The following is a 57,077-nucleotide window of genomic DNA, read 5'->3' as shown; positions in this document are numbered from 1 at the left end:
TGCGGCCGCCAACGGTGGCCAGGGAGAGTTCCCGGGGCAGAGACATGGGACTGCGCCAGGGTGACGTCGGGATCTGATTGGCATAGTCCCAGTTGTTCATCCAGCCGATCATGATACGCCTGCCGTCGGGGGCGTCGCTGAAGGAGACGGCGGCGTAATAGTCCCGTCCCCAGTCCAGCCAGTGGTACTCCTGAAGGCGGTCGGGGTCTTGCGCCCCGCTGGTGATGGTGGAGTCGGAGGTGAATGTGACGCCGTCGAAGTCTCCTGTGAAGTACTGCCCGGCTGAACCGCCGTTCGGGCCACCGGGGTTCAGATTCACCGTCAGAACCCATTTCAGCTCCTGTGGATTGCCGTCGACCGGCAGGGCAAAGAGGTCCGGACATTCCCAGATGCCGCCGGTGGCGTTGGCGGGGCCGAAATCGCTGAGGTGTTCCCAGGTTTTCAGGTCCTCGGACTTGTAGAGGACTACTTTGTAGTCTTCGGCTTCGACGGCCGCCATCACCCAGTAGGAGACGGCCCCGCCGTCGTAGCGGAAAACTTTTGGGTCACGGAAGTTGGCCGAGTTACGGGTGAGCACGGGATTGCCCGCGTATTTTTCCCACGTGAAGCCGCCGTCCAAACTGTAGGCCAGTGACTGCGCCTGGACGCCGTGCAACGGCGAGGCATTCTTGTAGGCGCTGGTGTAGACGGCTACCAGCGGGGGCGCCGTTGCGGTGCCGAACCCGCTGCTGTTTTGGCTGTCGAATACTATGCTGCCGGAGAAGATGTCCTCCTGCTCGTCGCAGGCAATCGCGACAGGCTGTTCGGTCCAGGCGGAGAGGTTTTCCGAGGTCGCGTGGCCCCAGGACATGTTTCCCCAGGTGTTTCCGAAGGGATTGTTTTGATAGTAGAGGTGGTACACGCCTTGATGGTGGATCAGCCCGTTGGGATCATTGAGCCAGGTGTTTCGGGCCGTGTAATGCAGGGCGGGCCGGAAGGTTTCAGGGTGTGTGGTGGTCACGGCCGTCATGGGAGGTGTCTCGTTTCAGGTTCGGGATGAGGCAAGGAAAGGGCCTGGATCGTGCGGTGATCGGCAGGTTTGCGGCGGTGCTGGGGCCCGAGTCGTGGTTAGTGGTCAGCTGACCAGGCTTGCCCGCACTTCGGACGCGGAGGGGACGCTGATTTCCGTGTCGCGTTGAGGTCAGGAACCCGCTCGAAACATCCAGACGGGCGGGTCCGTAGGCCACATTGGCCGGTGAGCCCCCGGGGTGTTCGGTAACGCCTTCCCCTGTGTGGACCGCGTCGATGAGTGCTTCACCGACAACGATCACCTCGGGTGCGCCGGAGAGTGCGGCAGCGGGTTTCATCATGGGATTCTTTCCTGGGTTTCGGGCAGCCTGCAGCGAAGCTGTTTGGGTCTTGGTTGCGCGGAGAAAGCGGCCGGTCGGTGGCGGGCTGGGGGCGGTCAGGCGGCAGATTCTGGCACTTTGAGCGCCCAATGGGATTCGCTGAGGGTGACACGTTCGCCGCTTCCCCGGTTGGCGTTCCGTTCCGTGGCATCCCTCTTCGGCGGGCGGACGGTCTGGGTCCTGCGGGCGTCGGGGACGGCGGAGAGCAGCAACTGTGTGTACGGGTGATGGGGGGCGGCCATCAGCTCGATGCTCTCACCGCCCTCGACCAGATCCCCGGCGCACATCACCAGGGTTGTGTCCGCGATGTAGCGTGCGGATGCGAGGTCGTGGGTGATGTAGAGCATGGACACGCCCCGTTCATCGCGGAGTTTGCGCATCAGATTGAGAATTCCGATGCGGACCGAGACGTCGAGCATTGAGGTGGGTTCGTCGGCCAGTATGATTTCCGGTTCCACGGCCAGGGCTCTGGCGATGGCGACACGCTGCCGTTGTCCGCCGGACAGCTGGTGGGGGTAGCGGTCCAGCATCTGCTCGCCCAGGCCGACCGTTGCCATGAGTTCACGCAATTTGAGTTTGAGGGCCTTCGGGCTGTCGTTTTCTCCGTGAAGCTGTAGCGGACGTGTCAGGAAGTGCTCGATGCGGTGTGCCGGGTTGAGGGATCCGAAGGGGTCCTGGAAGACCATCTGGACCTTGCTCCGGTATTTCATTGATGCCTTGCGCCGTTCGGTGGCAAAGATGTCTTGTCCGTCGATGATGAGTTGGCCGCCGGTGGGCTGCTCAAGGCGGGCGAGAATGCGGGCGATGGTGCTTTTTCCGCTGCCGGATTCCCCGACAAGTGCCACAATCTCGCCGTGGTTGATGTCAAAGGAGACGTCGTTTACCGCGCGTACGGTCGAACGGAAGGGAAAGCTTCCCAGATGATAGTCCTTGCTCAGGTTGCGTACCTGGACCAAGGGCTCGGTCGCCCTTTCGGGGCGGGATGAGGTGCTGTGTGCGGGGCTCATCGGCGTGACCTTTCGCGGGGGACGACGTATTCGGGTAGGAGTAGGCACGCTGCGTCGTGGTTTTCGGCTTTTGGAAGGAGCGGTGGCGCGACGGTGCGGCACGCGTCGACAGCGAGCGGGCACCGGGGGTGGAAGCGGCAGCCGGTGGGAGGGTGGGCCATGTTCGGCGGGGCGTCCGGGATGCCTGTCAACTCAACTCTCGGGCCGGTCAGCGGCGGAAACGCTCCCATGAGGGCGTTGGTGTAGGGGTGAAGCGGGTTCTCCAGCATGTCCTTGGAGGGAGCGACCTCGACCAGCTTTCCCGCATACATCACGGCCATGCGGTGGGAGAGCTCGACCATGAGTGAGATGTCGTGGGTGATGAACAGAATGGAAAACCCCAGCCGCTGCTGAAGTTCTTTGATCTGGTGCATGATGTCCTGCTGAACCACCACGTCCAGGGCCGTGGTGGGTTCGTCCATGATGAGAAGGGAGGGTTTGAGCGCCAGCGCGATCGCGATCACTGCCCGCTGGCGCATTCCGCCGGAGAGCTGGTGCGGGTAGGACTTGAGGCGGTCGGGGCTGATGTCGACAAGTTTCAGCAGCTCCGCGGCACGTTCGCGGGCGGCTTTCTTGGGCATCCTTTCATGCGTGGTGAAGACGTCGACGATCTGATCTCCGATGGTCATGACGGGGTTCAGGGAGTTCATCGCGCTTTGGAAGACCATCGCCACGTCGCGCCAGCGGGTGCGTCGCAGTTCTTCTTCGCCCAGGTCCAGGAGATTCTTTCCGTTGAGCTCGATGGAGCCGCCTGTGATTTTTGCCGGGGTCTGCAGGAGCCGCATGACCGCGTTTGCGATGGTGGACTTGCCGCAGCCTGATTCACCGGCGAGGCCGAACACTTCTCCTGCGCCGATGTCGAAGCTGACACCATCGACGGCGGTAACGTTTCCGATTTCTGCCGTGTATTGGACCTGCAGGTTTTTCACGCTCAGCACGGGAGCGGCGGCGGTCCGGCCGATGTTTCCCCGGTCCTGTTCAGTTAGGGTTTCCATCTGTCAGCCTTTCTTTTCCACGCGCAGGCGGGGGTTGGTGATTTCATCAACGGCGTAGTTGATCAGGGCCAGGGCAAATGCGACGACGGCGATGGCTACGCCCGAGGGCAGGAGCACCCACCAGTCGCCGGTCATCAGGGCGCCGTCGTTGTTTGCCCAATAGAGGTTGGTTCCCCAGCTGACCGAGCCGGTATCGCCGAGCCCCAGGAACTCCAGGCCTGCCTGGGCGCCGATGCCGTAAATGACGCAGCCGAGCAGGGTGCTCATGACGATGGAGGCCATGTTGGGCAGGATTTCCCGGAACATGATGCGCCAGGCTTTCTCACCGGTCACCACGGCCGCGGCGACGAAGTCCTTGCTGCGCAGAGACAGTGCCTGGGAGCGGAGCACACGAGCGCTGCCGGCCCAGCCGGTGATGACCAGGACGATGACGACAGTGGCGGGGCCCGGCGGCAGGAAGGCGGCGAGGACCACCAGGAGTGGAAGTCCGGGGATGAGCAGGAAAATGTTGGTCAGCAGCGAGAGTAGTTCGTCGATGGCCTTGCCGAAGTACGCGGAGGCGATGCCGACGAGGCAGCCGATGAAGGTCGCCGCTATGCCCACGATGAATCCGACCGTCAGTGAGCTTCGCGATCCCCACAGGGTCAAAGCGAGCACGTCCTGGCCTTTGGAGGTGGTTCCGAGCAGGTGGGCCGCGGATGGCGCCAGGGATGCTTCGGGGCCGAAGTCGGAGGGGTTTCCCGGGGCCAGGAGGGGTGCCAGCAGTGCCAGGAGGGCAAATACGACCAGGACGGCCAGCCCGAAGAGGGCCTTCTTGTTCGTGAGGATGCCGTGGACGAACCCTCCGTGGGCAAGTCGTCCGGGGACCGGAGGTTCCGGTACTTGAACGGTGGGGTTGCCGGCCGTGGTGGTCGCGGTAGGTGTTGAGTTTGTAAGTGACATGGGGGACCTGTTTCTAGCTGACCCGGACCCGGGGGTCCAGCCGTACGTAAATGATGTCGACCAGGAAGTTAGCTGCCAGCACGGCGGCGGTGATGGTCAGGAAGATGCCTTGGGTCAGCGGGTAGTCCAGCGCCTGGACGGAGGTCAGGAGCTGGTAGCCGATGCCCGGGTACGCGAACACGGTTTCGGTGAGGAGAGCGCCGCCGACGACGAAGCCAAGGGACATGCCGAACGACGTCACTGAGGGCAGCATGGCGTTGCGCGCCGCGTACTGGAACATGATCCGTGCCGGACGGAGTCCCTTGGCCCGAGCCATCGTGATGTAGTCCTCAGCGGTGGTGGCGATCATCGTGTTGCGCATCCCCAGCATCCAGCCGCCGATGGAGACCAGGACAATGGTCAGGGCCGGGAGGATGAGGTGAGCGGCTACGTCGCCGATGTATTCGAAGGAGAACGAGGCGCTGAGCCCCGTGGAGAAGGCATGGCTCAGAGGCAGCCAGCCCAGGGTTATCCCAAACAGATATAGAGCGGCCATGGCCAGCCAAAAGTAGGGAAATGATCCGACGAAAATCAGCAGCGGAGGAAAGACGGAATCCAGGAACTTTCCGCGCCGCCATGCTGCCAGGACGCCGAGGAAATTGCCCAGAATGACGGCAATAACCAGGGAGGTGCCGCCGAGCAGGAGGGTCCATCCGATCTGTGAGCCGATCACCTCCGAAACGGGGGAGGGGAACCGGGACAGCGAGATGCCCATGTCCCCACGGAAGATGTTGCCGATGTAGGCGAGGTACTGTTCCCAGAGGGGCCGGTCGTCCAGACCGAAGAGCCGGCGGAGCGCATCCACCTGGTCCGGGCGCATCTGAGACTGGACTTGGGAGAACATTCTGCTGACGGGGTCCCCGGGCATCAGCCGCGGGAGGAAGAAATTAAGGGTGATGCAGGCCCAGAAGGCGATTACGTAGAACCCCAGGCGGCGGAGGAGGAATACCATGATTCCGCTTCTTTCTTGATGATTGTTGCGCCGCCCGGGGATCGGTCCGGGTCCGGCAGGTGGTAACGGTGCGGTGCGTGTGTGCAGCGGCTTTGGTGGCTGTTCGGAGCCGGTGGCCCCGAACAGCCACGTGATGCCTACTGGGCCGGCTTGAGTGAGGTCAGAACCAGCACTGTGGTGGCCGAGCGGGCCGAAAGAGTTGCATACGGGTTATCGTTGCTGGGCCAGCCCGTGAATCGCTGGTCGGTGTAGGCGCCCCACGCCGGACCGGAAAACAGCGGGATCACCGGGGCCACGTCATTGAAGCGTGCCTCCAGGGAGTCAATGAGGGTCTTCTGCGCTGCCGGGTCTGCCGTTGCCGCCAGCTTGTCGAGCGTTGCGGTCGCTTCCGCGTCGCCGAACCGGTGGTAGTTTTCGTTGGCTTTTTTGCCGACCGGCACAACAACCTTCTGTGACATTACGCCGCGGTAGAACTCGAAGGGCGTCGCGGCGGAGTTGCTCCAGACGATGCCGCTGTCGAAGGATCCGTCAGTGTACCCGGAGACGACCTGGGACCAGTCAGGGGAGTTGACCTCGACCTTCACACCGAGTTTTTCCATGTTCTTGGAGATGATCTGACCGACGGAGAGCCAGTCCGAAGATGCCGAGCCGACAGAGAACTTGAACTGGAACGGCTTGCCGTCCTTGAGGGTGCGGATACCGTCGGTTCCCTTTTTGTAGCCGGCGGCATCGAGCATCTGGTTGGCTTTGTCCGCGTTCAGCTTCGTCCAGTCGCACTTCTCGACGATGCTCTGGTCGCGCCAGCTGTTGTAGGCGTCGCTGAGGCCGGTGCAGTCGGCCGGGTGGGTGTAGCCTGACATGCCCAGGCTGGCGACCTGATCGCGGTCCACGGCCATGCTGAGTGCTTTGCGTACGACTGGATCGTTAAAGGGAGCCTTGGTGGTGTTCAGCTGCCAGTTGATCGTGCCCCCGGTGGTGGGGTACCAGAAGTGGCGGTGCGCCTGGTCCTTGTCGATGAAGGTTTTCTGCACGTTGGGGATGAACTGGTCGCTCCAGTCCACGTCGCCGTTCTGCAGGGCGAGGTTGGCCCCGGAGTTGCCGGCGAATGCCAGCATCCTGATCCCGGTAAGCTGCTGCTTTTCCGGCTGCCAGTAATTGGGGTTCTTATCAAGTTCGAATGACTGTGTCTGGAAATGGGAGACCTGTGTGTAGGGGCCGGTGCCCACCGGGTTGTCGTTGGTGGCCTTTGCCGGGTCCGCGATCTTGGACCAGACATGCTTCGGGGCGATGACCTGCTGGCCGACTTCGTAAAGTCCGGGTGCGTAGGGCTTATTGAAATCGAAGCGGACGGTGTGTGCGTCGACGGCGGAGACCTTGGCCAGGTAGTCGAATCCGCCTTGGATCTTTTTCTGGAGTTCAAAGGTGTACACAACGTCGTCGGCGGTCAGAGGCTGTCCGTCTGACCACTTAACCCCGTCGCGGAGGGTGAATGTCACTCCCTTGCCGTCTTTGTCTGCTTTCCACGATGCCCCGAGCCAGGGTACGGGTTCGCCCTTGACAGGGTTGACGATCAGCAGGGGCTCAAAGACCGACTGCTGCGTCATCGGAAGCGCGTTCGGGGAGAACGGGTTGAAGTTGCTGGTGAACGTTGCGGTGTCCTCCCGGGGGATTGTCAGGAGCCCGTTGGAGGAGCCTCCACCTTTTGCTGCGCCTCCAGATGTGTTTCCGGCGCTGCAGCCGGTCAGAGCCAGCGCGCCGATCGCCAGTGTGGCTGCAACAACCGACAGCGACCTTTTGGGATGGATTTTGGGCATGAGGGAACTCGATTCGTCAGTGAAATGGAGATGGGGTTAGCGGATGGTGGACGTCAGGACGCCGGGACCGGCAGGCGCGCGGATGTACGCTCCACCAGAGGGCATTCGATAACGTGTTGGAGCGGGGCCAGATCGCGGTTCGCTGCCAGTTTTGCCAGCAGCGCGACGCCGGTTGCGCCCATTTGCCGGAACGGCAGTGCGACGGTCGTCAGGCTCGGTCGCAGGTAGTTGGCGATAATTTCCTGGTTGTCGAAGCCAACCACGGAGATATCGTCCCCGATACGAAGCCCTCGTTCTTTGATGGCGTCGTAAGCGCCCATGGCCATACGGTCAGTGGCGCAGAAGATCGCGGTAGGCGGCAAAGCGCTGTCAAGGAGGGAGGACGCCGCGCGGTAGCCCTGATCTGCCTCGCCGTCCTCGTTAATGATCAACTTCTCATCCAGACCTATACCTGCCTGTTCAAGGGCGCGGATGTAACCGGACCGGCGGCCGATGGCTGCTGGAATGACCGGATCAAGGTTGATGAGCCCGATCCGGTCGTGTCCGGCCCCGATGAGCCTCATCGTGGCGGCGTAGCCACCCTGAGCCTCGTCAGGAATGACGGAATGGAGTTTGGCCGCCTCGTCAAAACAGTGAACCAGGACCGTCGGCACCTCGTCCGCAACAGCAGGCAACCGCACACCCCTATGCCAGCTTGTTGCATAGATCAGACCCTCGACACGGTGCTCGAGCATCGTCTCGATGGCCTGCCGGTCGGCGTCAATGCTGCAGTCAGTACTGGCGATGAGAAGGGTCTTACCCTCCCGCGCGGCCTGTTCCTGGGCGCCCCGGACGATGTTGGCGGCAAAAGGCGCGGTCACGATTTCCGTAATAAGCCCGTACAGCCTGGTCTGCTTGGACGCCAACGCTCGTGCTCCCGCGTTCGGGCGGTAGCCCAGTTCGGTCACGGCCCGGTGGACGCGGTCACGGGTTTCTTGTGGAATCCCGTTTCCCGTTCCACCATTCAGGACAAAGGAAACAGTCGTCCGGGAGACCCCGACATGGTCCGCGACATCCTGCATCGTCACTTTGGCCTGCCGTGAGTTCGTCTTCATTGACCGTCCGATGTCTAGTAACTAGGGCTGAACTTTGGATGAGAGTCTAGCTGGATCCACTGATGCGCGTTACTAACGCGCGTTAGTGGGTGTGAGATAGAACATATCCCGCGTTGGGTTGGGGTGTCAAGGAGCATGTGAGCGACCACTGTAATAAGCAGCCGCCTGAGTGCATGGCAGATCACAGCGCAGGAAGGGGACATACCGGCCCTGGGGCGCATGAAGTGGTCGCCATGGTCCAGCTACCGTACTTGTTCATGCGGCGCCGCCGAGGGCAGCAGGTCATGTCTTGCAGATTCTGCAATCGGAGCACTTCAGGTTGGCGTAATCTTCGCTATCGGTACTCACTGTGAGGGCGGCGGGTAGCGCGGCCTGACTCAGGTCAGGCGGCGGGGACCATCCAGAAACCGGCGACAGCAGCGCTGCCCGGTTCAGTGGTCATGCGAAAGGCATGTGCCGATACCGGCCCTACGTCAAGCTCCAGATTCACGCTATTTGCCTTTCCGCAATCGAGGGCCAGCTCGTGCCCCGTTCCTCCTCGGCGATCGGGCTGCGAGATGGTGAGGGATGCCTTGAGTACGCCGAGGCATGCAGCGGTTACCTTGTAGCTTCCCTTGGGTATGCCAATGACCGAGGCGCGGTACCCGTCGCCGCCCAGTCCGCCTGAGCCGCCCAAAACGACACCATCAGGTCTAGGGCCCAGGCGGATTTCCAGTTGCGCCTGGTTTCTTGCCCGGACGGCGGCGAGGTCGGGGTCGGCCTTTGGCAGGGGAGGGGGTGCTGGCCGGGAGGTGCCGGGGTGTGCGGTAGCCGGAGCCGCCTCCTCGTTCATGTATTCACAGGAACATAAAGCCACTCCAGAACTGGCTAAAACCAGTAACATCGCGATACCGCGGATCCAACATTTACCCCCAAGAGTTGACATGCCCGAAGCTTATCTCCATCCTGGCGGAGGTAAACCGTACTTTTGCACTAGTGAAGTTGCACCGGAGCCTTCCTCGGATCTTCAACCGTCCTTAGTCAAGATTGATGCGTTTCCCGTGCGGTTTCAGTCTGCGCCTCGTCAGGAGTGGGGATCGCACGGGTAGGCAATGCGGGTCTCGCTGTTTCGCCGGCCCGCCCCGGCGGGCACTTCCAGACCATCGCACCACGGGCCCCTTCTGAACCGTAGGTTGACATAATGTAGATTATCGGCGTTTCTATAATCAGCCGGAAGGGGCTGATCGGCGCAGTATCAAGTCGCGTCGTTGCACGCGTCGTGTACGCGTTGATGGCGCGACTCTAGCTTCAGCCGGTGACCAACCTGCCGACGTCGGCTGTACCGGAGTTGAGCGCGAACCTGATATGGCGTCATCCAGTCCAAGCCCAACGTGGTGTCCAAGTGCCGCAACCGGCTCATTGCAGCCGTCTGATCGAATCAGCCGGCCACGGCAACGTCGGCTTCGCCATTCCCGGGCTTCGCCAGTACCTCGGGGCCCAGGCCCAACCCTGAACCAACAAGGGTCGGGTGGATCTCCCGTATCTCACGCGCCGACGTAGGCCGCGAGGTGCTCGCCCGTCAGGGTGGAACGGGCGGCGACGAGGTCGGCCGGTGTGCCCTCAAAGACGATCCGGCCGCCGTCGTGGCCGGCTCCCGGACCGAGGTCAATGATCCAGTCGGCGTGCGCCATGACCGCCTGGTGGTGCTCGATGACGATGACCGACTTGCCGGAGTCGACGAGCCGGTCGAGCAGGCCGAGCAGGTTCTCGACGTCGGCGAGGTGGAGGCCGGTGGTCGGTTCGTCGAGCACGTAGATGTCGCCCTTTTCAGCCATTTGGGTTGCCAGCTTGACCCGCTGCCGCTCGCCGCCGGAAAGCGTCGTGAGCGGCTGGCCAAGGGTAAGGTACCCGAGCCCGACGTCCACGAGCCGGTCGAGAATCTTGTGGGCGGCCGGAGTACGTGCCTCCCCGGCCCCGAAGAACGCCGCCGCCTCGGTCATCGACATCGCCAGCACCTCGGCGATGTTGCGGCCGCCTAGCGTGTACTCCAGCACCGGCGCCTGGAACCGCTTGCCCTCGCAGTCCTCGCAGGTGGATTCGACGGTGGCCATGACGCCCAGCTCGGTGAAGATAACTCCCGCCCCGTTGCATGTGGGACAGGCGCCTTCAGAGTTAGAGCTGAACAGTGCGGGTTTCACGCCGTTGGTCTTGGCGAACGCCTTGCGGATTGGTTCGAGCAGCCCCGTGTACGTGGCCGGGTTGCTCCGACGCGAACCCTTGATCGCGCCCTGGTCGATCACCACGACACCGTCGCGGCCGGCGACCGAGCCTTGGATCAGCGAGCTCTTGCCGGAGCCGGCGACGCCCGTGAGCACACAGAGCATGCCCAGCGGGATGTCGACGTCGACGCCCCGGAGGTTGTGTGCCGACGCCCCGCGGACCTCAAGCGCGCCGGACAACGTCCGCACCGACTCCTTGAGCCTTGCCCGATCGTCGAGGTGGCGACCGGTGATGGTGTCGCTCCCGCGCAGGCCCTCGACGGTGCCCTCGAAGCACACGCTGCCACCTGCCGTGCCCGCCCCGGGGCCGAGGTCGACCACGTGGTCGGCGATGGCGATGGTCTCGGGCTTGTGTTCAACGACGAGCACGGTGTTGCCCTTGTCGCGCAGCTGCAGCAGCAGCTGGTTCATCCGCTCGATGTCGTGCGGGTGCAGGCCGATCGTCGGTTCGTCAAAGACATAGGTGATGTCCGTGAGGGACGAGCCCAGATGTCGGATCATCTTGGTGCGCTGGGCCTCTCCCCCGGACAGCGTGCCCGCCGGCCGGTCCAGCGAGAGGTAACCCAGCCCGATTTCCGCGAACGAGTCGAGCAGGTGCTGCAAGCCTTTGAGGAGCGGCGCGACCGAAGGCTCGTTGAGCCCGCGGACCCACGCGGCCAGGTCGCTGATCTGCATCTCACACAGCTCGGCGATGTTCTTGCCCTGGATCTTCGAGGACCTGGCCTCCGGGCTGAGCCGCGTGCCGTCGCACTCGGGGCAGGTCTGAAACGTGATGGCGCGCTCCACGAAGGCCCGGACGTGGGGCTGCATTGCTTCGACGTCCTTGGAGAGCATCGACTTCTGGATCTTGGGGATCAGCCCCTCGTACGTCAGGTTGATGCCCTCGACCTTGATCTTGGTCGGCTCCTTGTAGAGCAGGTCGTGCATTTCCTTTTTGGTGAACTTCGCGATGGGCTTGTCCATGTTGAAGCCGGCCCCGCTGAAGATGCGGCCGTACCAGCCGTCCATGCTGTAGCCGGGGATCGTTAGGGCACCCCCGGCGAGCGATTTGCTGTCGTCGTACAGCGCCGTGAGGTCAAAGTCAGAGACCGAGCCCATGCCCTCGCAGCGTGAACACATGCCGCCCAGGTACACGGCACCCTGCACCACACTCTTCTCGACCCGGCCACCGGCTTTCTCGGTGCTCATCACCCCGCTCGCTTTGCGCGTCGGGACGTTGAAGGAAAACGCCGTGGGCGGCCCGACGTGCGGCTGCCCGAGCCGGCTGAAGAGAATACGCAGCATCGCATTGGCGTCGGTGGCGGTGCCCACCGTCGAGCGCGGGTTCGCACCCATCCGCTCCTGGTCCACGATGATCGCCGTCGTCAGGCCTTCGAGCAGGTCGACGTCAGGCCGGGCCAGGTTCGGCATGAAGCCCTGCACGAACGCGCTGTAGGTCTCATTGATCATCCGCTGCGACTCCGCGGCGATGGTGCTGAACACCAGTGAACTCTTGCCCGAGCCGGAGACACCGGTAAACACCGTCAGCCGTCGCTTGGGAATCTCGATGCTGACGTCCTTGAGGTTGTTCTCGCGTGCGCCCTGCACGCGGATCAGGTCGTGGGTGTCGGCAATCGGCTGCGCTGGCGACTGCGTGTCCGTCTGGGTGGCCGTGATCATCGTGTCTCCATCTGTTAGCGGGCCGCCTTCGCGGTCTCCGTCGGCGTCCACTGGCTCCATCTAACCAGCCTCGAGCGGTACGCCCGGTTCACCATCGTGGGCGCGTCACCCCTCCGGGGCCCGGCACTTATCGGTCCTGAAGCAGCCCCAGGACGTTCCCGACGTAGTAGGACTCATCGGTCTGCGGCGGTACGCCGAGCAGGGCGGAGTACACCGCTTTGGCAGCCGCCAGGTCGGAAACGGGATGCAGCACCGTCTTGATTCCCTGGGTGGAAGAGCCGGTCATGGTCACTCCTGAAGTCGCGCATCGGGATTATCTGGCTCAGTCTAGCCGCGGCACGTGACCGTCGCTTCTCGATTCCTGACCGGTCTGGACATCTGATCCATGACGCACGACGGCCAGCCGGCCCATCCATTGTCTTAAGGCGTGCTCTCACTAAGAATGAACGAATGACGGTCTACGTGAGAGCACTCGAAACAGCTGTTCCGCCCACATTGCTCATCCAGACGGAAGCACGCGACGTGTTTGCTGCCCAGCCCGGCCTCACACGGCTCGGCTCACGGCTGGTTTCCACCTGCTTCGACTCAGCCGCCATCGATACCCGCTACACGGCAGTCCAGGAACTGACCATGGATTCGCAGGCGGAGAACCCGCAGTTTTTCGATCCCGCCACGGGACTGCTCCGGAGCCCCAGCACGAAGGCCCGCAACGACCTGTTCGCGAGGGAGGCCACGAAAATCTTCATCGAGGCCGCCTCTGCTGCCGTCTCCAGCTGCGCCGGGATCGATCCAGTTGACATAACTCATCTCATCACCGTTTCGTGCACGGGGTTCTTCAACCCGGGCCCGGACTACAAGATCGTCCGTGCGCTCGGTCTCAATCCTGCAGTGCAGCGCTACCACCTCGGGTTTATGGGCTGCTATGCCGCGTTCCCGGCGCTCCGGGCCGCGAAGTCCTTCTGCGAGGCGGACCCGGAGGCGGTCGTCCTCGTCGTCTGCGCCGAACTCTGCTCGCTCCACGTCCGCACCTCCAACGATCCGGACGCCATCATGGGCTCAGCTCTCTTTGCGGACGGCGCGGCAGCCGCCGTCGTCACAGCGCGCGAAGTACCCGAATCAACGCCGCTGGTGCAGCTGGACCACTTCGAAACTGTCCTCACGCCGGTAGGTGAAGACTCAATGGCCTGGAACATCGGTGATGAGGGCTTTGAAATGGTCCTCGGCAACTACGTTCCGCACATCATCGACGACCACATTGTGGGCGCCCTGGAACCGCTGCTGGCCCGCGAAAGTTCGCTCACCGGACTCCCCTACCGGGACATCACCCACTGGGCCATCCATCCGGGTGGACGCAGCATCCTGGACAAGGTGCAGTCCCGGCTGGACCTCACCGACGAGCAACTGGTCCCGGCCCGTGAGACCCTCCGGAACTTCGGCAACATGAGCAGCGCCACAGTGCTCTTCGTCCTCAGGCACATCCTCGATCTTCCGGCGCAGGAAGGCGACGAACGCATCTGCTCCATGGCCTTCGGACCCGGGCTGACGGTCGAAACCGGACTTTTCACGAAGATAAACCAACCGCTCCAAGACCCACGGCTGGCGGACGAGGCCGAATCCTCCCTGGCCTGACCGCGCCGTGGGACTACTGGGCGCGCGCGACGCCGAGGCCATCGAGGACATGGACCGGCCGGACTGCGATCCGGAACGCCTTAACCGCACGTACAGCCAGTTTGCACTCGTCAACCGCGCCGTCTCGGGCTGGCACCTCCTGTACCGCAGCAGGCTCCGGCCGCTCCTCACGCCCGCCGCACCGTCCACCATGCTGGACATCGGTTGCGGCGGCGGGGACCTGGCGCTGATGCTGGCCAAGTGGGCGGCCAGGGACGGGATTCAGCTCAACATCACGGGCATAGATCCCGACGCCCGCGCCTACCGGTTTGCAGCGAGCCGGGAACCCGTGCGGGGGGTTCAGTTCCGCCAGGCCACGAGTGCCGAGCTCGTCGCGGAGGGCAGGGCCTACGACATCGTCATTTCCAACCACGTGCTGCACCACCTCACCCCGGCCGAACTGCAGAACCTGCTCAGCGATTCCGCGGTGCTGTCCCGGCGCATCGTGCTCCACAACGATCTCCGGCGCAGCGCCCTGGCCTACGCTTTGTTTGCGGCGGGCGCGCTGCCACTGGCCGGCTCGTACATCCGCCGCGACGGCCTGACCTCCATCAGGCGCAGCTACACCGTGACGGAACTTGCCGCCGTCGTGCCTTTTGGGTGGTCAGCGGAGCCCCACTCCCCTTTCCACTGCCTGCTCACCTACATGCGGGATGCCGGCCGTGACTGATGTCCTGATCGTTGGCGGCGGCCCGGTGGGCCTCTATCTCGGCGCGCTGCTGCTGCAGCATGGAGTGGCCGTCCGCATCCTTGAAAAGCGGACCGGGCGGAACCCGCATACACGGGCCATCGGCATCCATCCCCCGGCCCTGTCCGCCCTGGACCGCATCGGCGCAGCCTCTCCGCTGATCGCCCGGGGGATCCCCATCCGCCGTGGACGCGCCGTATGGCTGGGCCAGGAAATCGCGCACATGCCGTTCGCGCCGGTGTCGGAGCGCTACCCGTTCGTCCTGGCCGTCCCGCAGCCGGTCACTGAGGCCGTCCTCGAGGCCCGGCTCCTGGAACTGGACGGCGGTGCCCTGGTTCGCGGAGCGCAGGTGACGGACATGCACGACGACGGCGGCAGGGTCACTGCCGACGCCACGGTCGCCGGCACCCGGCGGAGGTTCTCCGCCTCGCTGGCGGTGGGGGCGGACGGCGCAAATTCCACAGTGCGGCGGCTGCTGGGCGTGCCCGCTGCGGAGCGGCGATACCCGGACCACTATCTGATGGGCGACTTCCCTGACTCGAGCCCGTACGGGGAGGACGCTGCCCTGTTTCTCGAGGCCGGCGGGATCGTCGAATCCTTTCCGCTGCCGGGCGGAGTCCGCCGCTGGGTTGTCAGGCTTTCCCGGCCGCCGGACCGTCCCGACCCTCATCTGCTGGCCGGCCTCGTGGGCGACAGAACCGGTATTGCCCTGGACGCCGGCAGCAACAGCATGCTCAGCAGCTTCGGCGTCCGTTCCCGCCTGGCGGCGCGCATGGTGGCCGGGAGGACAGCCCTTATCGGAGATGCCGCCCACGAGATCAGCCCCATCGGCGGCCAGGGCATGAACCTTGGCTGGCTGGACGCGGAATCCCTGGCGCCGGTCATCCTGGCCGCCTTGCACAGCCGGCCATCCGGGGCGGACCTTCGCCGGTTCGACGCGTCGAGGCGCCGGGCCGCCGCAGGGGCGAAACGCCAGGCCGAGGTGAACATGGCGCTGGGCAGGCCGCTCCCGGACGGACTGCTGCGGATGCGGAACGCCGCGATCGCGCGGATAGGAGCGGCGCCGGCGCTGAACGCCCACGTGGCCAGACGGTTCACCATGCAATGAGAGACCCATGACCGTGCAATACAAATTCCACTTGGCGGGGAGCGCCCGCATGGCTCCCATGTCCCGGACTTCCCACTCGGTAAGTGCCGCAGGCGGCTGTGTTCTCGCCATTGCTGCGCTGCTCGGTGCCGGCGCGTGCACCCCGCAACCTGTTGAGCCCGACGGGCAACCGAGCCCAGTCGCGGGTTCCTCCGCTGCTGCGCCGCTCACCGCGATGGTGAATCAGTTCCGTGACAACTACGGGAACCAAATCATCGAGATCCAGTTGACCAACAACGGCAAGGACACTGTGACGGTGCAGTCAGCGGGCGTCGCCAGCCCGTTGTTCGCAGCGGGGATTGACTGGCACGGCTCCCCGGACGGAGTCGACCTCCCGCCCGGCCAGGGCAAGAGTCTGCCTGCGAAGTTGACGCCTGCCAGCTGCAGCCCCGGCCCCGCTCCGGATGGCAGCAAAAGCCCTGGGGTCGACATTCCGCTGCCGGTCGTGACCGTCACGCTGGTGCCCGGCTCTGCGCCGGGCCCCGCACAGCGGAACGTTCCTGCCACAGACCCCTTCGGCGTGCTGGCCCGCAACAATTCGGAGCAGTGCCTGGCCAGTGAGGTACGTGCCGTCGCCGGGATCGTCCTCGGACCGGAACTCACTGTGTCCGCCGACGGCGAGCGTGCCGCGCTTCATCTGTTCATCCGGCCCGGCGTTCCGAAGTCCTCCGGAACCGCCAGCGGGCCGGCTCCCGGTTCTCCGGCAGAGGGCGCACCGGCCCCCGGCCGCGGCGGGGCCGCCACGAGCCTGGTCATCGAGCGCATTGAGACCACAACGCTGTTGGCCGAGGATCCCGCCAGACCCTGGCCCCGGGACATCATGGTGAAAGCCGGCGGCCCGGCCGTCAATTTGGACCTGGGAGTCCGTCCCGCCCGCTGCGATCCGCACGCGGTTGCCGAGGACAAGGTGGGCACGCTCGTTCCGCTCCGCGTTGCCGTGGGTGCCCGCACAGGCCTCGTGAAAGTCGCCGCCGGGACCGCCTTGAGGGGCAAGATCTACGACTTCGTCACGGCGGCCTGCGCGCCCCATTAGGCTTTCCCCATGAACCAAGCATCTCCGCCAACCTCCTACACCCCTGACCGCATCCGGGAGACCGTGCAGGAACTGCTCGCGCTGGAAACGCTGCCGCCCATAGTCCAGGCAGGACATCCTGTCCTGAGGCAACGCTCCGCTCCGTTCGAGGGGCAGTTAAGCGCGGCCGAACTTGATCAGCTGGTTGAGGTGATGAGGAAGGTCATGCACGCGGCACCCGGTGTGGGCCTGGCGGCGCCCCAGCTGGGGATTCCGCTTCAGCTTGCCGTTCTCGAAGACCGGTTTGAGGTCGATGACGACATGGCGGCAGCGAGGGGCCGGATACCGCTTGAGTTCTTCGCCGTCCTCAACCCGGCCTACCAGCCGCTGGGAGACCGGACTGCTGCCTTTTTCGAAGGCTGCCTGTCCCTTTCCGGGCTGCAGGCCGTGGTGGAACGGCCGGAAAGTGTCCGGCTGGACTACCTGACGCCGGCAGGAGATCCGATGAGCCGGGACTTCAGCGGCTGGCAGGCGAGGATCGTCCAGCACGAGACTGACCACCTCCACGGAACGCTGTATATCGACAGGGCCCAGCTCCGCTCGCTCAGTACCAACAGTGAGTACGCGGCGCGCTGGGCCGAACCGGGCATTGGGAAGTCCCGCCAGGAGCTTGGATTTCTGCAGGGTTCCTCAATACCCGGGCTCCCAAGTGCGGGCCACCCGGACGGCCCCTAGTCCCCCACCCGCTAGTCCGCGGCTTCCTCGTTTCGCGCCTCTTGGCCTTCCGCACCACGGTTGGACTCCGTTGGCAGGTACCGTGCCCACCACGCCAGGATGTGCTCAAAGCGCTGACGGCGGTGATGAGGCGTGCCGGACCGGGACAGTTCATGGTCTTCGCCGGGGAATACCAGGAACGCCGATTCCACGCCTTGCTGCTTCAACGCAGTGAAATACCGCTGGCCCTGTTCCACCGGGCAACGGAGATCGTCCTCGCTGTGGATGACCAGGGTGGGCGTCCGGACGCCGGCGATCGTGGCCATGGGGCTTTGGGCCGCCACCTGCTCGGGTGATTCCCCGGTGTATTCGCCGCCGAAGAACCAGCCGATATCGGATGAGCCGGCGAAGCTGACCGGATCCAGGAAACCCCGCTCCACGATCGCGGCCTTGAAGCGGTGGTCCTGGCTGATGGTCCATGCGGTGAGATATCCGCCGTAGGAACCTCCCATGATCCCGAGGGCCTTGGCGTCCAGCGCGGAGAATTTGTCCAGGGTACCCTCCAGGAAGGCGAGAACGTCCTGCATGTCCACAGTGCCCATCCGCTCCTTGATGGCCCTGCCGTGCGCTTGCCCGTAGCCTGCCGAACCGCGCGGGTTGCACATCACCACCGCGTAGCCGGCCTCCGCGTAGACCTGCGCTTCGTCAAAGAGAGCCACGGTGTATTGCGCGAACGGACCGCCGTGGATGTTGAGCAGCACCGGGTGCGGGCCCTTGCCCGGCGGCATCAGCACCCAGCCGTGGACTTCGTACCCATCCGGCGACGGGAAGACCAGCTCCCGGGGCTCGATGATGCCGGCCTCCGTCCGCAGGGCGGCCGAGAAATCCGTCAGTAGCCGCAGCTGGCCGTTGCCGAGGAAGGCGACGTCGCCTTCCGTGGCGGAGTCCGTGAAGCTGATGAACAGTGACGCGCCGGCGGCGCCGGCGCCGGTGACCACCCTGTCGCCGTGGACCAGCAGGGCATGGCTACCCGTGGCGCTGAACTCAAGCAGTTCCACCGTGCCTTGGGCGTTGTTCAGGGCCAGGGCAGCGTCGCTGCCGCGGAGCTCGATCCGAGCACCAGGGGCGGCAACGTCCATGTTTTCGGCGTCACTGAGCGCCCGGGCTTCTCCGCCCGCCGCGGGCATGACGTGGAGAACGGTGTTCTTTGCGACGAAGTCCCGGCTGGAGCCGCCAAGGTCCTGGGCGGTGAAAAACAGCCACTTCCCGTCCTGCGACTCGCGGACGTCAAGAACGGTCTGGGGCCCAACGTTTGGGGCCTTGACCGGCACCGGATCACCGCCGCCGGCGGGAAGGCGGTAGATGCCGCTGACCAGGTCCTGATCGCTCGCCTCGTGCAGTTCGGCCACAAAGTAGACCGATGATCCGTCGCTGCTGAAGGATTCACCGGTGTGGTCCGTTGCCGCCGTCGTGAGTTGCCTCGCGTCCGGAAGGCCGATGGCCGCTCCTGCGTTGCCGGCGGACTGCCCGGGCCGGTCCACAGCGGTGCGCGCACCGTCCCTGAGCGCGCGGCCCGCGGGCCTAATTTCGGGCTCCCCGCCAAGTTCCGGAACATCCAGAATGAAGAGCTGCAACGGCTTGTCGCCCGTGTAGCCAACGCCGTTCATCCTGTACTTGAAGCCGGTGATGAGGCGGGCATCTTCACCGCCTGCGCTGACGCCCTCGATGGTGCCATAGCGGCCGTCGTCAGGCTCCCTTGAGCCAAAGACTATGCGCTGCGAGTCCGGTGACCAGGCGTAGGAGGAGACCCCGAGGTGCCTGTCCGTCAGGAGCTGGGGCTCTCCCCCGGCGGCTTCCACCACGTGCAGCTGCGGCTTGCCGCCGGGGGTGGCCCGCAGGAAGGCTAGGACCCGGCCGTCAGGGGAAAAGGCCGGAGCGGTGTCCCGGAAGCCGCGTGTTATTCGGCGCGCCGGTTTTTCGGGATCCTGGGGGACGTTCCACAGTTGGCCCACGTAAGCGTCGGCATCGAAGTCGGGGCGGGTGACCGACACAACGGCGCGTGAGCCGTCAGGGTGGGCGGCAGGGGCGGAGACGGACTTGAGCAGCGGCAGGTGTTCAGGCTTCACCCACGTGAGCCTAGCGTCTCGGCCGAGGCGTGTGAAACACCTCACGGTTCCCTTTCCCCACGGCTTTACCTTCTGGCGCACCCGGTCAACAGCCCTAGGATTGTCCCCATGCCATCCCGCCTGCCTGCCCTGCTGTGTCCTGTCTGCCGCGCCGGCCTCGCTCCCGTCCCGGCCGGGGCGGATGGAGGCACGGCCTCCCTCGCCCGTGCCCTCACCTGCCAAGCCGGCCACAGCTTCGACGCCGCCAGGCAGGGCTACTTCAACCTGCTGGTCGGCAAGGGAACTGCATTCGAGGCGGACACTGCTGACATGGTGGCCGCCCGCACCGCCTTTCTCGACGCCGGACATTATCGGCCGCTTGCAGATTCGGTGGCTGCCGCGGCCGTACCTGCCCTGCGCGGCCCGGAACCAACAGTCCTTGATTCCGGCACCGGAACCGGCCACTACCTGCGGGCGGTACTCGACCGCGTGGGCACAGCGGTGCCTATTGCCGCCGTCGGACTGGACATCTCAAAGTTCGCGCTCCGGCGCGCGGCACGGCTCAACCCCGAGGCCGTAAACCTGGTGAGCGACGTGTGGCAGCCGTTTCCGGTGGCGGACGCCGCCGTCGACGTCGTGACGGTGGTGTTTGCGCCGCGCAACGCCGCTGAATTCTCCCGCGTACTCAAGCCCTCCGGCCGGCTGGTTGTGGTGACGCCCCGGCGTGGGCACCTCGGCGAAATCGCCAGCCAGACGGGAATGCTCGGGATAGAGCCTGGAAAGGATGAACGGCTGGCCGACGCTCTCGCGGCCCATTTTGAACTGCTGTCCGCGCAGGACCTCGACCTAAATCTTGAGCTCTCCCCGGCTGACGTTGCCAACCTGGCCCTCATGGGCCCTGCCGGCCACCACACCGACCGCGGCGAATTGGCGGCCCGGCTGGCCCGCTTCCCAGCTCTGACCGGTGTCAGCTGTAAGTTCCGGATCAGTGTCTTTCTCCCCGCGGGGGCGGCCGATAAATAACGGCTTGGCCACGTTCTGGCGCGGGCTCGCCGGTCACCTGCCCGGCGTTGCCGGTTCGATCTAGGATGGAAGAAAGTTACTGAGGGTCTGCCCCGCAGCCCCCGGGATCAAGGGGGAACCGAATGTTCGAATGGCTAGGCGAAAACTGGTGGGCACTCTGGCTCACGGTATTTCTCGCGTTCGCAGCCGTGGAGATGCTGACCCTTGATTTGTTTTTCATCATGCTTGGCGGAGGCGCCCTGGCCGCGCTTGTGGCCGATTTCACCGGGGCTGACCTGTGGCTTCAAATCGTAGTCTTCTGCGTAGTGTCCCTGCTGATGATCGCCTTCGTCCGGCCGGTCACGCTCAAGCACCTTCACAAAGGACCCGCTGAACAGCGCACGAACATTGACCGCCTGATCGGCGAGACGGCGCTTGTCATGGAGGCCGTGTCCTCCACCGGGGGCCTGGTCAAGATCGGCGGCGATATTTGGAGTGCACGCTCCGACTCCGGTGTGCTGGCGGAAGGCCAGCGCGTGATCGTTGCCGCCATTGAAGGCGCGACGGCGGTCGTGGCACCACAGTCGGAAACCGCCATCCAGTAACCGCCGGACACATCAAGATTTCTGCTGTTTCCAAGCAGGCGGCAGCAGATATGGCGGCTGAGCCGTCAACGTACAGCTTCACTGAAAAATTGGGGAATGAAGGAGAAGTATGGATAGTCCAGGAGGATTCGCCGTCACGATCGTGATGCTGGTCCTGATCGTCTTTGTCGTCATCGTGCTGGTTCGTTCAGTGCGGATCGTGCCACAGGCCCGGGCCGGTGTTGTTGAACGTCTGGGAAAGTACCAGCGGACCCTGAACCCTGGCCTGACCATCCTGATCCCGTTCGTTGACCGGTTGCTGCCGCTGCTGGATCTTCGCGAGCAGGTGGTTTCGTTCCCGCCCCAGCCCGTGATCACGGAGGACAACCTGGTGGTGTCCATCGACACCGTGGTCTACTTCCAGGTGACGGACCCCCGCGCTGCAACGTACGAAATCGCGAACTACATCCAGGCTGTGGAGCAGCTGACCACCACGACGCTCCGGAATGTGGTGGGCGGCCTGAACCTCGAAGAGGCGCTGACGTCCCGCGACCAGATCAACGGCCAGCTCCGCGGTGTGCTGGACGAGGCCACGGGCCGCTGGGGCATCCGGGTTTCCCGGGTGGAGCTGAAGGCGATCGATCCGCCCCACTCCATCCAGGATTCGATGGAGAAGCAGATGCGGGCTGAACGTGACCGCCGTGCCGCGATCTTGACGGCCGAGGGCACCAAGCAGTCGGCCATCCTGACGGCGGAAGGCCAGCGGCAGGCGGCCATCCTCAAAGCGGAGGGTGACGCCAAGGCGGCCATCCTCCGCGCCGACGGTGAAGCCCAGGCGATCCAAAAGGTGTTTGATGCCATCCACAAGGGCAATCCGGACCAAAAGCTCCTCGCCTACCAGTACCTGCAGACGCTTCCCAAACTCGCCGAAGGTTCTTCCAACAAGCTGTGGATCATCCCCAGCGAGGTGGGCGAAGCCCTCAAGGGAATCGGCAACGCGCTGGGCGGCACCAATCCCGACCCGCGCTCCGGCGACCTGTTCGGCGCGGGTGACGACGCCGACAAACAGCCTGCATCCTAGATTGCGGAATACGAGGGAGGCACGCCGCCGGGCGGGCCTCCCTCTTCCATGGCGTAGAGGGGGCAGGCCCTTGGAGCCGCCTCCGCGTTGCTGGAGAGGCAGCAAATCCGTATAATGGGATATTTGTCCGGTCGGTTCACTCCGTTCGGAACAACATTGCTTGGCAGAGCGTTTCAATTAATGATGCTACGTAGAGCACAACGTAGTCCGGAGGCAGCTTTGAAACCTCCGGCTAGCGCGGAGCCCGCTCCGCGAACCGACCAGAGGGAGAAATCATGAGCGATCGCAGCCTGCGGGGCATGCGTCTTGGCGCCCAAAGCATGGAGACCGAATCCGGCGTGGAGCCGGCTCCGCGTCAGCGGGTTGAGTACCGGTGCGAGGACGGCGAGCAGGTCTTTGTAACCTTCTCCTCCGAAGCCGAGATCCCCCCTGTCTGGGTTTCCAAAACCGGCAAAGAAGCGCTGCTCGTTGATGGCGAACGCCCGGACACCAGCAATGAAAAGGCTGTCCGCACACACTGGGACATGCTGCTGGAGCGCCGGTCGCTTCCCGAACTTGAGCAGATCCTCGAAGACCGCCTCACCATTCTGCGTGAACGGCGGGGCGAAAGGCGCTCAGCCTAGCCCCCAGTGAAGCGCCAAAAGGCCGGATCCGCTGCGCACATGCAGCGGATCCGGCCTTTTGTGTTGCCGGCGAAAGCTGAGCCGGTTCAGCCGGGCGGAGCGGCTATGCCCGGCTGGACGCCGGCCGCCTTCCCGTCAGTTTGTTCCAGCGGGCCGTCAGGCCCCACTTCGTCACATTGATCATGGCTTCGACCACGATGTTTCCGCTCATCTTCGAGGCGCCCAGTTCACGCTCCACGAACGTGATGGGGCACTCGACGATTTTCAGGCCCATTTTGGCGACGCGCCACGCCAGGTCCACCTGGAAGCCGTAGCCCACAGACTCGATCTGGTCCAGGTTCAGCTTCTCCAGGGTGGTGCGTCGGAAGGCGCGGTAGCCGCCCGTCACGTCCCTGATCTTGACTCCCAGCATGATCCGGGAATAGGTGCTGCCGATGCGGGATATCGCCTGCCGGTACAGCGGCCAGTTAACGACGCTTCCTCCGCGTACCCAGCGGGAGCCCATCGCGAGGTCGGCACCCTGTTCCACAGCGTCCAGCAGCAGGGGCAGCTGCTCCGGCTGGTGCGATCCGTCGGCGTCCATTTCGACCAGGACGTCATAGCCGGCCTCGAGACCCCACTTGAACCCGGCAATGTAGGCTGCGCCCAGCCCTTCCTTGCCCTTGCGGTGCAGGACGTGGACCTGGTTGTCTTCGGCAGCGATACCGTCCGCCAGCTGTCCGGTGCCGTCCGGGCTGTTGTCGTCCACAACGAGGACGTCGGCTGCCGGCACCGCCGCACGCAGGCGTCCCAGTGTGATTGGGAGCGACTCCAGCTCGTTGTAGGTGGGAATGATGGTGAGGACACGCACAGGGGAGGCCTTTCCTGGATGGGAGCGGTCAGCACGCGTGGAGTGTGGCGGGGCCGCCGACTCGCAAAGCGCAACTCTCCATTATACGGGCGATACGCAGACCGTCTTTCCGCCGCTCTCTGCACACCTTGTCCTCAGCCGGGACTCCGCTGCAACTATTCTGAGTGTGCCCAGCCATGCCCGCCCTGTGCCGGACATGCCACGGGCAGGTCCACACACGCCTCGGGCCAGTTCCGGTTTACGCGGTTGCCGGTAAGGGAACTGTTTTCTGATGCGTTATGGACCCGCCCACGGGGTGCCACCGCCGCGTGTCGCCCGGTGGCTTGCGCGTCCGATTTGTCTCGCTGGTGGCCAGACAGACACCGCTCCAAATGCATCCGTCCGTTGACCCTCAATGCTACGGACTGCCGATGCCCTGTCAACCGGCACCTGACCTGCCCCTTAATGTATAGCCGCAGGTCAGGGCCGGTTTCACTGCGGGCAATCCTCCGCAAATTCACGGCTCCGTGGCGCTTTGTTGCAGTGCCGTCCGCCGCTGCAGCCCTCAGCCGCGGAAGCCCGCCGAGGAGTGCAGTTCCAGTCCGTCCCGGACGGTCTGGAGGCAGCGCGGATCGGAACCGGTGTCGAGGGCCGGAAGCAAGGGTGTGCGGGCACGCGGATCGGTGCTCCAGGACTGGACCCTGCCGTCGGCGACCTGGACCATGAGCTCCTCGACATCCCAGACCGCAAAAGTGGCAGGTGCGCCTGGCACTAACTGTCCCGCCATCGGATTGGCGTGCCTGGCTGCCCGCCAGCCGGCGCGTGTGTGGCCAAGGAAAGCTGCCCGGGCCGAGATCCGCTCGGCAGGGTTGTTGTGCTCCAGGCAAGCTCTCACCGTGGCCCAGGGCCGCAGCGGGGTGACGGGGCTGTCGCTGCCGAAACAGACAGGGACGCCGGCCGAGTAGAAGGACGCGAACGGGTTCATATGCCGCCTTCTGGCCCCAAGGCGCTGCTCATAGAGCTTGCCCGGACCGCCCCAGGCAGCGTCGAAGGCGGGCTGGACGCTCACTGTGACCGCGTACTTGCCGAGCCTCGCGATTGCCTCCGCGTCAGCCATTTCGACGTGTTCAAATCGGTGTCCCGCCGCGCGGATTCGCTGTTCTCCTACCTCCGCGGCGGCCTGCTCCAGCGCGTCCAGGGCGGCATCGAGGCCGGCGTCGCCGATCACATGGAACCCGCCCTGGATCCCCAGAACGGAACAGGCCGCCAGATGGGCAGCCGCCTCATCCGTGGAGAGGTACGCCGTTCCTCTTTCCCCCGGTGCATCCGCATACGGCTCCCGGAGGGAGGCGGTGCGAGAGCCGATTGACCCATCGATGTTCAGGTCGCCTGCCAGCCCGCGGACCGGAACCCCGAGCTCAGCCAGCAGCGCCTCGGCTTCCGCCTTCGATGAGACCAGCTGCCCCCAATACGGCAGAACCTCCGGCATTGCCGTGTCGGATTCAGCGGCAATATTCCACCCGGCTGCAAGCTGCAGGTCCAGCACGCTTCCGATGTGCGGGGCGCCCATCTCCGCCAGTGCGACATAGCCGTTCGCGGCAGCCTCTTTCAATGCACGCCGCTGATGTCCCCGAAGGGCCGCAGCGGGAAGACTCCGGGCCGCTTGCCGGGCCGCGGCGTGTGCCTGCCGCTTGACATGACCGCTGGCGGCGAAGCCGTCGAGTTCGTCGAGCCGTGCCGTGGCTGCCAGGGCCGGCGAGACAAGCGCCGAATGCGCATCGACGCGGGACAGGAAGACCGGCCGGCCCGCAGCGGCTCGTTCCAGCTCGTCCGGGCCAGGGAGGGCGGGATCTTCCCACAGCGACTCATCCCAGCCGTGACCCAGGACGGGGCCGGCCGTGGCTGCCCCCGCAACAGCGTCGAGGAGCTCCCGTGCGGAACGGACACCGCCCAGCTGCAGCGAATCGAGGGCCATGCCGGTTTCCGTCAGATGCGCATGGGAATCGACGAATCCGGGTGCCAAAAGCGCGCCGCGGAGGTCAATGACGTCCATCGAACTGTCAGCAATCGACGTAGCTGCCTGTTCCGAACCCACCCACGCGACAGTGTCACCGTCCACGAGCATGGCGGTGGCGAACGGATCGGCCGCCGTGTAGACGGAGCCGTTGCGGTACAGCGTCACTCGTGACGGGCCGGGACTGGCCTTGCCGCTGGTGGTTGCGTCGGTCATGAGGGATGGAACTCCTTGCTGCTTGTTCTGGTGTCGCAGGATGAGGTGCGGGTCAGGCCACCGTGGAGTAAGCCACGACCCCGCGCCGGACGATCTTGATGGCTTCGCTGCACAGCCTGGCAAGCCGCGGATCCAGCCCGGGGATCTTGGCCAGCTGGTCGAGCAGGTCAATCACCTGCTTGACCCAGCGCACGAAATCGCCGGCGGCCAGGTCAGTGCCGCTGAGGACTTCCTGAAGGTGCCGCCCGCGGGCCCACTTGTACATGGGCCAGACCAGCCCAAGCTCGGGCTCACCGGTCAGGGGCAGCTTGTTCTGCTCCTCCACGTCCTCCAATGCCGACCATTCGCGGACCACGACGTCGACCGCTGTTTCCAGCGAAACGCTGGGCATGCGCGGACGCAGGCCGCGGTCTTCCCGCTTCGCCTGGTACACCAGCACGCTGGCAAGTGCGGCGACCTCCACGGCGTCGAGATCATCGAAGGCACCCTGGCGCAGTGCCTGTGAAATCAGCAGGTCCTTCTCGCCATAGATCCTGCGGAGGCGCTGGCCGTCAGCGCTGATTTGGTGCTTTCCCGGCTCTGGTGTTTCGAGGTACCCGTAAGCGGACAGGACGTCACAGACGCGGTCGAAGGTCTTGGCGATCGTGTTGGTGCGGCCCTGGATCTGGCGGATTAGCCCGTCCGTTTCCTTGCGCAGTTTCCACCACCGTTCGGACCACCGGGCGTGGTCCTCGCGTTCGCTGCAGCCGTGGCAAGGGTGTGACCGCAGGGCACGCCGAAGTTCGGCGATCTTTTTTTCCTGGTTCGGAAGCCCGGCCCCCAGCCCAAAGTCGTTGTTGCGGGGGCTGCCGAGCGCCGGGGGGCGGTTTTCACGCAGAGCATTGCGGACGGACGAGGCCAGGTCGCGCCGGGACTTGGGGACCTTCGCGTTGAAGGACTTTGGAATCCTGATCCGGGTCAGCGGGGAAATCGGGCCCTCGAGGTCATCGATGCCGATTCTGCGCAACTGATTCTCCATGGTGAGCACGGCCGGCCGGGGTTCGCGCGAGCTGTGGTCGGAGCTCAGTACCACGGCGTAGCCGGGGGCGCGGCCGGCCGGAACATTCACCACATCGCCCGGCAGGAGGCGGCTGAGCGAATCTTCGTTGAGCGACTTCCGGGCCCGGGACTTGCCGCGCGAGGCGAAGTTCTCGGCGTCGGACAATTCGCGCCTCAGCCGGGCATATTCGGTGAAGTCTCCCAGGTGGCAGGTCATGGACTTGGCGTAGCCGGCCAGCGATTCCTCCCGGCTTCTCACCTGCTTGGCCAGGCCCACCACAGACCGGTCAGCCTGGAACTGGGCGAACGAGGACTCAAGAATCTCCCTGGCCCGGGGCCGGCCAAACTGGGCAAGGAGGTTGATGCTCATGTTGTAGGTGGGCCTGAAGCTGGAGTTCAGCGGGTAGGTCCGCCGGGACGCGAGGCCCGCAACTGCCGCCGGGTCGGTGCCGGGCTGCCACAGCACCACGGCGTGGCCTTCGACGTCGATGCCGCGCCGGCCTGCCCGGCCGGTGAGCTGGGTGTACTCCCCTGCCGTGATGTCCACGTGCGCTTCGCCGTTGAACTTGTCCAGTTTCTCCAGGACCACGGACCGGGCAGGCATGTTGACGCCGAGGGCCAGTGTTTCCGTGGCGAAGACAGCTTTGACGAGTCCATCGGCAAAGAGTTTCTCGACGACTTCCTTGAACGTGGGCAGCATGCCGGCGTGGTGGGCCGCAATACCCCTGAGCAGCCCGTCCCTCCAGCTCCAAAAGCCCAGCACCTCAAGGTCGTCGGACGGGATGTCCTGACCGGCTTCGTCGACGCGCTGGGCAATGATGCGCTGTTCCCGCTCCGTGGTGAGCCACAATCCGGCCGCAACGCACTGGGACACCGCCGCGTCGCAGCCTGCCCGGGAGAAGATGAAAGTTATGGCGGGGAGCAGGTCCTGCCGGTCCAGGCTGGCAATTACCTGTGGCCGGCTGGCCTTCCGGACGGCAGTGCGGGGAGCTGCCTGCTGGGACCGGTCGTCAGCGCGCTGCCTGTGCTGCCTGCGCTGGCTGCGGCCGCCGTGCCCGAACCGGCCCTGGAAGTTCAGCTGGCTTTCCGACCGGGCCATGGACAACAGTTCAGGGTTGACTTCGAAACCGCGTTGACCGGCGTCGTCGCGACTGGGCGCTTCCGGCAGCGCCGAGGCGGCCGCCGGTTCCCCCTCGGGGGCGATTTCGTCGAAAGTGGTTTCTCCGGCGAACAGATCCACAATCTCCTTGCCCACCATCACGTGCTGCCAGAGCGGAACCGGCCGGTGCTCGGACACGATGACGTCGGTGTCCCCCCTGACGGTGTCCAGCCATGCACCGAATTCCTCGGCGTTGGAAACCGTGGCGCTGAGCGAGGCCACCTGGACTTCGCTGGGCAGGTGGATGATGACCTCCTCCCACACGGCGCCCCGGAAGCGGTCCGCAAGGTAGTGGACCTCGTCCATGACGACAAAACCTAGGTCATCCAGCGAATCGGAGTCGGCGTACAGCATGTTCCGCAGGACCTCGGTGGTCATCACCACCACCGGGGCTTCGCCGTTGATGCTGGTGTCTCCGGTCAGCAGTCCGACGCTGTCCGCACCGTATTTTTCCGCGAGCTCGGCGTACTTCTGGTTGCTCAGCGCCTTGATCGGGGTGGTGTAGAAGGCCTTCAGCCCGCGCTGCAGGGCCAGGTAGATCGCGAACTCACCCAAGATGGTCTTGCCGGCGCCGGTAGGCGCAGCCACCAGGACGCCGCGTCCCTCCTGGAGTGACCGGCAGGCCTGCCGCTGGAAGTCGTCCAGCTCAAAGTCCAGGGTTCCGGCGAAAGACCCCAGATAGGTTTTGGATTCCGCGGTCCGTTCGGCGCTGGCCCGGTAGCGTTCGGACGGCGACGGGGACCCGGTGGTGGTGGACATGCTTCAAGCCTAGCCGGGACGGAGCTAGAGATTCCTCAGCTCGCTGCCCGGAGTCGCTATATCGGCAGTGGCCTCGGTCTCAGCTGCCTGCTTGGCGGCGCGGCGGTCGCGGCGGCGGTCATTGAGGATGCAGAGGCCGATGGCGGCGAAGAAGAGCAGGAGGAGCGGCCCGGCCAGCAGGAACATGGACAGGGCATCGGCTCCCGGGGCTGCCACGGCGGCCAGGACGAAAACGAGGAAGACCGTGATGCGCCAGGCTTTGAGGATCGTTTGGCCGCGGATGATGCCCGCCATGTTCACGCCGACCAGCACCACGGGAACCAGGAAGGCGAGGCCCAGGAACAGCACCATGCGCGTGACGAAATCAACGTAGTCTCGCGCGTCGATGAGGTTGGAAAAACCGGACGGGGTGAATTGGGTCAGCGCACGCACAACCTGTGGCGTCACCATCCAGCCCACCCAGACGCCGGCCAGGAACAGCGGGACGGCAGCTGCCATGTAGCCGAGCGTGTACCGCCGCTCCTTTGACGTCAGCCCGGGCGTGATGAAGGCCCACAGCTGGTAGATCCAGATCGGGCTCGAAATGACCGCACCGATCAGCAGAGACAGCTGAAGTTTAAAGTCGAAGGGAGACGCGATGCTCGAGAAATTCACCGACGACGTGCCGCCGGTATGCTCGGCAATCCGGTCCACGGGTTCCTTGAGCGCGCTCAGCACCGGATCGTAAAGGATCCAGCCGCCAATGCCGCCAATCACCAGCCCGATCGCCGATTTGATGAGCCTGTTCTTAAGCTCATTCAGGTGGTCCATGAGAGCCATGCGGCCCTCAGGGTTGGCTTTGCGGCCCCTCGTCACTGCCACTTCAGGTCAAGCGCGGTTCGACGGCGGAACGTCTGTACCGTCAGTCGGCTCGCCGTTCGTCGTCCGGGACTGCGGGTGGTTCACCACTCGACCCTCAACCGGACCGGTGCCGTCCGGGTTTTCCGGCTTGCCGTCGTTCTTCATTTCCTTGACCTCGGACTTGATGATCCGCATGGACTGGCCGAGGCTGCGTGCCATGGCCGGAAGCTTGGGCGCGGCAAAAAGAAGCAGAGCCACGATGATGATGATTACGATGGGCCAAGGGCCATCAAAGAGTCGTCCCACTGGAAGTCCTTTCCTCTAACTACATCCTACGTTTATCTGAATTCGATGTCGTGCAAGGCCTGGGGCTGCCCCCGGTCGGCCTTGCGACGGATCCGGCGCTGCCGCCGGGCTTCCACACGGGATGACTTGGATGCGTGGTAATCATGGCGCATCTGGTGCGGTGAGGCAAAGACTGCGGTTCCCGGCACTGTTTGTGTCGCTGCCGCTGGATCCGCGGGCGGATCTGTTGCCGGGCCAGGAACAGCACCGGGGTCAGGCAGATGCCCGAGTTTGTCTCCGGCGGCACCCAGTTCCGTCAGGGTGGCCATGAACTTCCGCCATAGCCGGATGCCCATGAGCACGTAGAACAGCAGGGAAAGCGCTATCAGCGCAATCCAGATCAGGATCCATGACCACCAAGGCATGCTGAGTAGTCTAGCTGGCGTACCGGGCCAGGGCCGCCTCGATCCAGTCCCGGGCCGCCCCCGCCAGCGCAGCCGGTTCGAGAATCCGCACTGTCCCGCCGTGCTGTGCCACGAACATGGGCAGCCAGGACGTGCTTCCGAACCTTATTTCCGCGACCAGCCCGCCATCGGGCAGCGGGGCGGTGCGTTCGGCGTAGTAGTCGTCCGCAAGGCCGGCACCGTGGCCGGTGAGCTGCACCGTCACAAGGGTGTCGTCGTCGTTAGGGGTGAAGAGCTTCGCCGGGAACCCGCCGTCGGGCCTGACCGGGGAGGAGACCGGCTTTCCGTTCGGCTTGAGCTCTTCGATGCGGTCCAGCCGGAAGTTCCTCAGGCCGGCCGCCGAATGGCAGTACGCCTCGAAGTACCAGGTGTTGTCCATGGAGTAGAGCCGCAGGGGGTCGACGTCCCGCTCCGAAAGGGAATCCTTCTGCGCCGAAAGGTAGACGAGGTGCAGCTGTGAACCAGAGGCAATGGCGCTGCGGATCATCTCCAGGTTGGCGGAATTGGCGGGGCCCACTTCCGGCCCGGACAACGCACCCGCCCTGAGCCCCTCCTCCCCCGCCGCCGCCATGAGTTTGAGGGTGACAGACTCCAGGGCACTCCCTTCGGCGAGCTCGGGCAAGCCGTTGAGGGTCTCGAGCCCCGTCAGCAGGGCGCAGGCCTCGTCCACCGTGAAGCGGACCGGCCGGTTCAGTTCCAGCGACTGGGTGATGAAGACGTGGTCGTCCTCCCATTGGATGTCGAGCAGCTCGTCGGGATATCCCTGCGGAAGTCCAGAGCAGATGAGGATCAGCAGATCGCTTTCGAGTTCCTTGCGGGTAATGCCGAACTTGTCCGCCACGTCCTGGATATGGAGTCCCTGGTTGTGCACGAGGAACGGCACCAGTTGGAGCATGCGCGCCAGCTGGTCTTCGGAGGTGCGTTTGCGGGCGCGCTTTCCGGGGCCCGCGTCGGAGAATGTGTAGGACGGCAGGGGTGCCGCAAGGAACGCGGCGGCGCCTGCCAGGCGACGCTGCACTGCGGCGGCGAGCTCTTCGGGTGCCACGACCTTGGCGTTGGGGCCGTAGGAGGCCAGTTCCTCACCCAGCAGTTCAGCGTCACGGTAGGGAACCGCCAGCCGGTCCCACCCGCCGTTGGGCGTTCCTTCTGGCGGGCCGACGGCGGCGGCCCGCTTCCGCAGCCCCAGCAGGCGGTCTTCGCGGACATCCACGACGGCGGACTGGAGCGGCAGTTCCGGGAGGCTATCAAGTTCGGCGCGGACGTTGAAGCCGGCCGGAGGCGTAAAGGTCTCCTTCGCCAGCACCGACACCGCCGAGGTGAATCGCGAGAGCCGGAAGTACCGCTGCGCGCCACGGACCCGGTCAAAGCCCACGAGGTACCACTGGCCGAACCGGCTGCCGAGCCCCCAGGGCTCGACCACCCGCTCTTCCTCCCTGCCGGTGCTGCCGGCGAGGTAGCGGAACCGGACGGCGTGCTGGGTGTGCATCGCGGCAATCAGGTCCTCGAACGCCTGGCCTGCGGGCTTGATGCGGGGCTGCACGCCGGCAGGCAGCTCGACGTCTGCCAGGCCACCCGACGCTTGGAGCTTGCGCATGGCATTCGTGGCGGCAGGGCCGAGGGCTGCCTGCTCCCAGAGCTGGGAGGCCAGCAGAAGAACCGTCCATTCGTCGGGCGTGAGTTTCACGTCAGGCAACCGGTTCGACTCCTTGCCGATGCGGTACCGCGTGGTGGCGGGATCGTCCGAGCTCCAGCCGTGGTCCGTGACCGTTTCGACGTCGAACCCGAAGTCCCGCAGGTCGTTCTTGTCCCGCTCGAACATCCGGCCAAAGGCTGCGTCGGTGGCCGCTCCGACGTGGTAGATCGTCTCCCGCAGCTCGCTGCGGCGCAGCCCGTACTTGGAGTTCAGGAGGGCGATCAGGAGGTTCAGCAGGCGTTCAGTACGTATGGCGGACACTCTCGCTAGGTTACTAAAGCTGTCCCGGGAAAAAAGCGAAAGCGCGGCAACGATTCGGAATTTGCTTCCGATTGTTACCGCGCCTTCGGCTGCGCACCATCCCGGCATCTGATGGAGACGCCGGGGTGGTGCAAGAACAGCTGCTGGGTTAGCGGACGCCCACGAGGTCCACAACGAAGATCAGGGCCTCGTTCGGGCCGATGGCTCCGCCGGCACCGCGCGAGCCGTAAGCGAGCTCCGAGGGGATCTCGAGCCGGCGGCGGCCGCCGACCTTCATGCCGAGAAGGCCCTGGTCCCAGCCCTGAATGACCTGGCCGACGCCCACGCGGAAGTCCAGGGGCGCGCCCCGGCCCCACGATGCGTCGAACTCTTCACCGGTGGACCAGGCCACACCGACGTAGTGGGTGGAGACGGTGTCCCCGGCCTTCGCCTGAGGACCGTCACCCTCGATGAGGTCCGTGATGACCAGATCGGTGGGAACCGGGCCTTCAGGGAAATCAATTTCCGGCTTCTGGCGGTCGAGGTCTCGCTGACCAAATGACATGGTTGCTCCTTCTGCTTGGTAGGGGAACTGCTGTGGAGGACTTATTTGACGCCGAGGATGTCAACGACGAACACGAGGTCGCCCTTGGCATCGCCCTGGCCCGCGTCGCCGTAGGCGAGATCCTTCGGGATGACGAGCAGAACGCGGGAGCCCACGGTCTTGCCGGCAAGTCCCTGGGTCCAGCCCTTGATGACATTGCTCAACGGGAAGGAGGCCTTCTCCTTGCGGTCGAAGCTCGAATCAAACTTCTTGCCGCTCGCCAGTGCAACGCCCACGTAGTTCACGGTCAGCGTGTCCGTGGCCTTAACCTCGGCACCCTTGCCCTTGATCAGGTCCTGGGCGATGAGCTTCTTGGGTGCGGCGACGCCCTTGACGTTGAGCTCGGGCACGCCGTCCTTTTCCGTGACGGCCGGCAGGCCTGCCGGCGGAGTAACGGTGTCGCCCTCGGGCTTGTCCAGCACCTTGGGCGCGTCCTTGGCCGACAGCACCTTGATGATGAGGAGCTGAGACGGCTGGGCCGCGGCGCCCTGTGAGGCGGCCTGTGCCGGAGCGGCCAAGGCAAGGTGGGAACCGATCTTCGCGCCCACAAAAGCGTTGTAAATGATGGGGCTCTTGGTCTTGAAGTCGTCGCTCAGCTCGATGGCCTGCGGTTCCTTGGCGAAAGTGTCATCCAGGGTGGATCCGTCTTTGCCGTTCAGCGCCAGGACGGAGACCTCAGCGATCTGATTGGCCTTGACCCGCTCCCCGCTGCCTTCGGTGACGACCTTGACGGTGGGCTCGGTGACATCGAGGGGCTTGGTGAATTCGACCTTCGGAGCTTTCTTGTCTCCGTTTTCCGTCAGCTTGAGGGAGTCCAGCTTGGCGGTCTCACCCGCGGACTGGCTGGTCGGTTCCGGGGCTGCAGGCTGTCCGCCGCCGCAGGCGGTCAGCAGAAGCAGTCCGGGAATGAGAATTGCTAGTAGTCGGCGCACGTAAGAACTTTCGTCGGGGCAAGATGGATGCTGAGCCGGGCGCGGAGTGCCAGCGGCAAAGCAGTCGGGGCCGAAAAACAGCCTCTTTCCAGAGTAACGCCTGAAGCTGGGTATCAGCCCATGGAGTCCAGGAGGGCATCCACGCGCTCATCAACGCTGCGGAACGGATCCTTGCACAGGATGGTCTGGTGGGCGCGGTCGTTGAGCTTCAGATGCACCCAGTCCACCGTGTAGTCGCGTCCCAGCTCCTGCGCCCGGCGGACGAAGTCGCCGCGCAGCTTTGCCCTCGTCGTTTGCGGCGGTGCATCCACCGCGTCCTTGATGGCCGTGTCCTCGGTGACCCGCCGGACCGCCCCGCGTGCCTGGAGGAGATAGTAGAGGCCGCGGGTGCGCGAAATGTCGTGATAGGTAAGGTCCAGCTGCGCGATGCGCGGGGCATCAAGTCCCAGGCCGTGGCGGTTCCGGTAACCGTCCATGAGCTTCTTCTTGATGGCCCAGTCGATTTCGGTGTCGATGGTGCTCGTGTCGCCGCTTTCAATGGCCTGCAGGGTCCTCCCCCACAGGTCCAGGATCCGCGGGACGTGCGGGTTGTGCGCGCCGTGTTCCTGAACGAAGGCCGTGACCTTGTTCAGGTACTCCTGCTGGATTTCCAGCGCAGTGAGCTGGCGCCCGTTGGCGAGCCGGACCAGGGCGCGGCCGCTCAAGTCATGGGAAATTTCGCGGATGCTGCGGATCGGATTTTCCATCCGCATGTCACGCATGATGACGCCGGCTTCGATCATCCTCAGGATGAGGTCGACCGTGCCGACCTTGAGCAGCGCCGTGGTTTCCGACATGTTGGAGTCGCCGACTATGACGTGGAGCCTGCGGTAGAACTCGGCGTCCGCATGCGGTTCGTCGCGGGTGTTGATGATCGGCCGGGACCTCGTGGTGGCGGAGGAAACACCCTCCCAGATGTGATCGGCGCGCTGGGAGAAGGCGTAGGTCGCGCCGTGCGGCGTCTTGAGGATCTTCCCGGCCCCGGCAATGAGCTGGCGGGTGACGAGGAACGGGATGAGGATTTCCGCGAGGCGAGTGAATTCACCCCGGCGGGGAATCAGGTAGTTCTCGTGGCTGCCGTAGGAGTTGCCTGCGGAGTCGGTGTTGTTCTTGAAGAGGTAGACCGTCCCGTTGAAGCCTTCCGCGGCGAGCCTGGACTGGGCTTCGTCCACGAGGTCATCAAGAATGAGTTCCCCGGCACGGTCGTGGGCGATCAGCTGTGCGAGGTCGTCGCATTCGGCGGTGGCGTATTCCGGGTGCGATCCCACGTCCAGGTAGAGGCGCGAACCATTGGTCAGGAAGACGTTGGATGACCGTCCCCAGCTCACGACCTTGCGGAACAGGTACCGTGCCACTTCCTCCGGGGCCAGCGGGCGGGAGTCGGGGCTCGAATACGAAATGCCGAATTCGGTCTCAATACCGAAGATCCTCTTGTCCATCTCAGCTCTCCTCAGCCAGCAGTTCCATGACGTCGGCGTCGGACAGCCTCCGGAACGCCCGCCGGGTCCCCCTGCTGCTTTCCGACCCCCTGTCCAGTAACGCAACTTCCAGTGCCTTGGCCGGAAGGTCGGGTGACTCGTTGTCCGTGACAAGCCCCTGGACGGCGAGCCGGATCGCGGCGGCGAAGGAAAGGTCGCGCTGCCACCCCGTCTCGACAGCCCCGGAGACTTTATCGGCCTGGCCGCCCATCACGATGAAGCCCTGCTCATCCGCGATCGAGCCGTCAAAGGTGAGCCGGTACAGATGGTCCCGGTCCTGGGACGCCCCGACCTCGGCAACGGCAAGTTCCACCTCAAAGGGCTTCTGCTCAGCCGTGAAGACAGCGCCCAGGCTCTGTGCGTAGACACTGGCCAGCCCCCGCGCGGTGACGTCCTCGCGGTCATAGGAATAGCCGCGGACATCCGCGTAGCGCACTCCGGCCTGCCGGAGGCTTTCAAACTCGTTGTATTTGCCCACTGCGGCGAAGGCGATTTTGTCGTAGATCTCGCCGATCTTGTGGAGCGAGGGAGAGGGGTTCTCAGCCACAAGGGCAATGCCGTCCTCGCAGCTCACGACCACCACGGACCGGCCCCGGGCGATGCCTTTCCGTGCGAAGTCCGCACGGTCCTTCATCAGCTGCTCGGGCGATACATAGAACTGCTGGGTCATGTCAGGCCTCCCGCCGGGCAGCTGCCCGGGCCTCGATGATAGTGCCGGCGACGGCGGCGAGTTCGCGCTCGGCAACGCGCCGGGCTCCGGCACGGTTGACCGTGTATACCACCGGCCAGAGCTGCCGGACAGGGTCCGGGCCGCCCGTGGCGGAATCGTCGTCGGCTGCGTCATAGAGGGACTCGATGGCAACGGAGACTGCTTCGTCCTCGGCGAGGTTGGGTCGCCAGAGTTTTTTAAGTGCACCGCGGGCGAACATGGACCCGGAACCGACGGCATGGTGCTCCTGTTCCTCGTACCGGCCGCCCGTGACGTCATAGGAGAACAACCGGCCCATCTGGGCCGCGGTGTCGAAGCCGGCAAATAACGGGACCACCGCGAGTCCCTGCATGGCCATCGCCAGATTTCCGCGGATCATCGCACCGAGCCTGTTGGCTTTGCCGTCCAGGCTCAGCAGCGTCCCCTCAATCTTTTCGTAGTGTTCCAGCTCAACCTGAAACAGCCGCGTGAGGTCGATGGCGATGCCCGCCGTCCCGGCGATGCCGAGCACTGAATACTGGTCCGCCGGGAAGACCTTTTCTATGTGGCGGCTGGCAATGATGTTGCCCATGGTCGCACGGCGGTCACCGGCCATGACGACGCCGCCGGCGTACGTCATGGCGACGATTGTGGTGGCATGTGGCACCTGCAGCGGCTGGCCGGCGGTCTCGCTGACCAGGAACGGCCTGTTGTAAGGAAGCAGTTCCGGACGGTCGCGTTGGAGATGCTCAGTGAACGACGACGTCGCGTTTGCGGCTACCTTGTTGGCTGTTGTCTCCTGCACTGGTGCACTCCTTCAACGTGTAATTCAGCGGTACCTCAGGCTTCCGTGCCCGGTGCGGGTTGGGGCGCTGCCGGGTTACTGTCCGCCCTTTTGCACGAATGCCCGGACGAACTCCTCGGCGTTGGATTCCAGTACGCCGTCGATTTCGTCCAGGAGGTCGTCAACACCCTGCGTGGATGCGGATGCCTGTCCCTCCGCCGGTGCGGGCGGCACGGGGACCTCTTCCTCGACCTCGCTGTCGCGTGGCTGCGGCTGCTGCTGCTCCTGCCCTGCCATGTTCATCTCCTTCTCGCAGTCCCGCCATCTCCGGCGGGACATCCTGTATGCCCATATTGCCACGCGAAGCGGCTCTTCGGGGGGTTTATGCCGGCGGCGGAGCAGGTGCCGATCCAAGCAGTTCTGCAAGGAACGGTCCGGCCTCGCGGTGCCGGGCAAACAAGGCTCCCGTCAGGGCCTTTGTGCCGCGAAGCGGCTCCCTCGTCGGGACGCGCTGGAGCCTTCCGTAACCGGGAACATCGAAGATGACCGAATCCCAGCTGGCGCCCACCACGTCCCTGCTGAAGCTGCTGACGCAGCGTCCGCGGAAGTATGCCCTCGTGTCCGACGGCGGTTCGGTCACCGCGGCGGCGATGTCGGCGTCGTTAACTATTCGCTGCATGCGCTCCCGCGCCAGCAGGCGGTAGTACAGGCCCTTTTCGGGCCGGATATCCGCCCACTGCAAGTCCACCAGGCCGAGGCGGGCATCGTCCCAGTCGAGGCCGTCCCGTTGCCGGTAACCCTCGAGGATGGACAGCTTGGCCAGCCACTCGACGGAGTTGGCCGCGGCGGAGCGGTCACTATCCAGCTGGGTCAGCGTGGCGGCCCACTGGTCCAGCACGGCATGGGTATGTCCGTCGCCATCCACCGCATCTGCCACGCCGGTGTCCTGGGCGAGCTTGGCGGCGGCCTCGTGGTACATCCATTGGAGGTCCAGCGCCGTGACACGCCGCCCGTCCACGAGCCTGATTTTCGCTGTCAGGGATGTGTCGTGGCTGACGGTCTGCAGCGCAGCGACGGGTTCGTGGACTTCAATCCGCGGGGCCAGTCCGGCCTCGATGAGGCTCAGGACCATGGCCGTGGTTCCGAACTTGAGGTAGTTGGAGGCCTGGCTGAGGTTAGCGTCGCCAATGATCACGTGGAGACGGCGGTACTTGTCGGCAGTTGCGTGCGGCTCGTCACGGGTGTTGATGATGGGGCGGCGGATGGTGGTTTCCAGGCCCACCTCAGCCTCGAAGAAGTCCGCACGCTGGCTGATCTGGTAGCCGGGTCGGGAGCTGTCCTGCCCGATCCCCACCCGGCCGGAGCCGCAGATGATCTGGCGTGTCACGAAGAACGGCGTCAGTCCCTTCACGATGTCGCTGAAGGGGACCGAGCGCGGCATGAGGTAGTTCTCGTGGGAACCATAAGAGACGGACTTGTTGTCGGTGTTGTTCTTGTAAAGATTGATTGGCGGGAGCTCAGGGTCACCGGCCAGCCGCCGGACCGCGGACAGCGCCACGAGGTCGCCAGCCGCGTCCCAGGCCACGGCGCCGGCCGGGTTGGTCACTTCCGGGCTGGAATATTCCGGATGCGCATGGTCCACGTACAGCCGGGCACCGTTGCCAAGGACCATGTTCATCAGGAGGGAACCGGATTCGTCCTCACCATCCAGGTCCAGCTCGTCCCGGCCGTAGGCCAGGGCCACGGCCTCCGCATCCAGCACCGGGGGCTGGTCCGTCAGCTGGCTCGGGTGGGCCTGTCCCCGTTCCAGCGTCCAGCCGCGGGCGTCGTGAAGGGGCTCCTCATCCGTGTAGTCCCACCGGGTCTCGGCGCCGCCTGCAGCGCGCAGCCGGGTGACCTGGGCATAGGCCTGCACCACCCGGGCGGACATCATGGTGGCGTTTGCCCCGGGTGCCGAGGGCGCATGGATGCCGTATTCGGTTTCCGACCCCATCACGCGCATGGCGCCGCCCGGGGGCAGGGCTCCCCCGGGTGATGCCTCGGAACCGGCCGTCACAGGTACTGGCCCGTGTTGGGCATGGTCTCGATGGACTTGCCTGGCTCCTGCCCCGCCTTGCCCTGGACGATGGTGCGGATGTAGGTGATGCGTTCGCCCTTCTTACCGGAGATGCGGGCCCAGTCATCGGGGTTGGTGGTATTCGGCATGTCCTCATGCTCCCGGAACTCGTCGACCACTGCCCTCAGCAGGTGATCGATCCGAAGGCCCTTCTGCTGCGTCATCAGAAGGTCCTTGATCGCATACTTCTTGGCGCGGTCAACGACGTTCTGCACCACCGCTCCCGAGTTAAAGTCCTTGAAGTACAGCATCTCCGTGTCACCGTTGGCGTAGGTGACCTCGAGGTACTCGTTGGACTTCTCGGTGGAGTACATGGCTTCCACGGTGCGCTGGATCATGGCGTCGACGGTCGCCTCGACGTCGCCGTCATGCTCGGCGAGGTCGTCCTCATGGAACGGCAGGTCCGTGGTGATGTACTTGTTGAAGATGTCGGCCGCTGCTTCTGCGTCAGGCCGCTGGATCTTGACCTTCACATCCAGGCGCCCCGGCCGAAGGATGGCGGGGTCGATCATGTCTTCCCGGTTCGAGGCACCGATGACAATGACGTTGTCCAGGCGCTCCACACCGTCGATCTCGCTCAGCAGCTGCGGCACGATGGTGGTCTCGACGTCCGAGGAGATACCGGTGCCGCGTGTCCGGAACAGGGAGTCCATCTCGTCGAAGAACACCACCACAGGGCTGCCGTCCGAGGCCTTTTCACGGGCGCGGGAAAAGATCAGCCGGATGTGGCGCTCGGTTTCGCCGACGTACTTGTCGAGGAGTTCCGGTCCCTTGATGTTAAGGAAGTAGCTCTTCAGGTCAATGTTGCCGGACCGCTCGGCCGCCCTGGCAGCCAGGGAGTTGGCCACGGCTTTGGCTATGAGGGTCTTGCCGCAGCCGGGAGGGCCATAGAGCAGGATGCCCTTGGGCGCCTTCAGGCCGTGCTCGCGGTAAAGGTCCGGATGCAGGAACGGCAGCTCGATGGCGTCCCGGATCTGTTCGATCTGGGGGCCAAGGCCGCCGATGTCCTCATAGGTGATGTCAGGGACTTCCTCGAGGACGAGGTTCTCCACCTCGGACCGCGGGACTTTTTCGAGGGCGTAGCCGGTCCGGGAATCGATGGACAGGGCGTCGCCCACCCGCAGCTTCTCGGCGAGGAGCGGCCCGGCCAGCCGGATGACGCGTTCCTCGTCTGCCCGGCCCAGGACGAGGGCGCGGTCCGGGCCCAGCATTTCCTTGAGCGTCACGAGTTCGCCGGCGCGCTCGTACCCGAGGCCGGCCACCACGAGCAGCGCCTCGTTAAGGAGGACCTCCTGGCCCACCGCAAGCTGGTTCATGTTGACGAGCGGGCTGACGCCCACCCGCATCTTCCGTCCGGCGTTGAAGATGTCCACCGATTCCTCGGTTGCGGCCTGTCCGCTGCTGCCGGACGTCGGCTGGCGCCGCGGGTTCAGCTGGAGGATGGTGCCGAAGCTGTACGGCGGCTGGCCCTCCTGGTCGAGGGCATTCTTCAGCCGAAGGATCTCGGACTTGGCCGTTTCCAGCATCGCCACGAGCTTGGAGTTGTTCTGCGTGGCAGCTGCCAGCTGACGGTCGATGTGCCGTAGCTTGTCCCGAAGGATATTGACCTGCCGGTCTGCAACAGACAGCTCATTGGCCGCTGCCTGCTCGGCCGGCGTAGGTACAGAGTCATTGTTCGGCGTCTCCATGATGCATCAGCCCCTTCCTGCGCTTCTGTTAAGACCATAGCCCCAAGTTGGCGAGTACTGCTGGAGACATCCGAAATACGGACTAGTTTGTGATCTCCGGATCGTCTTTGACGTTGGTGCCCGCGATCGCGTCGCGTGCAGCCCGCCGCAGCTTCTTGTCCGAGACCAGGCGCTCCCCCACAGCTCCGGGGGTCCAGGCGTTGACATCGTCCTCGTTGAAGTCGGTCTTGGACGGGCGTCGCTTCACGGAGATCCCGGTGACGCCGTCGGCCAGTCGCCGGGTGACCAGCAGGAAGCCGGTGTGGGCCACCATCCGGTGGTCGGGGCGGACGGCGAGGCCTTCAAGGTGCCAGCCGCGGACCATGGATTCCCACGCGTCCGGCTCGGTGAAGCGGCCATCGGCGCGGATGGCCTCGGCCGTCCGCGAGAGCTGGGTGACGGTGGCGACGTAGTTGATCCAGACACCGCCGGGCGCAAGGACAGTGGCCACGGCATCGAGGCATTCCCAGGGAGCGAGCATGTCCAGCACCACGCGGTCGATGGAACCGGGTTCTTCGCTGCGGACCACTTCCTCCTGGAAGTCGCCCAGCGAGATCTTCCAGGCCGGGTGCTGTCCGCCGAAAATGGTCTCGACGTTGCCGCGGGCGATCGCAGCGAATTCCTCGCGGCGTTCGAACGAGTGCAGGTATCCCTGGTCTCCCACCGCACGGAGGAGCGAGATGGAAAGCGCACCGGATCCCACGCCGGCTTCCACCACCCTCGCCCCGGGGAAGATGTCCGCCATGGTGACAATCTGGCCGGCATCCTTCGGGTAAACCACTGCCGCGCCGCGGGGCATGGACAGGACGAAGTCGGAGAGGAGGGGCCGGAGGGTCTGGTACTGCTGGCCCACGTTGTTGACGACGACCGATCCGTCCACCTGGCCGATGATGTCGTCGTGGTTGAGGAAGCCGCGGTGCGTGTGGAACGCTCCGCCGGATTCGAGGCTGATGGTATTCATGCGGCCGCGCTCGTCAGTCAGTTGCACACGCTCGCCCTCGCGGAAGGGTCCCCGCCGCCGGGCAGCGCCGACCGGCTGGTCCGCCGTACCTGCCGCCGTTTCCGTCCCCGTGCCGGGTACCGTGGCGGAAGGGGCCGCGCTGGACCCGTTGGCGGCAAGTTCGCTGCTCATGACTATTCCTCGCTCCTGTAAAGCTGTGTCGCCGTGCTCCATGGCGGCCCGGGCAGGCTGCTCTGTGGCTCGGCTGCCGATTTCACGACCGGCACGTAACTCTACCGGCTCTGGCCCTGTGGGCGCCTGTTTTCGCGGGGCGCCTTGCCTGTAACGGCCGTCACCACGGTGGACTGCCGCAGGATGCCGGTCACGCGCCCGTTGTGGTCAATAACTGCGTAGTCATGGCCGTCCAGCTGTGAGAGGTACTGGATCAGTTCCTGGCCCTTGGACCACTCCGGCACGTACGCGCCCGCCCCGAGGGCGTAGGCAACTGCGGTGGCTGGAGTTGTTGCGGCCACCGCTGCCGGGACGGCTGCCAGGGCAGCGTAGTCCACGAGGCTGCTGGGCCTGCCGTCGGGAGCACACAGCACGACGCCGTTGCGGCCGCCCGCTGTCAGGTCCAGGACGTCCGCCACGGTTGCCGATTCCGGAAGTCCGACGGCGGGTTCGGCCAGCGCCGCTGCGCTCACCAAATGGAGGCGGCTGCGCAGGCGGCCCTGCTGGATGGATGCCGACGCGCCCATCCAGAGGAATCCGCCGACGAGGACAGTGATCAGCAGGTTGCTGGTGTCCGGCGTGTCTCCGCGGAGAACGGGAAGCGCAAGAAACCACACTCCCAAGGCGATGACAATGATGCGCCCGCCCCACCCGGCGGCGATGGTGCCCTTCGCGTGGCTGCCGGTGGCTTTCCAGACAGCGGACTCGACAAGCCGGCCGCCGTCGAGTGGCAGGCCGGGCAGGACGTTGAAAATGCCGATCACCAGGTTGGCCCAGAAGAAGATGTTGGTCAGGATGTCTGCTACGCCGGCCAGGTTGGCTGTGGATATCAGCAGCCAGGCCGCCCCGGCAAGCACAAAATTGGCGGCCGGACCCGCAAGCGCCACGAGAACCGACCGCCCGGGGGTGGCCGTGAAGCTTTCGAACTGCGTGTGGCCGCCCCAGAGGTTGAGGACAATCTTCTCGCTGGGCCAGCCATAGATTTTTGCGGTCAGGGCGTGGGCCAGTTCGTGGACCAGGACCGAGATGAGGAGCAATAGCGCGTACGCGAAGGCGACGTAGTAGGCCGCGGCGCCGAGAGCCGGGTTGTTGTGCTGCAGCACAGGGCCGTATACGACGACGGTGAAGGCGGCGATGATGAACCACGAATACGCAAGGATGACGGGAATGCCCGCAATCTTGCCCAGGCGTATGCCCTCGCGGCGGCTGCCGCTGTCCTGCGGGGCGGGGCCGGTTGAAGCGGGGTCGGACACGTGCGCTACTCCTTTAATTGACGCTTTCCAGCGTTGATGCGGCCTTGGCCAATCCATGCCTGAGGGCGACGAGGCCCTGGAGGTCGGTGACTCCCCGGTTTTCCAGCGAGTCCCACGTGGCCCGGCGCGGATCGGCGGGCAGCGGCACGATGTGCGGAATGGCAACGGTCATCGCTCCGGAGGCGAGGGCGGCGGCTACACCCGGGGCTGAGTCCTCCAACGCCACACAATGGTCCACGGTGAGTTCCAAGTCGTCCTGCCTGAGCAGTTCCACGGCCTTGAGGTAAGCCTCGGGGTCCGGCTTGCCCTTAGTGACGGTATCGCCGGTGACCAGGAACTCGAAGTACGGCCGTGGCAGGCTGGCCACGATTTCCCGGGCAAGCGGCGCTTCTGACATGGTCACAAGGGCACAACGCACACCCGCGCTGAAAAGTTCGTCGAGCAGTTCACGCGCTCCGGGGCGCCACGGGACATTCTGCCGCACCCGGCTGATGACCTGCGCGGTCAGGGTATCGATGATTTCCCGAATTTCGAGGCTGACGCCGGCCTTCTGGAGAACGCCGGCAGAAAATACCAAGGATTGGCCCACGAGCTGCATGGCCTGCTCGTGGGACCACCTTCCGCCGTGCGCAGCCACGAGCTCGTGCTCGGCCTCAATCCAATACGGTTCGGTGTCGACTATGGTGCCGTCCATGTCCCATAAAACGGCTTTGAGCAGGGGCTGGTCGGCTGAGGATCGCATGCCTTCCAGTCTACGGGCCCCATGTGGCAGCGCCCTTCCAAGCGGTGGCGCCTACGCCCTCGGCGAATATTGCGGGAATGTGGCAGGGCGGCCGGCCTTATTCCCCGGTCCGGACCGGATGTGGGCGGTTCATTCACTGCATCGGGAACAGTCTTGGAAGTAGGGTGAAGGGATGAATAGCTTCGACGGAGATACCACCGAACCGGGTACAGCGCCCGAGCCGGAGCAGCTGCTGCAGCCAGTTCCGGAGGGACAGCGCATTACAGTGATGCTTGCCGCCTTCGAAGGCTGGAATGACGCCGGGGAAGCGGCCAGCGACGCATTGCGATATCTCAACAAGCTGTGGGCCGGGAAAAAGGTCGGTTCCATTGACGCCGACGAATATTACGACTTCCAGTTCACCAGGCCCACAGTACGGCGAACGGCCTCCGGGGAACGCAAGATCAAGTGGCCGTCCACGCGCATTTACAAGGCCAGTGCACCCGAAACCAATGTTGACGTGATTTTCGTCCAGGGAACCGAGCCGTCCTATAAGTGGCGTGCCTACACGGCCGAGCTGCTGGTCCACGCCGAGGCCCTCCACGTGGACTACGTGGTGCTGGTGGGTGCCCTGCTGGCGGACGTGCCGCACAGCCGTCCTATCCCGGTCAGTACTTCGACCGACGACGCTGCCTTGCGCGAACGGCTGAACCTGGAGGCCTCCCAGTACGAGGGGCCGGTGGGCATCGTGGGGGTGCTGTCCGAGGTGGCATTGCTCGCGGGAATTCCCACGGTGTCTCTGTGGGCGGCCGTACCGCATTACGTGGCCCAGGCGCCCTCGCCCAAGGCGCAGTTGGCCCTGCTGCACCGCGTCGAGGAACTGCTGCAGGTTCCGCTGGACACCCACGAGCTGGCCGAGGAGTCCGACGCCTGGGAACGCGGCGTCAACGAATTGGCAACGGACGACCCGGAAATCGCCGCCTACGTGAGGCAGCTTGAAGAGGCCAAGGACACCGCCGACCTTCCCGAGGCCAGCGGTGAGTCCATCGCCAGGGAGTTCGAGCGCTACCTGAAAAGGAGGGGCAAGGACAAGCCGTAAAGCCCGCCGCTACGGGCAGATTTTTACAGTTCGATGCCGAGCAGCGCGTCGACGGCGTCGCTCACTAGGGCGCGGTCGGCCGCGGACCTGTTCACGCCGCCGGCCAGCGCCCGTTCGGCCCAGCGGTCGACCGCGGCCAGCGCCGTGGGAGCGTCAAGGTCGGCGGCCAGTGCCGCACGCATTTCCTCCAGAAGAGTCGCGGCCGAGCCGTCCGGTGCCACGGCCAGCGCTGTGCGCCAGCGTTCAAGCCGTTCCTTGGCATCCGAGAAGCCATCCTCGGTCCAGGACCAGTCTGAGCGGTAGTGGTGGGCAAGGATGGCCAGCCGGATGGCGGCAGGTTCCTCCCCCGCGGCCCGCATCTTGGACACCAGGACAAGGTTGCCCTTGGATTTGCTCATTTTTTCGCCGTCCAGCCCCACCATCCCGGCATGGGCAAAATGCTTCGCCAAGGGCACGCCCGAGAGCGAATAGGCGTGGCCTGCCCCCATTTCGTGGTGCGGGAAGACGAGGTCGGAGCCGCCGCCCTGCACCGTGAAGGGTGCCGGCAGGTACTCCTGGGCAATGACTGTGCATTCGATATGCCAGCCGGGGCGTCCTTGGCCAAGCTCGCCGCCGGCCCAGCTGGGCTCGCCGTCACGGGCCACCCGCCATAGCAGCGGGTCAAGCGCCTGGCGTTTGCCGGCGCGCCCGGGATCTCCGCCGCGTTCGGCGAACAGTTCAAGCATTTCAGACTCAGGCAGGCCGGAGACGGCTCCGAGTGTCCAGGCGCCGACGTCGACGGCGTGCTTGCCGGCGGCCTCGACGTCATAGTAGACGTCCCCGTCGGGCTCACCGGGTGTGCTTTTGACGCGGTAGGCCAGGCCCAGGTGCAGGAGCCGCTCGATGGCCGGGACGATCAGCGGCATGGCTTCGACAGCACCCACGTAGTGGTCGGGTGCCAGGACGTTGAGGGCTTCCATGTCAGTCTGGAAGAGCTCGATTTGGCTGGCCGCCAGCTCGCGCCAGTCGACGCCGGTGGCGGCCGCGCGTTCCAGCAGGGGGTCGTCCACATCCGTGACGTTCTGGACGTAGGACACCTGCTGCCCGCCGTCCCGCCAGGCGCGGTTCAGCAGGTCAAAAGCGACGTAGCTGGCTGCGTGCCCCATATGGGTGGCGTCATACGGGGTGATTCCGCAGACGTACATTGACTGCTCACCGTTGGCCTGGAGGGTGACGAACCCGCCCGCGGCTGTGTCAAACAGGCGGAGGGCAGGCATTTTGCCCGGCAGCTCAGGAACGGGGCGGGATATCCAGGACTTCACAGCCCAAGCCTAGTGCTAGGCGCTGATGACATTGAAACCGAGCAGCAGGTAGAGGGCCAGGCCCAGGAAGATCCGGTACCAGACAAAGAGCCGGTAGCTGCGGGTTGAAATGAACTTCAGGAACCAGCCGATGATGACGTATCCCACAACGAAGGCAATGACCGTGGCCAGGGCTGTCTCGGGCAGACCGAACGGCCCGCTCACCCCGTCCTTGGCCACGACTTTGAAAAGCTGGTAGAGGCCGCTGCCGAAGACCGCCGGAATGGCCAACAGGAATGAGTATCTGGCGGCGGCTTCCCGGGTGTAACCCATCAGGAGACCCGCAGTGATGGTGCCTCCGGAGCGGGACACCCCCGGGATAAGGGCCATGGCCTGGGCGAGACCATAGAGAATGCCGTGCCGGTACGTCAGTCCGGTCAGGTCCCGGTCCTGCTTGCCGATGGCGTCTGCCACGGCGAGGATCAGGCCGAAGACGATCAGTGTGGTGGCCACGATCCACAGGCTGCGAAGGACTGATTCGATCTGGTCCTGGAACAGGAGGCCCAGGACAATGATGGGCAGGCTGCCCAGGATCACAAGCCAGCCCATTCGGGCGTCGGGGTCCTGGCGCGAGACCCGTCCCCTTAGCGAGCCGAACCAGGCCTTGACGATGCGGACGATGTCCCGCCAGAAGTAGACAATCACGGCGGTTTCGGTACCCAGCTGTGTGATCGCCGTGAAGGCGGCGCCGGGGTCCGCCGCATTTGGCAGAAAGGAGCCCACAATTTTGAGGTGGGCGCTCGATGAAATCGGGAGGAATTCGGTCAGTCCCTGCACAAGACCCAGCAGGGCCGCTTCAAACCAGTTCACGCTAAGACCCTACGTCATGACACCGGTGGTTTCCCCGTAAGCTTGCTGCTATGCAGCAGCGTTACGTCGGCAATAGTGGGCTTCGTGCCTCCGCCCTGTCCCTCGGCACCATGTCATGGTCCCGTGAAACTGATGAGCAGGACGCTTCCGAACTGTTGCGGACGTTCGTGGACGGCGGCGGCACGTTGGTGGACACGGCGGCTTCATACGCCGACGGTCAGGCAGAGGCCATGCTGGGGGAAATGCTCGGCGACGTCGTCTCCCGCACGGAAGTGGTGATCTCCACCAAAGCGGGACTATCGGCGTCGGACGGACGGCAGAAAGTGGACGCCTCGCGGAACGCGATGCTGTCCGCCCTGGACGCGAGCCTCGTCCGGCTGGGGACCGACTATGTCGACATCTGGTTCGCCCAGGCGTGGGACCACAATGTTCCCCTGGACGAGACCCTCTCTGCCCTTGAGTTTGCGGTCCGCAGCGGACGCGCACGCTACGCCGGGATCTCCAACTACAACGGCTGGCAGACAGCGAAGGCTGCTGCCGTCGCCGGATTCCCGCTCGTGGCCGGCCAGTCGGAATACTCGCTCCTCCGCCGCAAGCCCGAGGAGGAGATCATCCCAGCCGTCGAGGATGCAGGGCTGGGACTCATGGCGTGGGCTCCCCTTGGCCGCGGTGTCCTCACCGGCAAATATCGCGGGCATGTTCCAGCCGACTCGCGGGCTGCCGGAACCCGCCTTGCCACGTACGTGGAACCCTATTTGGAGCAGCCTGCGGCGCAGGTTGTCGAGGCGGTTGCCATGGCGGCGCGCGGACTGGGCCGGTCCCCGTTGGATGTGGCGTTGAGCTGGCTGCTTTCACAGCACGGTGTGGCCACCGCGGTCGTGGGACCCCGAACGCCCGTGCAGCTTAAAGAGATCCTGGATTCGCAGTTAACGCCCCTGCCGGCGGAAATTGCCCGCGCACTCGAGGACGTCTCAAGCAGTTCCGTCTAGATCAGCAGTTCCGTCTTGATCAGTTGGTCCGGCGAGGCCGGGGTCCCCTCCCCCACCGATTCACTCGTCGACGATCTCCAGATCCTCGTCATCGTCCACTTCGCTGTCTTCGTCTTCGTCTTCCTCGTCGTCGAAAACCTGGAGCGGCGTGACTTCGTTGTAGGCCTCGTACAGCGCGTCCTCGTAGACTTCAAAGGCATCAGCAACTGCAAAAAATGCCGCTTCCACCGCAGGGTCGCCATCCCCCCTTCGCGTTGAAGCTGCAACCATATGTTCTTCCAAGGCGGAGGTCAGGGACTGAAGCGCGACACGCGGATCGATGCTCATGACTTCACGTTAGCGGGAAAAGGACGAAAATGGAGAGCAATGAAGGAACATTTTCTGACCAGCTCGGTCCTGCGGGAACGGGACTACGTGAGGCAGTACGAGTACCTGGTACTGACGCTCAGTCCTGACGATTCACTGCCCGAAGCGCGCCGGCGTCTGGTGGAACACTCCGAATACGGCAAGTGGGAACTGGAGCGGAGCCGACTCTATGTGGGCGGTGGCCGCCGCTTCTGGCTGCGCCGCCGCGTCACGCAGGTTCAGAGGACTGTTTAGGTCCGGCACGCTCCCGGCCGGGGCGCAGTTTCACTGCGCCCCGAACTCCCTACTCCTCGAGCGGGCCCAGCCAGGCGTTGGCAACGGTGTTGTGCGCCGACTCGTCGTCCGACGGATGGAACATTCCGGCCAGGACGTCGCGGTAGAGCCGTTCGAGCTCCGTTCCCCTGAAGTAGCTTGAGCCGCCCGAGACCCGGATCGCCAGATCCACGACCGTCCGGGCGGTCTCCGTTGCGCGGACCTTGAGCCCCACGAGCTTCGGGAACCACTGGCTTCCGTGATCCACCAGCTGATCCACGTCCCTGGCCACCTGTGCAAGTTGAGGATAGAGCGCGTCCATTGCCATGGCTGCTTCAGCGACCTTCCACCGGATGTCGGGGTCCTGGGCGTAGCTCCGGCCGCCATTCTTGAACGACGTCCGGCGCCTGGCCGCCTCGACGCCCAGGATCAGGGCCCGCTCGCCGATGCCTGTGTACACCGCGCCAAGGAGCGTTTCAAAGCACGCGAAAATGGCAAAGATCAGCGGATCCGCATTCGGCCCCACCGGCAGCTTCCTGAAGATACGGTCTGCCGGCACCGTGGCACCGCGCAATATGGTCGTATTGGACTGGCTGGCGCGCATCCCCAAGGTGTTCCAGTCGTCGAGGATCTCATAACCGGAGGCAGTGCGGTCAATGAATCCGTGCACCAGCTCGCCATCGCCGCTCCGTGCAGAGGTGTCCTTGCCGAAGATTCCCAGCCGGGTCCAGGCCGGCGAGAGGCTAGTGAAGATCTTGGTTCCCGTGAACGAATAGCTGCCGCCAGTGAGCGGCTTCGCCTCCGTGAGGGAGTCAAAGAGGACGGAGTCGTTGCCGGCTTCGGAGTTTCCAAAGGCGAAAATCTCGCCGGCGGCAGCTTCCTTCAGCACAAAGTCCAGCGAGGTGTCACCGCGGTCCGCCAGGACCCTGGCCACTCCGGTCCAGACCAAATGCATGTTCACGGCCAGCGCGGTGGCGGGGGCCGCCGTCGCCAGCCGCCGCTGGCAGCCCGCGACGGCTTCGAGACCAAACCCGGGTCCGCCGTCGGAAGCCGGAACGAAAACCTTCAGGTAGCCGGCGGCAGTGAGTTCCTCGAGATCTTCGAAGAAGAACTCATTCCTTTCGTCATAGCCTGCCGCCCTCCCCCGGATCCGTTCAAGCAGGGAGTCCGGCAGCAGCTGTTCGGGACCCATGCGAATCCTCAGTAGCTGGTGAGCAGCGTGTTCAGGACCCGTGCGCCGAATTTGAGCGAATCCACCGGGACCCGTTCGTCCACGCCGTGGAACATGCCCGTAAAATCCAGGTCGTCCGGGAGCAGCAGCGGGGCGAAGCCATATCCAGTGATCCCCAACCGGCTAAGCGACTTGTTGTCGGTGCCGCCCGAGAGCGTGTACGGCAGGACCTTCGCGCCAGGGTCTTCGGAGTGCAGGGCGTCGATCATGGAATCCACAAGGTTGCCGGAGAACGGCACCTCCAGCGACACATCGTTGTGCACGTAACTGACCTCCACACCGGATCCGGCCAATTCGCGGACCATCTCCAACACCTGCTCCTCCTGGCCCGGAAGCGTCCTGCAATCAACCAGCGCCTCGGCGGACTCGGGAATGACGTTGTGCTTGTAGCCGCCCCTGAGCTGGGTGGGGTTGGTGGTGTTCTGCAGGGTGGCTCCCACGAAGCGGGCAACGGTTCCCAGCTCCTTGAGGAGCTTGTCCGGATCGTCAGGATCGAATTCGACGCCGGTGAGTTCCGTCACGCCGTCGAGGAACTGCCTGGTGGTGGGCGTCAGTTCAACCGGCCACTTGTGCTCACCGATCCGCGAAACGGCGCTGGCCAGCCGCGTCACGGCGTTGTCCGTGTTGATCTGGGACCCGTGGCCGGCGCGGCCGTGGGCAACCAGCCGCAGCCAGGAAAGTCCTTTCTCAGCGGTCTGCAGCAGGTAGGTGCGCTGCCCGCCGATGGTTGCGGAGAAACCGCCGACCTCGGAGATCGCTTCCGTTGCACCCTCGAAAAGCTCGGGGCGTTTTTCGACGGCATGCCGCGCGCCGTAAGTGCCGCCCGCCTCCTCGTCCGCGAAGAAGGCGAAGATCAGGTCCCGTTTCGGCTTGCGCCCGGTGCGCGCGAAGTCCCGCATGACGGACAGGATCATCGCGTCCATGTCCTTCATGTCCACGGCGCCACGGCCCCAAATCAGCCCGTCCTTGAGTTCGCCGCCGAACGGATCCACGGACCACTGCTCCTTCAGGGCCGGCACGACGTCCAGGTGACCGTGCACCACGAGGGCGCTTGCGGACGGGTCCTCCCCTGCCAGACGGGTGACCACGTTGGCCCGGCCCGGCTCGGATTCGAAGATTTCGACGTCGAGTCCCACTTCCGAGATCAACCCCGCCGTGTACTCGGCTGCTGCGCGTTCGCCCGGCCCGGAACCGTCCCCGAAGTTGGACGTATCGATACGGATGAGCTCCTGGCAGATGTTGACGACTTCATCCTCGGGCCGGATGTGAGACATTGATCACTCCTATTGCATAGCGAATGCGGTTTCGGCGCGCAATGGCGGGGTTTATGCCGCCGGCACGCGTACGTTCAGCCTACCCACTCGGCCCGATTCCATCTTTCCGCAAAGTTCGTGTTAGAGTTTTTCTCGCTGCTTCGGAGAGAAGCGAAACGCCGAAAGGCGAGTCGGAACCTCCGAATTACCACCTGCGCGGGTGGCGGAATGGCAGACGCGCTAGCTTGAGGTGCTAGTCCTCGAAAGGGGGTGGGGGTTCAAGTCCCCCTCCGCGCACAAGGGAAAACCCCTGGAATCCAAGGATTCCAGGGGTTTTTTTGTTGCCTCCACCCACACGGACCATGTTTGCGGGGCGTATGGCCCGGCTTGCGCGCACACGACGCTTCTAACCAGCGCCAATCGGGAGCTGGGCCGCAGCTCACACCTGTTCAAGGGTGAACAAAGACGGCACTGTGACTCGGTGTGTCCCCCAGCTATCTGGGGGGGCTGGGATCCAGGGCCTTGCACACGGTGGCCGCCGCGAGAATCAATACCTTTCCGTTCGGGTTCGGGCTCTGATTCCGTTTCAAGAATCGCAGGAGCGGTGGAGAATGGCGGTCATGAGCAACGACCCGTGGGAGTCCTTGGAGTTTTCCGAAGCGCCAGCGGGATGGATTCCCGCCACCGACAACGGGTGGGGTGCCTTGGTCGTCTGGGCCGCAGGACCGGGCAACTTCGTGCGAGTTCCGGCTGCGCCCCGGGACCGTCAGACAGTGGTCGTCACTCATTACCCCGACGGCACCGAACACCGGTCGCCGTCGTTGCTTACAGACGCTGAGCTGGAATCAATAGACGACGACATCGACGCTTATGTGGCCGATGCCGGGCTGCCACCGAGGCCCCGCGGCTACGACTGGTTCATCCGTCGCCCCCCGAACACAGGCTCCGCGGAAGAAGAGTTCTGGTCTGCTGTTTGGTCGGCCACGACGGCGGCGCTGCCGCACGATGCGATGGACCCGTGGAAGTTAAAGGGGCCGGCCAGGGACGCCCTCGCAATGATGTACCGAGGGTGAGAGCTGCCAACTGTCGCCCAGCGCCGAGAGCTGCTCTTTCAGCCCGGGAGCCGCCGGCGTATCGTGGGACCGCACCGGGCAGGTCACCGGAACCGGACGAAAGGACAGTCCAGATGGGTGCGGCCGCGCAGATACTGCAGCACTACGATTCAATCCTTCTCGAACAGGAGGATTTCTACCAAGACCTCCACCGGAACCCGGAGCTCTCCCATCAGGAACACCGGACCGCTGCAAACGTCGCGCGCTGCATGACCTCTTACGGTTTCGAGGTTGAGACCGGGATCGGCAAAACCGGAGTTGCGGCAGTGCTGCACAACGGGAGTGGGCCTACCGTCCTGCTTCGCGCCGACATGGACGCGCTGCCCCTGAAGGAAGGGACCGGCGCCGACTACGCGAGCACTGTCACGGCGGTGGACCAGGCAGGAGAACAGGTGCCGGTCATGCACGCCTGCGGGCACGATATCCACGTCGCATGCCTGCTGGGCGCCTCGCAGTTGTTCGCCGGGCACCAGGAGTTATGGAAAGGCACGCTCGTGGCGCTGTTCCAGCCGGCCGAGGAAACCGGCGACGGCGCCCGGGCCATGATCGACGACGGTCTTCTCGCCCGCATTCCGGCACCGGAGGTCGCCCTCGCCCAGCATGTGCTGCCCGGTCCCTCGGGCCGCGTCGCCACCCGGCCTGGGGCTGTCCTGTCCAGCGCGGACAGCGTCCGCATCACGGTCCACGGCCGCGGCGGGCATGGCTCGATGCCGCAAAACACCGTTGACCCCGTCGTCCTGGCCGCCATGATCGTCGTCCGGCTCCAGCCGATCATTTCCCGGGAGACCCCGCCGACCGAACCGGCCGTCCTCACAGTCGGAAGCCTTCGGGCCGGCACCAAAAGCAACATCATTGCCGACGAGGCGGTCCTGGAACTGAATCTTCGCACCTACACCGATTCGGTCCGGCAGCGCATTCTCGCCTCGATCCGCCGCACCGTCCAGGCCGAGTGCCAAGCCAGCGGTTGCCCGAAGGAACCGGAGTTCGAGATCTTCGACAGGTTCCCGCTTACGGCCAACGACAAGGAAACAACCGCGCGCGTCGCAGGGGCGTTCAGCAACTATTTTGGAGACCGCGCCGGAGGCTTGGACCTGCAGACCGCCAGCGAAGACTTCAGCGATATTCCCCGGGCCGCTCGCATCCCCTACACCTACTGGGGTATCGGCGGAACGGACCCGGAGGCCTGGCATGCCGCCGAGCTGGCCGGGCGGGTCCAGGAAGACATTCCGGCCAATCATTCGCCAATGTTCCTGCCCGTCCTCCAGCCAACCCTGCGGACCGGAACCGAAGCGCTCGTCACAGCAGCCCTGGCGTGGCTCGACGCCGACGACCGTTGATAGGCCCCGGCGCCCTGAGGACGCCGGTAGTCCGCGCCGCTCTCCGACGCCCTTACACGTTTCGCCTAGGAACGTCCCATGCAAGGGCTATGGCTCCACGTCACACGTGATGAAGCTGGAGTCCTTCAGGAACGTGGCATTGGCCTGGGTGGACGCTGCGTTTCCTTCAAGTGCAGCCGTCCAAATCAGGAAATTCGCGGCCGGGCTGATCAGGGTAATTAGTTTCGCTCCGAGTGGGAATGTTTGAACTGCTTGGAATGCTTCCGCCGCCAGAGGACCAGAGGGTTCTCGGCTGACACTGAGTAGACGCCACTCGTCTTCGAGGCGTTCGCCGTCGCGGGCCAGGTGGACGGCGAATTTCTCGGAAAGGCCGATCCGTTCGGCGCGTCCGCGGAACTGCGCGTCCGGGCCGTCCTTTAGGACGCCGAAGCGGACGTTGAACTGATCGAAGTTCAAGAAGGGATTCGCGATGCCGGGTACTGCATCCAGTCCGGTAATTACTTGCAACGGATTGTCGTGCGTCTCGACACTCCATACCCCAAATTCAGTCTTGGCCATCATATGTTCAACGGGTTTATCGTCCGACCAGAGCGTGATTTTAACGTCGCTTAGTTGCAGGGTCCTCAGTTTGGTCGCTGCTGCCAGCGGGGATATATCCGCGATCCGATTGCCCCCGATACTGAGCACCTCGAGGCTGGGATAGTGCCCGAAAGCTGACACATCCCTGATCTCGTTGTTTGAAACATCGAGCTCACGCAGAAACGCCAGTCGCGCGGGGTCGAGTACCTGTCCGATCCGGTTCCCCGCAACATTGAGCAGCTCAAGCTTTTCCAGCTGCTCTATGCCTTGCAAACTCGTTAGCGCGCCCTCGTTATGGTCGCCTGTGATCACTAATTCGGTGAGGCGGTCCTTTGCGATCATCGCTGGAAGGTGTGCGATGGATGTGATACCCATGTTGTCGGGATACCACTCGATACGGAACTTCTCCATGCCGTTCACGGCTTGTGCAAGCGCCTCACCGCGCATGTGTTCTGTCTTCAGCGGGTCGCCGCCTGGATCCACAATCCCTTCAAGATTGTCGATGCGGTCGTGTACAGCCCAGGCAACCTGATTGACCAGCTTTCGGTCGTCGGAAAGAATGCCGGGCTGGTCCCTCCTCTCGTACCAGTCGGCGTAACTGCGTTCTACTCCACCGATCCGCCGCCGCAACTCGACGGCCGGAAACTGCAGTGGCGGATCAACCCCAGCCGGGTCGAAGAGTTGGGGCGGGTCGATTTCGCCCCTTGAGAGCCGGATGGCGTGGCGGGTCACGGCGTCGACAGCGCGCGCGTAAGCCTGCGTGGCCGCGCGGATTTCGGTGGCAGGAGGAGGATCTTCGAAGAATTCCGGGTGTTCCGCCGCAAACGTGAAGTCGTTGTACTTCTGGAGATAACTCAGTCTCTGACGATCTGCATCGGCCGTCGCCACTACGAAGGCGTCTTGCCAAATTTTCGGGGGGACGGGTACCGGCACCGTGTCGTAGGTCGCCACTTCGATCTCATACGGAAAGGGATGCCTTGCAACAGCGGACGGCAGTGACTTGAGGCGGTCCTTAACGTCGTCAACGCTCGTCGTCGTCCCTATTTCTTCCTCCCCCTCGCCGCCCTTCTGGTAGAACACCACATGGAGTTCCACCCGTGAATGGGCTTCACTCTTATAGGTGTCATATTTTCCCGTGAAGGAAGCTGCAGCGACGGCACCGTTGATTTCCGCCTGCAAGGTCACTGCAAGATCAGTTTGAACCGCCGTATCCAACGATGTGATCCGGAGCACCGCGAAAAAGTCACCGCCCCTGAACTGACCCCGGACGAAGGAGTCTCCGTAGGCCGTGGAAAACGCGTCCGAATCTGCCATTAGCAGTCGACGCGCGTCCTCCTTAATGCGGAAGTTCCGTCCCCGCACAACTTGGTTGTTTACGACCATTTTTGCCACAACGAACGTTGACACAGAGTTGTATGAAGTATTTTTCGAAAAGTCGACTTTCAGGCCTGCCGATGCAAAGCCATATCTCCCCTCTGCCTCCGCCGATACGCCCAGTGATTCCATCAGCGACTCATGCGTCGTGATGATTTCCGCGGTTGCCTTCGCCTCTTGCCCCGACTGCCGCACCGGTTCGTCAAAATCAAGCGCAGTGCCAATGGCGAGACCGCTGTCGCTATTGAATCCCATGCCAATGTCTTCACCGTTGTAAGCCAGAACGCGCACTTGGGGCAGTTTGGTGCTCATGGCCAATCCCTCTTCCGTGCAGGCCGCACCCCATCACAGGCCCTACACCAACGGGAATCGACGAGGCAGGCCTGTTCCGGTATTCCGGCCACCGTTGATGGTGACTGATCTTACAACCGACGACAGCGCGAATGGCAGTGGTGAAATGTGGAGGATCGCACTGGGCTGGGGAGCGAGTTCTCTGCGCGCCGGTCGGCGGTGGATTGTGGCTGGATCGGACGACTCAGGGCGCGTATTCTTGTCTCACATCTGACGGGGTGTGAGCTGCAATGATGGCAAGAAATCGCCTGTCATCCCGAATGGGCAGGTTCCTGGCAAGGATGCTCGGGTTCGTCCTCCTGAGCAGCATCTGCGGTGTCCTCGTCGCGGGCTACCTCGTTCCGCAGATCGCCCTCGCGGGCACCACCGTCAGCAGGTCCATCAGCTTCTTCAACGGTCTCCCAACCGAACTGGCGGTGCAAACGCCGGCGCAAACCACCAGGATGGTGACCGCGGATGGAAAGCTGATCGCCAGCTTCTATGAGGAAAACCGGGTGCGGATCCCGCTGAAGAACATGTCCCCGTACGTCAAGGATGCGATCATCGCGATCGAGGACAGCCGTTTCTACGAGCACAGCGGTGTGGATGCCCGGGGCCTGCTGCGGGCGCTGACCAGCAATCTGACAGGCGGGGAGCGGCAGGGGGCGTCTACCCTCACCCAGCAGTACGTCACCAACGTGGCCAACGAATCCAAAATTTCCGCCGGGCGCGAAGACCAGGTGATTCTCAGCGGGCAGAAGAACATGGGAGACAAGCTGCGCGAGATGCGGCTCGCCATCGCGCTGGAAAAGAAATACACGAAGGACCAGATCCTCGAGGGTTACCTCAACATCGTCTTCTTTAACCGCAACGCGTATGGCATTGAGGCGGCCGCCCAGTACTTCTTCAGCGTTCCGGCCAGCAAACTCACCCTGCCCCAGGCGGCCCTGCTGGCCGGGCTGGTCAACAGCCCCAGCGTCTACGATCCCGTGACCAATCCGAAGAACTCCATCCAGCGGCGCAACCAGGTCCTGGACGCCATGCTGGAACAGGACAAGATCACCAAGAAGCAGCATGACGCCGCCAAAGCCTCCGGCGTGGGCCTGAAGGTCAGGCCGTCCCGGCAGGGTTGTGCCGCCGCCGC

General features: G+C 64.5%; 51 protein-coding genes and 1 tRNA gene (1 of these 52 running past the window's edge). 16 read left to right on the top strand and 36 right to left on the bottom strand.

Annotation, left to right across the window (positions count from 1 at the left end):
• The 11 genes from AC1D14_RS15620 to AC1D14_RS15570 form a co-directional block, all read right to left on the bottom strand.
• Nucleotides 1-1,009, bottom strand: partial view of a glycoside hydrolase family 32 protein gene (locus AC1D14_RS15620; protein ID WP_230119412.1) — the 5' portion only. Its footprint begins 497 nt before the window's first position; 1,009 of the gene's 1,506 nt are visible here — the first part of the coding sequence; its start codon is at nt 1,007-1,009; the stop codon falls past the left edge of the window.
• Complete coding sequence (locus AC1D14_RS15615) at nt 981-1,346, bottom strand: hypothetical protein (RefSeq protein ID WP_476881838.1); 366 nt, start codon at nt 1,344-1,346, stop codon at nt 981-983. Before AC1D14_RS15615 ends, AC1D14_RS15620 begins: the two co-directional genes overlap by 29 nt.
• A gap of 98 nt (nt 1,347-1,444) precedes the next feature.
• Nucleotides 1,445-2,395, bottom strand: a complete 951-nt coding sequence (locus tag AC1D14_RS15610; RefSeq protein WP_230119411.1) for an ABC transporter ATP-binding protein — start codon at nt 2,393-2,395, stop codon at nt 1,445-1,447.
• Entirely contained in the window at nt 2,392-3,429 is a 1,038-nt protein-coding gene (locus AC1D14_RS15605) for an ABC transporter ATP-binding protein (protein WP_230119410.1), read from the bottom strand. The genes AC1D14_RS15610 and AC1D14_RS15605 overlap by 4 nt, the downstream gene beginning before the upstream one ends.
• A 3-nt stretch (nt 3,430-3,432) precedes the next feature.
• Nucleotides 3,433-4,371 (bottom strand): ABC transporter permease, encoded by a 939-nt coding sequence (locus AC1D14_RS15600; protein ID WP_230119409.1) that lies wholly within the window; start codon nt 4,369-4,371, stop codon nt 3,433-3,435.
• Between the two features lie 13 nt (nt 4,372-4,384).
• On the bottom strand, nt 4,385-5,362 hold the full coding sequence (locus AC1D14_RS15595; protein ID WP_230119408.1) for an ABC transporter permease: 978 nt from the start codon (nt 5,360-5,362) through the stop codon (nt 4,385-4,387).
• A 137-nt stretch (nt 5,363-5,499) separates the two neighbouring features.
• Complete coding sequence (locus tag AC1D14_RS15590) at nt 5,500-7,176, bottom strand: ABC transporter substrate-binding protein (protein ID WP_230119407.1); 1,677 nt, start codon at nt 7,174-7,176, stop codon at nt 5,500-5,502.
• A 53-nt stretch (nt 7,177-7,229) separates the two neighbouring features.
• Nucleotides 7,230-8,270, bottom strand: a complete 1,041-nt coding sequence (locus AC1D14_RS15585; RefSeq protein WP_230119406.1) for a LacI family DNA-binding transcriptional regulator — start codon at nt 8,268-8,270, stop codon at nt 7,230-7,232.
• Nucleotides 8,271-8,652: 382 nt separating this feature from the next.
• Entirely contained in the window at nt 8,653-9,102 is a 450-nt protein-coding gene (locus tag AC1D14_RS15580; protein WP_230119405.1) for a hypothetical protein, read from the bottom strand.
• A 691-nt stretch (nt 9,103-9,793) separates the two neighbouring features.
• Nucleotides 9,794-12,187, bottom strand: a complete 2,394-nt coding sequence (locus AC1D14_RS15575) for an ATP-binding cassette domain-containing protein (RefSeq protein ID WP_230119446.1) — start codon at nt 12,185-12,187, stop codon at nt 9,794-9,796.
• 127 nt (nt 12,188-12,314) lie between these two features.
• Nucleotides 12,315-12,473: a hypothetical protein gene (locus tag AC1D14_RS15570; protein WP_230119404.1), complete on the bottom strand. Its 159-nt coding sequence runs from the start codon at nt 12,471-12,473 to the stop codon at nt 12,315-12,317.
• A 164-nt stretch (nt 12,474-12,637) separates the two neighbouring features.
• Between AC1D14_RS15570 and AC1D14_RS15565 the strand changes: the two genes are divergently transcribed.
• Genes AC1D14_RS15565 through AC1D14_RS15545 form a run of 5 tightly spaced genes read left to right on the top strand, consistent with a single transcriptional unit; the run spans nt 12,638 to nt 17,437 of the window.
• On the top strand, nt 12,638-13,816 hold the full coding sequence (locus tag AC1D14_RS15565) for a type III polyketide synthase (protein ID WP_476968735.1): 1,179 nt from the start codon (nt 12,638-12,640) through the stop codon (nt 13,814-13,816).
• A gap of 49 nt (nt 13,817-13,865) precedes the next feature.
• Nucleotides 13,866-14,525: a class I SAM-dependent methyltransferase gene (locus AC1D14_RS15560; RefSeq protein WP_476968738.1), complete on the top strand. Its 660-nt coding sequence runs from the start codon at nt 13,866-13,868 to the stop codon at nt 14,523-14,525.
• Entirely contained in the window at nt 14,518-15,651 is a 1,134-nt protein-coding gene (locus AC1D14_RS15555; RefSeq protein ID WP_476881839.1) for an FAD-dependent oxidoreductase, read from the top strand. Before AC1D14_RS15560 ends, AC1D14_RS15555 begins: the two co-directional genes overlap by 8 nt.
• Before the next feature lie 7 nt (nt 15,652-15,658).
• The gene (locus AC1D14_RS15550) at nt 15,659-16,723 is read left to right on the top strand and encodes a hypothetical protein (RefSeq protein WP_476881840.1); all 1,065 of its coding nucleotides are present in this window, start codon (nt 15,659-15,661) and stop codon (nt 16,721-16,723) included.
• 9 nt (nt 16,724-16,732) lie between these two features.
• A complete protein-coding gene (locus AC1D14_RS15545) occupies nt 16,733-17,437 on the top strand; it encodes a peptide deformylase (protein WP_476881841.1) in 705 nt (234 codons plus the stop codon).
• Between the two features lie 11 nt (nt 17,438-17,448).
• Here the strand turns inward: AC1D14_RS15545 and AC1D14_RS15540 are convergent, their stop codons facing one another.
• A complete protein-coding gene (locus AC1D14_RS15540; RefSeq protein WP_476881842.1) occupies nt 17,449-19,542 on the bottom strand; it encodes a S9 family peptidase in 2,094 nt (697 codons plus the stop codon).
• Between the two features lie 108 nt (nt 19,543-19,650).
• Between AC1D14_RS15540 and AC1D14_RS15535 the strand changes: the two genes are divergently transcribed.
• From AC1D14_RS15535 to AC1D14_RS15520, 4 genes are all read left to right on the top strand, one after another.
• On the top strand, nt 19,651-20,544 hold the full coding sequence (locus AC1D14_RS15535) for a methyltransferase domain-containing protein (protein WP_230119397.1): 894 nt from the start codon (nt 19,651-19,653) through the stop codon (nt 20,542-20,544).
• A 122-nt stretch (nt 20,545-20,666) separates the two neighbouring features.
• Nucleotides 20,667-21,128, top strand: coding sequence for an NfeD family protein (locus tag AC1D14_RS15530; protein ID WP_230119396.1), 462 nt, complete (start codon nt 20,667-20,669; stop codon nt 21,126-21,128).
• Nucleotides 21,129-21,237: 109 nt separating this feature from the next.
• On the top strand, nt 21,238-22,188 hold the full coding sequence (locus AC1D14_RS15525; protein WP_230119395.1) for an SPFH domain-containing protein: 951 nt from the start codon (nt 21,238-21,240) through the stop codon (nt 22,186-22,188).
• Between the two features lie 275 nt (nt 22,189-22,463).
• Nucleotides 22,464-22,811, top strand: a complete 348-nt coding sequence (locus AC1D14_RS15520; RefSeq protein WP_003802221.1) for an RNA polymerase-binding protein RbpA — start codon at nt 22,464-22,466, stop codon at nt 22,809-22,811.
• Between the two features lie 103 nt (nt 22,812-22,914).
• Here AC1D14_RS15520 and AC1D14_RS15515 read toward each other — a convergent pair whose 3' ends face one another.
• The 18 genes from AC1D14_RS15515 to AC1D14_RS15430 all read right to left on the bottom strand — a co-directional run bounded on the left by AC1D14_RS15515 (nt 22,915) and on the right by AC1D14_RS15430 (nt 43,882).
• The gene (locus AC1D14_RS15515) at nt 22,915-23,661 is read right to left on the bottom strand and encodes a polyprenol monophosphomannose synthase (protein WP_230119394.1); all 747 of its coding nucleotides are present in this window, start codon (nt 23,659-23,661) and stop codon (nt 22,915-22,917) included.
• A 544-nt stretch (nt 23,662-24,205) separates the two neighbouring features.
• On the bottom strand, nt 24,206-25,870 hold the full coding sequence (locus AC1D14_RS15510) for an amidohydrolase (protein ID WP_476881843.1): 1,665 nt from the start codon (nt 25,868-25,870) through the stop codon (nt 24,206-24,208).
• A gap of 52 nt (nt 25,871-25,922) precedes the next feature.
• Nucleotides 25,923-28,826, bottom strand: a complete 2,904-nt coding sequence (locus AC1D14_RS15505) for a DEAD/DEAH box helicase (protein WP_476968734.1) — start codon at nt 28,824-28,826, stop codon at nt 25,923-25,925.
• A 24-nt stretch (nt 28,827-28,850) separates the two neighbouring features.
• The gene (tatC, locus tag AC1D14_RS15500) at nt 28,851-29,645 is read right to left on the bottom strand and encodes a twin-arginine translocase subunit TatC (RefSeq protein WP_230121489.1); all 795 of its coding nucleotides are present in this window, start codon (nt 29,643-29,645) and stop codon (nt 28,851-28,853) included.
• A 48-nt stretch (nt 29,646-29,693) separates the two neighbouring features.
• A complete protein-coding gene (gene tatA / locus AC1D14_RS15495; RefSeq protein ID WP_230121488.1) occupies nt 29,694-29,972 on the bottom strand; it encodes a Sec-independent protein translocase subunit TatA in 279 nt (92 codons plus the stop codon).
• 32 nt (nt 29,973-30,004) lie between these two features.
• Nucleotides 30,005-30,376, bottom strand: a complete 372-nt coding sequence (locus AC1D14_RS15490; protein ID WP_230121487.1) for a hypothetical protein — start codon at nt 30,374-30,376, stop codon at nt 30,005-30,007.
• 10 nt (nt 30,377-30,386) lie between these two features.
• The gene (locus AC1D14_RS15485; RefSeq protein WP_476881844.1) at nt 30,387-32,369 is read right to left on the bottom strand and encodes a helix-turn-helix transcriptional regulator; all 1,983 of its coding nucleotides are present in this window, start codon (nt 32,367-32,369) and stop codon (nt 30,387-30,389) included.
• A gap of 148 nt (nt 32,370-32,517) precedes the next feature.
• Nucleotides 32,518-32,913: an FKBP-type peptidyl-prolyl cis-trans isomerase gene (locus AC1D14_RS15480; protein WP_230121115.1), complete on the bottom strand. Its 396-nt coding sequence runs from the start codon at nt 32,911-32,913 to the stop codon at nt 32,518-32,520.
• A gap of 41 nt (nt 32,914-32,954) precedes the next feature.
• Nucleotides 32,955-33,884 (bottom strand): FKBP-type peptidyl-prolyl cis-trans isomerase, encoded by a 930-nt coding sequence (locus AC1D14_RS15475; RefSeq protein ID WP_230121113.1) that lies wholly within the window; start codon nt 33,882-33,884, stop codon nt 32,955-32,957.
• A gap of 113 nt (nt 33,885-33,997) precedes the next feature.
• Nucleotides 33,998-35,362, bottom strand: a complete 1,365-nt coding sequence (gene pafA / locus AC1D14_RS15470) for a Pup--protein ligase (RefSeq protein WP_230121112.1) — start codon at nt 35,360-35,362, stop codon at nt 33,998-34,000.
• 1 nt (nt 35,363) lies between these two features.
• The gene (gene prcA / locus AC1D14_RS15465) at nt 35,364-36,071 is read right to left on the bottom strand and encodes a proteasome subunit alpha (RefSeq protein WP_230121105.1); all 708 of its coding nucleotides are present in this window, start codon (nt 36,069-36,071) and stop codon (nt 35,364-35,366) included.
• Between the two features lies 1 nt (nt 36,072).
• Nucleotides 36,073-36,894: a proteasome subunit beta gene (gene prcB / locus AC1D14_RS15460; RefSeq protein WP_230121096.1), complete on the bottom strand. Its 822-nt coding sequence runs from the start codon at nt 36,892-36,894 to the stop codon at nt 36,073-36,075.
• A 75-nt stretch (nt 36,895-36,969) separates the two neighbouring features.
• Nucleotides 36,970-37,170, bottom strand: coding sequence for a ubiquitin-like protein Pup (locus AC1D14_RS15455; protein WP_215052505.1), 201 nt, complete (start codon nt 37,168-37,170; stop codon nt 36,970-36,972).
• Between the two features lie 85 nt (nt 37,171-37,255).
• On the bottom strand, nt 37,256-38,875 hold the full coding sequence (dop, locus tag AC1D14_RS15450) for a depupylase/deamidase Dop (RefSeq protein ID WP_230121130.1): 1,620 nt from the start codon (nt 38,873-38,875) through the stop codon (nt 37,256-37,258).
• A 50-nt stretch (nt 38,876-38,925) separates the two neighbouring features.
• Nucleotides 38,926-40,677 (bottom strand): proteasome ATPase, encoded by a 1,752-nt coding sequence (gene arc / locus AC1D14_RS15445; protein WP_230121090.1) that lies wholly within the window; start codon nt 40,675-40,677, stop codon nt 38,926-38,928.
• A gap of 82 nt (nt 40,678-40,759) precedes the next feature.
• Nucleotides 40,760-41,848 (bottom strand): tRNA (adenine-N1)-methyltransferase, encoded by a 1,089-nt coding sequence (locus AC1D14_RS15440; protein WP_230121088.1) that lies wholly within the window; start codon nt 41,846-41,848, stop codon nt 40,760-40,762.
• A gap of 101 nt (nt 41,849-41,949) precedes the next feature.
• Nucleotides 41,950-43,140, bottom strand: a complete 1,191-nt coding sequence (locus tag AC1D14_RS15435) for a site-2 protease family protein (RefSeq protein WP_230121086.1) — start codon at nt 43,138-43,140, stop codon at nt 41,950-41,952.
• Between the two features lie 13 nt (nt 43,141-43,153).
• A complete protein-coding gene (locus AC1D14_RS15430) occupies nt 43,154-43,882 on the bottom strand; it encodes an HAD family hydrolase (protein WP_230121084.1) in 729 nt (242 codons plus the stop codon).
• A 172-nt stretch (nt 43,883-44,054) separates the two neighbouring features.
• Here AC1D14_RS15430 and AC1D14_RS15425 point away from each other — a divergent pair, with 172 nt between their 5' ends.
• Nucleotides 44,055-44,960 carry a PAC2 family protein gene (locus AC1D14_RS15425; RefSeq protein ID WP_230121082.1) on the top strand — a complete coding sequence of 302 codons (906 nt, stop codon included), beginning with the start codon at nt 44,055-44,057 and terminating at the stop codon, nt 44,958-44,960.
• A 23-nt stretch (nt 44,961-44,983) separates the two neighbouring features.
• Here the strand turns inward: AC1D14_RS15425 and mshC are convergent, their stop codons facing one another.
• On the bottom strand, nt 44,984-46,261 hold the full coding sequence (gene mshC, locus AC1D14_RS15420) for a cysteine--1-D-myo-inosityl 2-amino-2-deoxy-alpha-D-glucopyranoside ligase (protein WP_230121081.1): 1,278 nt from the start codon (nt 46,259-46,261) through the stop codon (nt 44,984-44,986).
• A gap of 15 nt (nt 46,262-46,276) precedes the next feature.
• Nucleotides 46,277-47,110 (bottom strand): undecaprenyl-diphosphate phosphatase, encoded by an 834-nt coding sequence (locus AC1D14_RS15415; protein ID WP_230121079.1) that lies wholly within the window; start codon nt 47,108-47,110, stop codon nt 46,277-46,279.
• A 50-nt stretch (nt 47,111-47,160) separates the two neighbouring features.
• Between AC1D14_RS15415 and AC1D14_RS15410 the strand changes: the two genes are divergently transcribed.
• Nucleotides 47,161-48,099, top strand: coding sequence for an aldo/keto reductase (locus AC1D14_RS15410; protein ID WP_230121077.1), 939 nt, complete (start codon nt 47,161-47,163; stop codon nt 48,097-48,099).
• A gap of 60 nt (nt 48,100-48,159) precedes the next feature.
• On the opposite strand, the gene AC1D14_RS15405 is transcribed toward AC1D14_RS15410, so the two are convergent.
• On the bottom strand, nt 48,160-48,426 hold the full coding sequence (locus AC1D14_RS15405; RefSeq protein WP_230121075.1) for a hypothetical protein: 267 nt from the start codon (nt 48,424-48,426) through the stop codon (nt 48,160-48,162).
• Nucleotides 48,427-48,465: 39 nt separating this feature from the next.
• Here AC1D14_RS15405 and AC1D14_RS15400 point away from each other — a divergent pair, with 39 nt between their 5' ends.
• Nucleotides 48,466-48,699, top strand: coding sequence for a DUF5703 family protein (locus AC1D14_RS15400; RefSeq protein WP_230121073.1), 234 nt, complete (start codon nt 48,466-48,468; stop codon nt 48,697-48,699).
• A gap of 49 nt (nt 48,700-48,748) precedes the next feature.
• Here AC1D14_RS15400 and AC1D14_RS15395 read toward each other — a convergent pair whose 3' ends face one another.
• Entirely contained in the window at nt 48,749-49,909 is a 1,161-nt protein-coding gene (locus AC1D14_RS15395) for an acyl-CoA dehydrogenase family protein (protein WP_230121071.1), read from the bottom strand.
• A gap of 8 nt (nt 49,910-49,917) precedes the next feature.
• A complete protein-coding gene (locus AC1D14_RS15390; RefSeq protein WP_230121069.1) occupies nt 49,918-51,222 on the bottom strand; it encodes a M20/M25/M40 family metallo-hydrolase in 1,305 nt (434 codons plus the stop codon).
• Between the two features lie 193 nt (nt 51,223-51,415).
• Here AC1D14_RS15390 and AC1D14_RS15385 point away from each other — a divergent pair.
• The 3 genes from AC1D14_RS15385 to AC1D14_RS15375 all read left to right on the top strand — a co-directional run bounded on the left by AC1D14_RS15385 (nt 51,416) and on the right by AC1D14_RS15375 (nt 53,650).
• Nucleotides 51,416-51,498, top strand: a tRNA-Leu gene (locus tag AC1D14_RS15385).
• A gap of 323 nt (nt 51,499-51,821) precedes the next feature.
• Nucleotides 51,822-52,274: a DUF5956 family protein gene (locus AC1D14_RS15380; RefSeq protein ID WP_230119503.1), complete on the top strand. Its 453-nt coding sequence runs from the start codon at nt 51,822-51,824 to the stop codon at nt 52,272-52,274.
• 113 nt (nt 52,275-52,387) lie between these two features.
• On the top strand, nt 52,388-53,650 hold the full coding sequence (locus tag AC1D14_RS15375; RefSeq protein ID WP_230119504.1) for an amidohydrolase: 1,263 nt from the start codon (nt 52,388-52,390) through the stop codon (nt 53,648-53,650).
• Nucleotides 53,651-53,737: 87 nt separating this feature from the next.
• On the opposite strand, the gene AC1D14_RS15370 is transcribed toward AC1D14_RS15375, so the two are convergent.
• A complete protein-coding gene (locus tag AC1D14_RS15370; RefSeq protein ID WP_476968733.1) occupies nt 53,738-55,915 on the bottom strand; it encodes a leucine-rich repeat domain-containing protein in 2,178 nt (725 codons plus the stop codon).
• A gap of 272 nt (nt 55,916-56,187) precedes the next feature.
• Here AC1D14_RS15370 and AC1D14_RS15365 point away from each other — a divergent pair.
• The coding region (locus AC1D14_RS15365) for a transglycosylase domain-containing protein (RefSeq protein WP_476968732.1) at nt 56,188-57,077 on the top strand (890 nt) is incomplete at its 3' end.

The organism is Arthrobacter sp. P1_B11 (genome assembly GCF_056406715.1).
The sequence above is the reverse complement of the archived record's forward strand: the minus strand, read 5'-3'. Positions and strand labels throughout refer to the sequence as shown.

What these genes read in the sequence shown, in the direction of transcription:
- AC1D14_RS15615 (WP_476881838.1), bottom strand. Translation starts at nt 1,346, where the DNA reads ATGAAACCCGCTGCCGCACTCTCCGGCGCACCCGAGGTGATCGTTGTC.
- AC1D14_RS15610 (WP_230119411.1), bottom strand. Translation starts at nt 2,395, where the DNA reads ATGAGCCCCGCACACAGCACCTCATCCCGCCCCGAAAGGGCGACCGAG.
- AC1D14_RS15605 (WP_230119410.1), bottom strand. Translation starts at nt 3,429, where the DNA reads ATGGAAACCCTAACTGAACAGGACCGGGGAAACATCGGCCGGACCGCC.
- AC1D14_RS15600 (WP_230119409.1), bottom strand. Translation starts at nt 4,371, where the DNA reads ATGTCACTTACAAACTCAACACCTACCGCGACCACCACGGCCGGCAAC.
- AC1D14_RS15595 (WP_230119408.1), bottom strand. Translation starts at nt 5,362, where the DNA reads ATGGTATTCCTCCTCCGCCGCCTGGGGTTCTACGTAATCGCCTTCTGG.
- AC1D14_RS15590 (WP_230119407.1), bottom strand. Translation starts at nt 7,176, where the DNA reads ATGCCCAAAATCCATCCCAAAAGGTCGCTGTCGGTTGTTGCAGCCACA.
- AC1D14_RS15585 (WP_230119406.1), bottom strand. Translation starts at nt 8,270, where the DNA reads ATGAAGACGAACTCACGGCAGGCCAAAGTGACGATGCAGGATGTCGCG.
- AC1D14_RS15580 (WP_230119405.1), bottom strand. Translation starts at nt 9,102, where the DNA reads ATGAACGAGGAGGCGGCTCCGGCTACCGCACACCCCGGCACCTCCCGG.
- AC1D14_RS15575 (WP_230119446.1), bottom strand. Translation starts at nt 12,187, where the DNA reads ATGATCACGGCCACCCAGACGGACACGCAGTCGCCAGCGCAGCCGATT.
- AC1D14_RS15570 (WP_230119404.1), bottom strand. Translation starts at nt 12,473, where the DNA reads ATGACCGGCTCTTCCACCCAGGGAATCAAGACGGTGCTGCATCCCGTT.
- AC1D14_RS15565 (WP_476968735.1), top strand. Translation starts at nt 12,638, where the DNA reads ATGACGGTCTACGTGAGAGCACTCGAAACAGCTGTTCCGCCCACATTG.
- AC1D14_RS15560 (WP_476968738.1), top strand. Translation starts at nt 13,866, where the DNA reads ATGGACCGGCCGGACTGCGATCCGGAACGCCTTAACCGCACGTACAGC.
- AC1D14_RS15550 (WP_476881840.1), top strand. Translation starts at nt 15,659, where the DNA reads ATGACCGTGCAATACAAATTCCACTTGGCGGGGAGCGCCCGCATGGCT.
- AC1D14_RS15545 (WP_476881841.1), top strand. Translation starts at nt 16,733, where the DNA reads ATGAACCAAGCATCTCCGCCAACCTCCTACACCCCTGACCGCATCCGG.
- AC1D14_RS15535 (WP_230119397.1), top strand. Translation starts at nt 19,651, where the DNA reads ATGCCATCCCGCCTGCCTGCCCTGCTGTGTCCTGTCTGCCGCGCCGGC.
- AC1D14_RS15530 (WP_230119396.1), top strand. Translation starts at nt 20,667, where the DNA reads ATGTTCGAATGGCTAGGCGAAAACTGGTGGGCACTCTGGCTCACGGTA.
- AC1D14_RS15525 (WP_230119395.1), top strand. Translation starts at nt 21,238, where the DNA reads ATGGATAGTCCAGGAGGATTCGCCGTCACGATCGTGATGCTGGTCCTG.
- AC1D14_RS15520 (WP_003802221.1), top strand. Translation starts at nt 22,464, where the DNA reads ATGAGCGATCGCAGCCTGCGGGGCATGCGTCTTGGCGCCCAAAGCATG.
- AC1D14_RS15510 (WP_476881843.1), bottom strand. Translation starts at nt 25,870, where the DNA reads ATGACCGACGCAACCACCAGCGGCAAGGCCAGTCCCGGCCCGTCACGA.
- AC1D14_RS15505 (WP_476968734.1), bottom strand. Translation starts at nt 28,826, where the DNA reads ATGTCCACCACCACCGGGTCCCCGTCGCCGTCCGAACGCTACCGGGCC.
- tatC (WP_230121489.1), bottom strand. Translation starts at nt 29,645, where the DNA reads ATGGCTCTCATGGACCACCTGAATGAGCTTAAGAACAGGCTCATCAAA.
- AC1D14_RS15490 (WP_230121487.1), bottom strand. Translation starts at nt 30,376, where the DNA reads ATGCCTTGGTGGTCATGGATCCTGATCTGGATTGCGCTGATAGCGCTT.
- AC1D14_RS15480 (WP_230121115.1), bottom strand. Translation starts at nt 32,913, where the DNA reads ATGTCATTTGGTCAGCGAGACCTCGACCGCCAGAAGCCGGAAATTGAT.
- pafA (WP_230121112.1), bottom strand. Translation starts at nt 35,362, where the DNA reads ATGGACAAGAGGATCTTCGGTATTGAGACCGAATTCGGCATTTCGTAT.
- prcA (WP_230121105.1), bottom strand. Translation starts at nt 36,071, where the DNA reads ATGACCCAGCAGTTCTATGTATCGCCCGAGCAGCTGATGAAGGACCGT.
- AC1D14_RS15455 (WP_215052505.1), bottom strand. Translation starts at nt 37,170, where the DNA reads ATGGCAGGGCAGGAGCAGCAGCAGCCGCAGCCACGCGACAGCGAGGTC.
- dop (WP_230121130.1), bottom strand. Translation starts at nt 38,875, where the DNA reads ATGCGCGTGATGGGGTCGGAAACCGAATACGGCATCCATGCGCCCTCG.
- arc (WP_230121090.1), bottom strand. Translation starts at nt 40,677, where the DNA reads ATGGAGACGCCGAACAATGACTCTGTACCTACGCCGGCCGAGCAGGCA.
- AC1D14_RS15440 (WP_230121088.1), bottom strand. Translation starts at nt 41,848, where the DNA reads ATGAGCAGCGAACTTGCCGCCAACGGGTCCAGCGCGGCCCCTTCCGCC.
- AC1D14_RS15430 (WP_230121084.1), bottom strand. Translation starts at nt 43,882, where the DNA reads ATGCGATCCTCAGCCGACCAGCCCCTGCTCAAAGCCGTTTTATGGGAC.
- AC1D14_RS15425 (WP_230121082.1), top strand. Translation starts at nt 44,055, where the DNA reads ATGAATAGCTTCGACGGAGATACCACCGAACCGGGTACAGCGCCCGAG.
- AC1D14_RS15410 (WP_230121077.1), top strand. Translation starts at nt 47,161, where the DNA reads ATGCAGCAGCGTTACGTCGGCAATAGTGGGCTTCGTGCCTCCGCCCTG.
- AC1D14_RS15405 (WP_230121075.1), bottom strand. Translation starts at nt 48,426, where the DNA reads ATGAGCATCGATCCGCGTGTCGCGCTTCAGTCCCTGACCTCCGCCTTG.
- AC1D14_RS15400 (WP_230121073.1), top strand. Translation starts at nt 48,466, where the DNA reads ATGAAGGAACATTTTCTGACCAGCTCGGTCCTGCGGGAACGGGACTAC.
- AC1D14_RS15395 (WP_230121071.1), bottom strand. Translation starts at nt 49,909, where the DNA reads ATGGGTCCCGAACAGCTGCTGCCGGACTCCCTGCTTGAACGGATCCGG.
- AC1D14_RS15390 (WP_230121069.1), bottom strand. Translation starts at nt 51,222, where the DNA reads ATGTCTCACATCCGGCCCGAGGATGAAGTCGTCAACATCTGCCAGGAG.
- AC1D14_RS15380 (WP_230119503.1), top strand. Translation starts at nt 51,822, where the DNA reads ATGAGCAACGACCCGTGGGAGTCCTTGGAGTTTTCCGAAGCGCCAGCG.
- AC1D14_RS15375 (WP_230119504.1), top strand. Translation starts at nt 52,388, where the DNA reads ATGGGTGCGGCCGCGCAGATACTGCAGCACTACGATTCAATCCTTCTC.
- AC1D14_RS15370 (WP_476968733.1), bottom strand. Translation starts at nt 55,915, where the DNA reads ATGAGCACCAAACTGCCCCAAGTGCGCGTTCTGGCTTACAACGGTGAA.